Consider the following 57,671-nt stretch of genomic DNA (forward strand, 5'->3'; position numbering starts at 1 on the left):
TTCTTTACGAACAAGACCTTGGTTGAAGCTGTACAATACGCGAAGACCAACGGCAAGAAGCTGCATTTGTACGGCTTGTTGTCCGATGGCGGCGTACATAGCCACATTAACCATATGCTAGCTATGCTTGATCTTGCGAAGAAGGAAGATCTGCATGAAGTGTATATCCATGCGTTCCTGGATGGCCGCGATGTGGCTCCAGACAGCGCCAAAGGATTCCTGCAGCGGTTAATCGCCAAGATTGAAGAAATAGGCATAGGTAAAATCGCAACGGTCCAAGGCCGCTATTATGCGATGGACCGCGATAAGCGCTGGGAACGGGTGGAGAAATCTTACCGTGCTATCGTGTATGGCGATGGCCCTAAGTATACAGACCCGATTCAAGCAGTAACTGAATCCTATGAGAAGTCCGTATTTGACGAGTTTGTTGAGCCTACTGTCATTGTGGATGGAGCTGGTAAGCCTGTTGGGCTGGTTGAATCCGGAGACTCCGTAGTCTTCCTGAACTTCCGTCCTGACCGTGCGATTCAGCTGTCTCAAGTGTTCACGAACCTGGACTTCCAGGGCTTCGACCGTGGACCTAACTTCCCGATCGGCCTGCACTTTGTATGTCTGACCCTATTCAGTGAGACGGTTGGCGGATACGTAGCCTATGAACCGAAGAATCTGGATAACACGTTAGGCGAGGTGCTGGTGCAGCAAGGTAAGACTCAGCTTCGTATTGCCGAGACCGAGAAGTATCCGCACGTAACCTTCTTCTTCAGCGGCGGACGCGATGTTCAGCTTGAGGGCGAGACTCGCGTATTGATCAATTCCCCTAAGGTTGCTACCTATGACCTGAAGCCGGAAATGAGCGCTTATGAAGTGGCGGAAGCTGCCGTGAAGGAGATCGAATCGGATAAGCATGATGCGATTATTTTGAACTTTGCCAACCCGGATATGGTGGGTCACTCGGGTATGCTTGAGCCGACAATCAAAGCGGTTGAAGTTACAGATGAGTGTGTAGGCAAAGTCGTTGACGCTGTACTCGCCAAAGGCGGGGTCACGATTATTATTGCTGACCACGGTAATGCGGATATGGTATATGATGAGAATGGGCGTCCATTCACCGCGCACACAACTAACCCGGTTCCGTTCATCGTAACCTCGGAAGATGTGATTCTGCGTGAAAGCGGCATTCTTGCCGATGTAGCTCCGACAATTCTGGATCTGATGGGACTTCCGCAGCCTGCGGAGATGACCGGACAATCCATGATTGCCAGCCGTAAGAACAAATAATAATTCATAAAACAAAGGAGACTTTAACATGACAATTATTTCTGACGTATATGCACGCGAAGTCCTTGACTCCCGCGGTAACCCGACGGTAGAAGTTGAAGTATATCTTGAATCCGGCGCTATTGGCCGTGCGATCGTACCTTCCGGTGCTTCCACAGGTGCTCACGAAGCTGTAGAGCTTCGCGATGGCGACAAATCCCGTTACCTGGGTAAAGGCGTTCTGAAAGCTGTTGAGAACGTGAACGAGATCATCGCTCCAGAAGTCATCGGTATGGACGCTTTGGACCAACTGGGTATCGACAAATTGATGATCAGCCTTGATGGTACTGAGAACAAAGGCAAGCTCGGTGCGAATGCAATCCTGGCCGTATCCATGGCTGTTGCTCGCGCTGCTGCTGATGCTCTTGATCTGCCGCTGTATGTATACCTTGGCGGATTCAACGCGAAACAGCTTCCAGTTCCTATGATGAACATCGTTAACGGTGGTGCCCATGCGGACAACAACGTTGACGTACAAGAGTTCATGGTTCTTCCAGTAGGCGCGCCTACTTTCAAAGAAGCTCTTCGTACAGGTGCTGAAATCTTCCACAGCCTGAAATCTGTTCTTGGCAGCAAAGGCCTGAGCACAGCTGTAGGCGACGAAGGCGGATTTGCTCCTAACTTCTCTTCTAACGAAGAAGCACTTGCTACAATCATCGAAGCGATCGAAAAAGCGGGTTACAAACCAGGTGTAGACGTATTCCTTGGTATGGACGTAGCTTCCACTGAGTTCTTCAAGAACGGTAAATATGAGCTTGAAGGCGAAGGCAAATCTTACACTTCCGCTGAGTTCGTAGATCTTCTTGCTTCTTGGGTAGATAAATACCCAATCATCACCATCGAAGATGGCTGCTCTGAAGACGACTGGGAAGGTTGGAAGCTTCTTACCCAGAAACTCGGCGACAAAATCCAATTGGTTGGTGACGACTTGTTCGTAACGAACACTGAGCGTCTGGCTAAAGGGATCGAAGAGAACATCGGTAACTCCATCCTGATCAAAGTGAACCAAATCGGTACTTTGACAGAAACTTTCGATGCGATCGAGCTTGCAAAACGTAACGGCTACACAGCTGTAATCTCCCACCGTTCCGGTGAGTCCGAAGACAGCACAATCGCAGATATCGCCGTAGCTACCAATGCCGGCCAAATCAAAACAGGTGCGCCTTCCCGTACTGACCGTATTGCGAAATACAACCAATTGCTTCGCATTGAAGACCAATTGGGCGAACTTGCTCAATACAACGGCTTGAAATCTTTCTACAACTTGAAAAATAAATAAGAAGTAAGATCACCTCTTACTTCCGAACATCAAAAGACCTCAGGGCCGATTCCGGCCGACTGAGGTCTTTTGTCTGTATAACCTTGTATAATTTATGTAATGGAGCATGCTGTTAATTGGTTGAGTATCTTGAATTCCTGAATAAGCTCGCGCTGCGTGCTCTTAGGCAGCAGGTGCGAGCGTACTCCTTGAACTGCCCCCTCAAGAGCATAGAGCGTATGAAGACAAGCTGAGCTGTCCTGCTTGCGGATACGGGCGTAAGCTTCCCGGCTGCCTAGTTCCATAAGCTGAAGAGGGCTCTTGATCCCGCTGGCAATCAGCTTGGCTTCAAGGACATGACCGATATTGGGCAGATCAGATAATTTGGACATGGCTCTAGATTCTGTTAAGGGAATAGCTTTGAAATTACTCATTAAATCACCTCCTGAAATACACTAACAATTTCCATATCATTATAGTGGAATACCAAAGGGCTTGAGGTGACATGATTCACAGCGAACCAGGTCAATTCACGAGAGCAGACACCTATAGAGGAGGAGATCATATGAAGCATACGTTTCAACTGAACGGGATATGGAACGGTGGACGGAATAGTGAGGGAGTTATTGAAGCAGGGAATTTGAAGACGGTGATCTCCATCCCGGAGGGAATGGGTGGACCAGGCGTGGGCACCAACCCGGATGAGATGCTGCTGGGGGCGGCAGCCACCTGTTATCTGATTACACTCGCTGCCATGCTGGAAAGATCAGGAATTGAGACTGAAAGCCTAACTCAGACCTCGGAAGGGATTGTGGATGTCACGAACAATATTTTCACTTATGAGAGTATTGTTCACAGACCCCGGGTAATTCTCAAGGCTGGAAGCGGAGAAAGAGAAGTAGAGAAGGCACGCAGGCTGGCTGAGATGGCTGAAGGCTCCTGTATGATCTCCCGTGCGGTAGCGGGTAATGTGAAGCTATCGACAGTACCGGAAATCCACGTGGCAGCTATATAAGCCGCAGTTAAAATGTTCACATTTGTGTGCACAGTCGTAACTACGGGGAATGCTTGGACTTTCGGCCGCTGTTGTCTCCAGATTTCTTGATTTATACCGCAAGGTGGATGAAATCCGGAGACAAAGGCGATCGCTATCGCTCCTACAGTTCCAAGCTTCCCCTCCGTTACGCCGTAACCTTAAGTTAAATTTTTAACTGCGTCTTGTATAACTAAAGATAAGGTTAGTTATTGATCCGTAGTTGTCTTCCAGATTAAGCTATGGTACACTATAAATGCTGTTTATGTGTACATATTAATCAATTCTCATAGATGGTGATCACGCTTAGGAGGTGGATTGAATGGATATCTTATTGAAAGTGCTGCTCATTATTTTTTCCATCGGTTTGATTACAGTTGTTCTTTTGCAAAAGGGAAAGAGCGCGGGTCTTTCCGGTGCCATCTCCGGGGGCGCTGAGCACCTTTTCGGTAAAGCAAAGGCACGCGGTATGGAACTCGTTCTTGAACGTCTGACTGTGGTTATGGCTGCCGGATTCTTTATTTTATCGGTCGTCGTTGCCGTTATCCTTAAGTAGGATTAGCTTGAATGTATTAGCAATGATAAGGCTCTCGTTTTCTTTAACGGAAACGGGGGCTTTTTTGTGTATATCGGCGGGTTCAGGGTAATCTAAGAGTATATTCGTCCTCTTGACGCGAGGAGGAATGAGCGTTTTTGTGGGAAACGGATGCAGTCGGTTGATTTCGTGTATACTAGGGTATATACAAGAAGGGTAATTTAGGAAGATTACGACAGCTTGTGTACAAGCCATCCCGAGGTGAAACGATGATAACGGAATCAGATTTATTAAATTTTATGCGGGAGACCGCCTATAAACCCATGACCTATCAGGAACTGGAGAAGCATTTCGGCATTGAGAGTGCTGCAGATTTCAAGGAGTTCCTCAAGCTTCTGAATCATTTGGAGGGAGAAGGGAAGATACTCCTGACCGAGACCAACCGCTATGGTGTACCGGAGCGGATGAGTCTGCTGCGCGGCCGACTTCAGGTGCATGCCAAAGGGTTCGCCTTTCTGATTCCCGAGAACCGGGAGCATCCCGATGTATATATACATGCCAACGATCTGAAGAGCGCGATGAATGGAGATATCGTTCTTGGCCGAGTCACCTCCAAGAGCAGCGGAGGCGGCAAGCTCGAGGGTGAGGTTGTCCGCATTGTTCAGCGTGCCGTGACCCAAGTCGTCGGTGTATTTCAGAACAATGAAGTATACGGTTTTGTTATTGCGGATGATAAGCGGATTAATAAAGATATTTTCATTCCTAAAGGTGCGTTCAATGGGGCGGCGGACGGCGAGAAGGTCGTAGTTCGCATCGTTCGTTATCCAGAAGGACGCTCCGCGGCAGAAGGCGAAATTATTGAAATACTGGGTCATAAGGACGACCCTGGTGTGGATATTCTGTCGATTATCCGCAAGCATCAGCTGCCGGAGACTTTCCCTGAGGAAGTGCTGGCAGAGGCGCTGGATGCTCCAGATGTCATCGAAGAGGATGAGATTCGGGGGCAGAACCGGCGTGATCTGCGCGATAAGATTATCGTGACGATTGACGGGGAAGATGCGAAGGATCTGGATGATGCGGTGAACGTGGAGAAGCTCCCTAACGGACATTTTCGTCTGGGGGTTCATATCGCGGATGTAGGCTATTATGTGAGAGAGAACTCCAAGCTGGATCAGGAGGCCTATAATCGGGGCTGCAGCGTCTATTTGGTGGACCGTGTAATTCCGATGCTTCCGCATCGGCTGTCTAACGGAATATGCAGCTTGAACCCGAAGGTGGACCGGTTCACGCTCTCGTGCGAGATGGAATTCAACGAACAGATGAAGGTCGTCAAGCACGATATCTTCACCAGTGTGATTCGTACGAAAGAGCGGATGACCTACACCAATGTACGCAAAATTCTGCAAAATGAAGACCCTGAGGTTACGGAACGATACAGCGATCTGGTGCAGACCTTCAAGGACATGCAGGAGCTGGCGCTGAGACTTCGCGCGAACCGGATCCGGCGCGGAGCTGTGGATTTTGACTTCGAGGAGTCCAAAGTTATCGTGGATGAGAACGGGAAAGCGGTGGACATCGTCAAGCGGGAACGCTCGATTGCGGAGCAGATTATCGAGGAATTCATGCTTGCCGCGAATGAGACGGTGGCTGAGCATTTCCACTGGCTGAAGGTTCCGTTCCTCTACCGGATTCATGAGGACCCGGATCAGGAGAAGCTGCATAACTTCATGGCGTTCATTGCGAATTTCGGATACTCGGTTAAGGGCAAAGGCAACACGGTTCATCCGCGTGCCCTGCAGACCCTGCTGGAGGATATTAAGGGAACGAAGGAACAGACGGTCATCAGTACGATGATGCTCCGTTCCATGAAGCAGGCGAAGTATGACTCGGAGAGCACCGGACACTTTGGGCTCGCTGCCGAGTTCTACTCCCACTTCACCTCACCCATCCGCCGATACCCTGACCTTGTCATTCACCGGATTATTCGGGAAGTGGCTGAGGGCGGCGGAGCCCTTACACCGGCCCGCCAAGAGTATCTGGCCAGCCGGATGCAGGACATTGCCCAGCAGTCCTCCGAGCGTGAGCGGGTCGCGGTTGAGGCCGAGCGGGATACCGAGGCGCTGAAGAAAGCAGAATTTATGCAAGACAAGGTAGGCGAAGAGTTCCCTGGTATTATCAGCAGTGTGACCAGCTTTGGTATGTTCATTGAGCTGGAGAACACGGTAGAAGGTCTGATCCGTCTGAGTGCGATGACGGATGATTATTATAACTTCCACGAGCAGCATATGGCGCTGATCGGGGAGCGCACCTCGAAGATCTACCGCATCGGGGATGAGGTGAAGATCCGCGTGGTGCGGGTCAACATGGACGACCATACCATCGACTTCGAGATGGTCGACATGAAGCCGCGCCGCGAAGGTGGACCGCGCGGCGAGGGCTTTGGCGGCGGCCGCGGTGGCAGGGAAGACCGCGGCGGCGGCTTCGGTGGCCGCGGGGGTAAGGGCCGCGGCAAGGATAAGAGCCGCGGCGGGGATGCGGCTTCCGCGCAAGGCGGGAAGCCGGGCAAGCAGGGCGCGTCCGGCGCACGGACGGACGCGAACGCCGCCCCGGCCCGGAGCTTCAGCTTCGGCTCCGGCAAGGGCGGCTACAGCGGCGGCTCGTCTGCGGGAGCGACGGGCCAAGGCGGCTCGCGGCGGAAGCATACGACCGCGAGCGGGATCTTCACCCCCGGCGGCAGTGAGGCCGGGGGCGAGGGCGGCGCACCTAAGCGCAAGAAGCGCAAAGGTGGCGGCAAGAAGAACGGCAAGAGCAAAGGCGATGCGAACAATGCGACGGCCGCTTTTGTAAGAAAGAAGAAGTAATAAGATTTAGTTAGGTCTTGACCGTCAGGGTTGCTTGTTAAGCTCTGGCGGTTTTGATATTTTATGATAGGCATTTACTTAAGGGTTCTTTTTGTATGATAAGGGCAGCATCAACTCAGTGTGGAGAAGGGAGTGATCAAGCATGAACAATCTAACCAAAATGAAAATAGCCAAGCCTGTCCAGGAGGTATTTGAAGCCTTTGTGGATCCATCAAAGATCGGGCAATTCTGGTTCTCCTCCAGTTCTGAGCGGTGGGAGCAAGGCAGAACAGTCACCTTGAGATATGATGAGTATGATGCTCAAGGGGATATCGTTGTGAAGGAGATTGAGTTGAATAGGAAGATTGTGTTTAATTGGGGCGCTAATGGAGAAGGGCATGTGGTGACGATTACCCTGAGTCCAACTGATCAAGATGAGTGTATTATTGAAATTATTGAAGAAGGTTTTGACGTTAATGATCAGGATGTGATCCCCCAAATTCTAGACAATAAAGAGGGCTGGGTTTATATGCTGACTTGCTTGAAGGGATATTTGGAATACGGTGTTAATTTGAGAGCGGCATTGGTGAAATAAGTAGAGTATGCTGTGGAATACTGCGCTGGCACATGGCGGCTTGATTTTGGCGGGGCAGATTTGATACAATGATTTAACCTGTAAGTATTCTGCAAGAGAGCAGTTATGTGGCTCTGCAGTGCGTTAAGGGATTCTGAGTAACGTTTGAAGGAGTGAGAACATGGGTAAGAAAAGTGACGGGAAAGTTCTGGCCCAGAACAAGAAAGCTTCCCATGACTACTTCATTGAAGACACGTTTGAAGCAGGCATGGTGCTGACGGGAACGGAGATCAAATCCATCCGGAATGCCCGCGTCAACATCGGGGATGCTTTCGCCACCATACGGAACGGTGAAATCCATATCCACAACATGCATATCAGCCCGTTCGAGCAGGGCAACCGCAGCAATCCGTCGGACCCGACGCGGACGCGCAAGCTGCTGATGCACAAAGCCCAAATCCATAAGCTGCTAGGCCTGTCCAAGCAGGAAGGTTATTCGATCGTGCCGCTGAAGATCTATATTCGCAACGGTTACGCGAAGCTGCTGATCGGCCTTGGTAAAGGTAAGAAGCAGTACGACAAGCGCGATACTGCGGCTAAGAAGGATGCTCAGCGCGATATCCAGCGCGCGCTTCGCGAGAGACAGAAAGTGGCTCGCTAAGCCATCTGTAGATCAGATTGGATTATACCAGTTAGGATGCGGTTCGAGTAAACCTAATCTGGCATAATACCTCGTTGAATCGATGGATGAATTACCGGGAATTGACTTGGCTTGGTGAAGCTGCACGCTTTTCCAACAAGTCCATATGCAATTCAGAATGAAGTTATGCTATACTAATTCATGTAACACAGGATTACAGCACTTGTGCTTGCTAATCCGTTAATCCATTTGGATCGAACTAAAGCCGCGTTCTTCTTGCTTTGTTCCTTTCAAGCAAACCCTTTTCTTATTGAGGGGGCGTTTATGGATTCGACGGGGGTAGATCGAGCATGGGTAGCGGGTAGTGGGGACGCGTCCACTTCATCAACGCTAAAGCCAATTAAACGGCAAACAAACAACTAACTACGCTGTAGCAGCTTAATAACCTGCTCACGTGCTCCTCTCCTGCATCGCCCATGTGCCGGATGTAGGGGCTAACTCTTAGTGGGATACGCTGTCACATCTCCGCCTGGGGTGTGCTGAAGAAGACAATCAGGCTGACCCAACGTATAGCCGGTTACGGGGCGATACTCGGGTGACATCAAAACTGTGACTACACCCGTAGAAGCTTATGTGGCGTTGCCTTCGGACAGGGGTTCGACTCCCCTCGCCTCCATACTGAAAACCCGCTCTTGGAGCGGGTTTTCGCCTTTTCTGGGATGAAATTATAGTCAAATGTAGCCCAAACTTTTTTGGTCCCCTCATCTTTGAGATATTTTGTAGTCCACCGGGCTACAAGCAGTTCACTAATTTTGAGGTAAATGTCCGTGAACAGTTTTTGCAGAGGTGCTTCAGCATGAAATTGATGCTGGAGCAGATTTTCAGCTAGGTGTACAAGTTGCCCGGCGACCTTTCGCTTTTGCCTCCTTACGCGGCATTGAAGCCCCTCACGCTGCATAATCCGCTACTCGTTTGTGATTTATGCATTGTTCTTTCCGCAGTAGTACTGTGATTTTTCGATAACCGTACAGTTCACTTGAAGGACACCTTCATTAGAATAACCCTATCTTTTGACTTTCAGGTATTCTAATGAAGGTGTTTTGATCGTTCTGAAAATTACTACATATCAATCAGCTTTAAAACAACACCTAACATTCGCTCATATTTATATTCGTCAACTAGATATATTGAGCTTGATTGTAACAATTGATTATCTTTACCTCGCTTTAAATAGATAAGAGTATTTTTGTTCTTCTCTCTGTTTTGTTCATATGACTTTTGATTAAAGAAAATTTGATCTATCATTTTTGTATTGTTCGCTCTGTCGAAGAAAACATATTTTCCTTTTAAAGCAGCAACCTTTTTAATATCACTTGTATTAATACTAGCAATCATATCATTATCAATGATAATAATATCACTTTGATCAATATTGCTAGTGTCTGTCTGTCGAGTTATCTTAGCACCATGCATCTTTAAATTCTCTAATAGAGCTTGATCTGTCCCGATATAAACGATGGTATATTGGCTTAATTTCGTTTTATCCAGTGATACAGAACCAGAATTAGAATCAGGATTTTGTTTTCCACAAGCCGACAATAAAAACAGCCCTATTAGAAGGATTGCAGGTAGCCATCTAAGGTTTTTCACTTTTAACACCTTCTATTATTATTTATAGAGTTTCAAAACCGTACTATAAGAAGCGCTTTTGGACCCTGTATCCGCTTTCCAAGTTCCATAGAAATAATTTTCAGTTTCACTATCCTAACTTTTACTTTCTACATCACAATATGCTGAAATTACAAATTCCTGTCCATTTCCTGTGCGATCATAGAAAGTAACTTGATCAATATTGTCTAATTTTCCTTGGTAAATCTCTGAAAACCCTATGTTTTCATTATTGTTCATCGAAAACCCACTTCTAATCAGCATAATAATTATAAATGAAAAAATAATTGCTTCATATAAACTCCTTTCCTAAAGTGAAAATGCAATACTATATTGAGATAAGATCGAATCTAATTATAGAATATAAACCATATATTTACATATTAGCAACAACGCTCCGCCATCGCGAAGCGTTCATCATGAATCCCGGTACCAAGGATGACAAGTTAATCGCGGACATTCATTTGACATTAAGGGGCAAAACGTTGCGGTCGAACACGGAGAAGAAGGGTGAGGGTTGGAGAAAAAGGGAATGGAACTAGGAAGCTAACGCTTCATTCGTAATTTTTTCGATATCGATTGGAGATCTGGATCCTTCGCTGACTAAGTCGGGTAAAATATTTCGGAGAAAATACTCCACGCAATGAAGCTTGATTTGTTTTATTTTGATCAGGGCATTTCGGTACATGACGATAAATTCTTTCTCCGTATTCCCGCGCTGGAGCTCTGCGAAGGCTTCGTAGATTTGATCCATTTTATCGGCGACTTCTAATATTTTCCCTTCAACCGAATCATCCTTGCCTTCGCGCAGTTGTCTGCGGAAGATGATCTTGAAGTCCTCAGGAATATGCTCATCGATGAAGTGCTCGACCATACCTTCTTCTACTTTCTGCAGCATGGCTCGGAGTTCTAGCGAATAGTGCTTAACGGGCGTTTTAATATCCCCGATAAAGATTTCGCCGTAATCATGACTGCTTGTAATTTCGTACAGCTTTTTCCAATCCACAGTGACTCCGTTGCTTTCTTCAATATCGGCCAACGTCTTCGCGTATTGGATGACCTTCCAAGAATGAGCCGAAACGCTATGCTCCTGAAATTTGAATTTACCTGGGCAGCGAATGATTCTCTCTAAATCAGTTAAGGATTGAAAATACGTATGGATACCCATGCGGTGGATTCCTTTCTTCGAAAAAGAGATGATTTGTTGTGCTACGTACAGTATAAATTTGATTTGTTAATAGGCGATTAACTCACACAGGGAAGTTGTCCATTGAGTATTAGTTTAATTACAAATTTGATACAAAGCCACTAGTATGTTTACTGGTGGCTTTTGTTCTTATATGATTAGACTGAAATATCCAATTTTGCCCAAACGTTGAACCTCCTAGTCAGTCAAGGCATGTAGAGTTCGATTATTAACTTGGCGGCAGAATGAACTGTTGCTGATTACGTACCACCGAGAGAAATCGCATGAAGTCGCCCCCTGGATTTCATTTAAGGTGAAGTGATCCAAATTCAACAGATTCTCTGGAGGTTGAAAACCATGAAATCAAACCAAAGTCAGCGAATAACTTATGCGATTTTCGAAAATGATATTCAATTGCCGATCCTGGATATTACGCATCCCCTTTTCAACGCAAGTATTGATGAACAGGCGTATCATTTAAACTGCCTCAAGACAGCTCGTAGTATTGAGACCTTAAAGAAGATGCCGGGTTTTATCCGGAACATCTTTGTGAAAATGTCGAATGTGGATGATTCCTATCTTAGCGGCATGCGTACTTTGCTGTACAAACTTGGCCCCGGGTTAAGCAGGGGGATAAAGTCAGGTCTCCGCGACAAATGGGCGGTGAAGCAGACCTCATTCATGGGTCTGCGAATCAGGCTGAGGGATCTTTGCCGAAGCCAGTCGAACATTTTGCTGCCTCAGCTCAAGCAATTCCCCGAACGGTAACCTTTGCTTCTTCAATATCGCCGGGGGAGCCGCTACCGACAGCATCAACACCTTGTTTCTTATTCAGGAATCGGACCCGGAATTACTCAAGGGGCGGAAGATTGAGATCAATATTTTAGATATCGATACCTACGGCCCTCAATTCGCAAAACGGTGTATCGATGTTTTGAGGCAGCCTGGGGAACGTTTCCATGGTCTGGACATTACCCTCAATACGATTCATTATGATTGGAGTCAACCGGAGGCATTACAAAAGATGAGTTTGGAGCGTTCCGGCTGGATTCAGCTCTGTTCATCGGAAGGTGGGCTTTTTGAGTACGGTTCGGATTCAGCTATCACTGAAAATTTGAACCATTTCTTTGCGAACTCTCCGCCGGATGCCCGGGTCACTGGATCATTAATTTTCGACCGGGCGCATGTGAGTCCGGGATACTTGGGATTTACAGAGTTTATTGGCGTGCAAATTCAGTACCTTGGGCTTGAAGGGTTGCGGCGAATTTTATCCCACACCTCTTGGGTTTTGGAAGAGGCCCATGAAATTGAATCGATTTATCTTTTGTTTTCATTGAAGAAAGCGTAACTTAAGTCAAACTATGCTATATGGAAAGACGACCAGAAACCCGCTCCCGAGCGGGTTCTCACCATTTCATAGGCAGCTTTGCAGAGGATTGTGAGGCTTGAGCACGAAATATACCAGGCTCAGGATAGGATATAACTGCTGCTTTTAGTCAAATAAAAAAATGCCACCTTGGAAGTGTGGCATTTGTTACGGGATTATATTTTATCCATCAGATGGGCAATTTTATTTATAAACTCTTTGTAATTCATGGATATGGTTAGTTCCTTTATGTTTTCCCATTCTGAGAGAATGTTAATAAGGCTCTCGAATACATGGCTGAATAACTTTCTTTCTGTTTTGTTAAAGGCAATCATGATGATGATTTGAACCTTCTCTTCTCCCCACCTCACAGGTCTATCATTGATAATGATACAGATCCCGGTTCTATTGGCATCCATCTTCATAGAGTGGGGCACCGCCACATTGTTGTTGAAGGCCGTTGATGACATCTTCTCCCGTTCCAGGACGGAGTCGCAATAATCTTCTTTTACATACTGTTTTTCATAAAGCTTCTGGGACATGAATTTTATATACTCTTCGGCGTTATCCAAATAGATATTTTTCAGGAATAATCCCTCATCAAAAAACATCTCAAGGTAATTCTTCACGTTTAAAATATTTTTTCGTTCGCTTAGCTTAACGATCAGATTCTGAATTTGTTCGTAATCTTCTTTAGTGATGAACGGATGAACAAACAGTGTAGGGATTTGCAGCAGCTTAACGGGAAGCGTTGTAATGATAAAATCAATCTTATTAATATTTTGCAGATTATCAATTTCTGAAGCGACCTGCATAATCTCAATGACATCCTTGAACTTCGCATCGATTTTTTGAACTAGATTCAATTGCATGCCGTAGTAGTTGGGGCAGACTACAGCACATAACAGCTTGTTTTCCAATTCTTTTTGCCGCTCGAAGAATGATCCGATATGAAAAGAAATAAAAGTGATCTCATCCTCGACAATCGAAATATTCTCCAGTTTCTGTAACTCATTAGATATAAACACGGATATTTCATGAATCAACGGGTAGCTATCTTTAAAGTTATAGGTTAAAGGGTTCTTTGACCACTGATGGTTTCTCGCTCTGAAAACCAAATTTCGGATATGCAGTGTGAATTTGACGATGAACTCATCTTCGGAAAGATCGATAAAATAAGATTCATGTACTTTCTTCAGCAGAGTCTGGACAAGATCGATATAGTGTTTATCCAAAAAGTTGGTTAAATTGTCAGGAGTAAGAGCCTGATAATTCAAAAGGGTCGTTTTGCTTGAAAGCAGAATCATTAAGTAATCTCTTTCGGCTTCATTGAAACGAATTCCATACTGGGTCTCAATCAATTTGGCAATATCTATGGCCGCCTTCATTTCCAAATTGCTTTTCAGGCTTTGGGCATGCAGACTGTGCTCAATCAATTTGTTGTTTTTGATTCGATCCATGGTGATAACCAGATGCAACAGGATGCTGTTAATCGTATATTCATTGATTAAAAGGTTATACTTCTCCAAAACACTCAAAACGTATTGCTTTAATTCGGCGATATTGTACCCCTCAAATATCTCCTGTACATTAACCGTACTTAAAAAATGTGGCGAGGCCTCCTGAGTAATGATGTGGCTCATTAGCTTTCGCTTGTCGGATTCCTCTCCTACCAGGATCAGCTTATCTCCCTTATGTTTCACCTTTAAATGAAAGGGCACAATTAAGTTATTGGTGATGATAATATCATTTTCAATGGTGGAAGTGCTTACAAAAATCTTTTCGGACAAATCGTAAATATCCAGCCCTTCGGTGTTCACAATTAACTCTTTCAGAATCATGTTCATCCGTTTGGCCGGAGTATCTTCGGACGGAAGAGAAGCTGCCCCTTTCCGATTTTGCTGTGTCATTAGCTTATATCCGTTTGGATTGGAAGCAATAATTGGAGTTTCGCTGTTGATCGCACTTACATAATTGCGGATCGTTCTTGTTGAGACTTTAAAATAGTTGGCTAAGGCAGCGGCAGTAACCCAGTCATTCTGAGCCTCAAGATAGTTTAGAAAAGTTGTTAATTTGGCTCTTTTCAACGCTGTCCCTCCCTTAATCCGGTTGCATCTATCAAAGTATTAGTATAACCCAGACTCAAGAATTACGAATTTTTATAAATTTCCTACCCATAGGAAATTTATTTGTTTTGTAAATACATTCGTTATAGTAGTAACCCGCATTGGGCGAGATCATTCCAACTTTCCGGGGGGGTAGGAAAGTTAATTATTAGTTTAGCTTCTTGGAACATGACATACTGGGTTTGTAAAACAAAAGGAGGTCAAACATCATGACAAAAAAAGTTTTGTTGGTTTGCGGGGCTGGAGCATCATCCGGTTTTATGGCGGCAGCTGCACGGAAGGCCGTTAAGAAGACTGGTGAAGATATTGAGTTTAAAGCCAAAAGTGAATCGGAACTTATGGAGAACTTGAACAGTATTGATTTGCTGCTGGTTGCACCGCATTTGAAATATATGATTGAAGATGTAAAAGGCGCATGTGAAGAAGCGGGCGTTAAATACGGCCTGATTCCGCAAAAAGTATACGGAGCGCTGGATGGACAAGGCTTGGTTAAGACGGCCAAGGAACTTTTGGAAGGTGGCAATGCATAATGGAAAAAGTAAATCTCGAGGAACTCGCCTTGGTATCCATGAATGTGATCCTGCATGCCGGAAAGGCACGGGATTATGTCTTTCAAGCCGTAGACAAAGCATCCAAAAGGGAGTTTGACGAAGCTGACCAATTAATGAATGAAGCCAATAACGAAATTGTCACGGCCCATAAAGCTCAAACCAAGACCTTACAAAAAGAGGCTGAAGGTGTCGAATTCCCATTCTCGCCGTTATTCGCTCATGCTCAAGATACGATGATGACTGTGAAATCAGAAATGAACATCATGCGAGAAATAATAAAGCTGTATAAGAGACTATAAGGAGGAGCAAAGATGTTCGAGAAGATGATGTCTTGGATGACAGATGTTTTTGCGCCCAAGGTGAATAAGATGGCAAAGAACCCTTGGGTTGCTTCTGTTCAAAGCTCCATATTAACGGCAATGCCGATGATCTTTATCGGCTCGTTCGCAACAATATTGTCTATTGTTAAAGATTATTGGAAGGGCTTTCCTGACCTTTCGCTGCTTAGTACATTCTCATTCGGACTATTCTCATTATTTCTGGCGTATTTGATCCCTGAAGCTGTCATGAACAACAAGGGTCATAAAGGAATATCCAAACAAGCCGGTCTTGCCGGATTAGCATTCTTTCTAATTCTGGTATTTCCTTCGATTACCGCAGAAGGTCGGATCAGCTTTGATCTCAACACATTCGGTACAGCAGGCATGATTGCCGCTTTGATTGCGGGACTGTTCGTGGGCGTGATCATGAATCTGTTCTCGAAATGGAAATTTATCGGTGAGGACTCTCCGATTCCGGATTTTGTTGCTACTTGGTTTAATACACTAATTCCTATTACATTAATTTTGTTGGTTGGCTGGCTGTTCACATTTGAATTAAATATCAATTTATATGATGTGGTCAATTCTCTCTTTGCGCCGCTCATTCATTTGGGACAAGGTTTCTGGGGATTTGTACTCATCAACTTCCTGGGGTTTGCTTTCTTGTATACGTTCGGGATTTCAAGTTGGGTTCTGTACCCAGTCACAAGTGCCATCGCATTACCTGCCATTGCCCAGAATCAGGCCAACTTTGAGGCAGGCAGGGCCGTTACCAGCATTTTCACGAATGAGGCGGGAGCGCTGTTCCTGATCGGCGGTGGCGGTGCGACACTAGCTCTGGTCATCATGCTTTCATTTATGGCTAAATCACAGCGGTTAAAAATGATAGGTAAAGCTTCCCTGATCCCGGCTATCTTCAATATTAATGAACCGGTCGTGTTTGGTGCACCAATTGTCTTTAATCCAATTTTGATGGTCCCTATGTGGATCAATGGTATCGTAGGGCCGGCGTTAACTTGGCTTGTCATGAAAATCGGGTTCGTGCCGATCCCATATAAGCCGTTTCAACTCTGGTACTTGCCTACGGTGATCCAAGGCTGGATTGTAACTGAATCTGTTCGTGGAATATTGTTCGTCGTTATTTTGTTTGTCATCAGTTGGTTGATTTATTATCCATTCTTCAAGATCTATGATAAGCAGGCAGTTAAGCAGGATATGGAATTATTAGAGGAGGAATAGAACTCATGCGCAAAAATAACTATTCGGCTTTTCCAAAAGACTTCTTATGGGGCGGCGCAGTTGCGGCCAGCCAAGCAGATGGTGCATATACGGAAGATGGTAAGCTGCCCAATTCATCTGATGTCCAGCCCTACCTAAAAGGTTTATCAAATATGGAAATTCAGCAGTTAGAGATGCAGGGTATGACGCTGGAACAAGTGCGAAATAACCTGAAGGATACCACACACTACTATCCTAAACGCTTCGGCATTGATTTCTACCACACTTATGAAAGCGATTTAGAGCTGCTGGCCGAAATGGGCTTCAAGACGTTTAGAACCTCAATTGATTGGTCGAGGGTGTTCCCTAAGGGAGACGAAACCGAGCCTAATGAAGCGGCCTTGGCGCATTATGACAAGATGATTAATAAAATGAAGTCACTTGGAATTGAGCCTATCATCAGCATGCTGCATTACGAGACTCCAATTCACATCACCCTACAGTATGGCGGGTGGAAGAATAAAGCCGTTATCGATATGTTTGAACGTTATGGTAATGTGCTTTTGGACCGTTTTGGAGATCGCGTGAAGTATTGGATCGTTGTAAATCAAATAAATATGATACAAATTGAGCCATTCTTGTCTCTGGGGATTTGCAGTGATCAATATGATTCTACTGACGAAGCGTTATATCAAGCTGTTCATAACCAAATGGTAGCCTCGGCTAAAATTCGCCAGTATGCCAAGACGCTGAAGTATGATCTGCAAATTGGGACGATGATTGCTGACGGAACGGTATATCCTTACACATGCAAGCCTGATGATGTGGTGTTGGCGATGCAGCATAACCGGATGCAGTATCTATTTACAGATGTGCAGCTTCGCGGTGAGTATCCGAAATATGCGCTGAATTACTTCGAGGAACACGGATATCAGTTGGAGATTACGGAAGAAGAACGGCAGCTGTTGAAAGCGAATACAATGGATTATCTGGCGATTTCCTACTACTTCTCTCAAATGGTTGATTCCACTAAGAATGTGAACAAGCCCGATTCTACCAGCGTAAATCCTTATCTAGAAGCTAATCCATGGGGTTGGAACGTTGATCCGCAAGGATTGTATAATACACTTTCTCAATATTGGGACCGCTATCAGAAGCCAATCTTAATTGCTGAAAATGGATTTGGGATGTATGACAAGCTTGAAGACGGCACAGTTCATGATGATTATCGGATATCCTATCTGGGAAGTCATATCGAGCAGGTTGGACGTGCAATTCATGATGGCGCCGATGTGATAGCCTTCTGTGCCTGGGGACCGATCGATATTGTTAGCTGTTCTTCACAGCAAATGTCCAAGCGGTACGGATTCATATATGTCGATCTAGATGATGAAGGCAAGGGGACTGGAGAACGCATCAGAAAAGATAGCTTTTACTGGTATAAACAAGTCATTGCAACCAATGGATCTGAAATTTAAAAGTTTTATAAGTTAAACTTAAGAAGAATTACCAATAGGCAAGAGTGTGAAATGATTCTGAAGAAGCGAAGCGCTCGCCTTTGTGACCGGAGGAACATTTCACACGGCTGCCTTACTTGTAAAACCAATAGTTCAACTTATATAGATAGATTCGTCGTAAGGAGTGAAGTTCTATGCAAAAAACTTACAAGATCACGGACAAAGACGGTATTCACGCCCGTCCGGCCACAGCTCTGGTGAGCACGGTAAATAAGTTCAAATCAGAGGTGTTCGCAGAGTCAAATGGACGTAAAGTCACGATGAAATCGATCCTTGGCGTTCTTTCCTTGGGGCTGGAGCCTGGCGACCTTATCACCATCATTGCGGATGGAGAAGATGCATCCGAGGTAGTGGAGACTTTGGACGAAGTTTTCGCCGCGGAAGGGCTTGGAATCGTTCATGGTTAAATTCAAGGGGGCGGGGGGACGCCCCCGTTTTTTTATTTAGGCTATGTTATATCTTAATGTTGATTTTCAGCCAAAAGAAAAACCGCCCTTTAAGGCGGTTTATTCAGCTAAAGTTCCCCGTTAGAGTTCCATAAAATCGGATGAGTGTCGCATGGTGCTTACTGATGGTGAAGCTCAGAGCTTTTCGGCAGATATAATTAAAAACATGGGTCTTCGCAATTCATCCTTCATTTCAGGAATGTTTTGCAGCATTTCCTCGGAAGGAATTGGTTCTTTCACCGCTCTAATACTGAAACCAGCTTTAATTAAGTTATTCATATAAGTTGAAAACGTTCGGTGATATTTTATCACGTTATCAGTTAGAAAAGATGTATCACGAACCCCCTCATTTTGGTAGGTATCGACCGCCCAATGCATACGATTTCTTTGGTCATCATAGTACCAATCTTGTTCGGCTCGGGAAGTAAAAATTGGATGTTCAACGGAAAATATAAATGCACCTTTAGCTTTTAGGCAACTATATACCTTGTTGCAGATAGCTTCAAAAGACTCAATATAGTGAAAGGCTAATGAACTGATAACCACGTCAAATTGTGCTTCTGAAAAATTGATGTCTTCAATCGGCAATTTGATAAACGTAATCAAAGGGTCATTCGTCAGTTCACGGGCTTTTTGAAGCATTTTCTCGGATATGTCTACTCCGACCACTGAACTTGCTTGCTGCTCACGAGCATATCGGCAATGCCACCCAAAACCGCAACCCAAATCCAGGACACTCTTATTTCGCAAATCTGGTAATAAGGCTTGCAATACATGCCATTCCCCTGCGCCTTCTAGACCTTTCACTGAACGCGGCATTTTTTCATACGACGAATAAAAATTCACATCATCATACTTGTTTTGCTTCATCATTCAGACACCCCTTACATGGTTCGTATTCGATGATAATTATGACACACACTAAATGCAGTTACCAGGTGAAACACTTGTATAATCAAATTCAACCAGCAAAATTAATGCACGAACAATTCAACTAACCTTCCCCGATAGTTCAACAGTAAGCCATCTGTCGAAGTCTGGTGTTCGTATCCTTCACAGAAAACAGGCACGAACATACCAACATATTCTTCTTATTCGCGGTTGTGTTTTCATATTCCTTACTGTCGAGATAGCGGAACCACGCCAGGTAATGCTCCAAATATTTAGTGGCAACCCCATTGAAGCGGTCCATCCATTTTTTAGTCGGCTATGGTAACTGTTAACGTTCTGGATATGGTAAACGCCTTTAACTCGCTGTTTTCCATCGGACTTGAAGCGGTAATGTGCTAATCCCTTTTGATTCGCATAGGAACTGAACGCGCGCCAAGAATCCGTGCAAAGCACGTTGGAACTAGACAGGTGAGAGCCGATTAATTCATCAAGTTTCGTTGTACGATGCGTCCACGTCCAAGGACGCCCGAGAAGGTCATCTTCTGACGGTCTCGGGCTACTAGTACGCAAACTTGGTCGTTGCTGATACCACGGTTCTTAGTTTTACCGCCGCGCTTACGCGGCTTGCGTTCGGTAATATTCCGCTTGCCCTTTTCCGAGTATAGGAAGTAGGTCTCGTCCATTTCGACAATACCTTGGAATGCTTCAGTCGGAACCTGTTTCAACGCAGCGAGAATCTTATGTCGCCAGTAAAACAAGGTCACATACGAAACCTCTTCGTACATCAGTTCGGCGCATTTACGAAGCGAAAATCCTTCAATCATGAGTTCGATAAATCGAACCCACAAATGAGGTCGCCGTGTCCGCTGGAGAGGACTATTCGTAAGGTCATTGAACGTTTGGAGGCATGTTTTGCAACGGTAACGCTGGCGTTTGACCGCTCCCGCGCGTGTATTAATAACGTACTTACCGAAGCGCACGATGGCTCTATTATGACAATACGGGCAGACCAATCCCTCTTTATGCTTTTGCTCTTGAATTTCATCAATCACTCGAATAGGTGCCATACTACCCTTGGTTCCTGACTGCAAAAAGATAATAAGCTGTTGCTTATCCTTATTGTCCAAGCCCTTAGAACGAGTGTTCGAAAACTTCAAATATCAACATTAAGATTTAACATAGCCTTTATTTAAAGACGAGCTCAGCTATTCTCCCAATGTCAAAAAAAACATCGTTCAAGAAGGGTTCTTAAACGATGCTTTGTTAAATAGAGTTCGACGATTTAAATTAAATCATTATTGTGCAAAACGTCTAAATAAAATTCATATGAGGGATTTCCTATGTAACCCTTTTCTGGTGGAACTCCCTTTAGTATGACCAATTCATGCAGTACCTTTTCGCTTAAACCTTGTAAAGTAAATGAAGAAATATACTTCCCATCTGCACTCTCCAGTACTATTTGGAGGAGCCCTCCCTCTTGAATGTCTCTCCAGAGCAACTCAGATTCCGTAATTTCAGAATTTGATATTGGCTCTTTAGCATAATATTGCCGACACTCAGCGTGCATACTCCGTTCATCTTCATTAAAGAGAGTGGAAAGAACTTTGCTATCATTTATCCCATAACACCTTACAATGTTATCAAAGTTAACAAGGGGATCTTTCTTCAAATCGTCAATTACTTCATTATCGATCTCGATGACGTTATATTTGTCTCTAAGTATGGTGTCTGCTTCTTCTAATGAATACCTGAACGGCAGTTTAGATTTCTTAAAAAGTTTATCAAGTTCTTTTCTTTGCATAGGACCCCCTAAGTAAAAAAGTGTCCACCCACTCTGTACTATGTATGATGGGACTTGGATTGATTTTACATCAATTATCCAGATCTTCAAATATTGTACCCTGCAGAATCTCCTCCCACTTCTCCTTCAAAGCTTTCAAATCTTCTACGAAGAACTTAAGTAGATTAGGTCTTCTTCTTACGGCAAGTGGGTGATAGGTGAAGCTTATGGGCGTACTCTGATACTCATACCAGCTGCCTCGTAATTTCTTGACACGGGCATTCTCCTTATCCGGGAATATGGCTTCCACTACGACATTACCAAATCCAAATAATACAAGGGGCTGCTTCTGAAGGAGCTGCAGCAGTAGATGAGGGAGACACGCCGCTCTAGCCTCGGGTTTATTGTAGGCACGCATGGGCCTGCATTTTAGCAAATAGGTGACATAAACATCGTTCTCAACAATCCCGGCCTCTCTCATACCGAATTGGAGTGTCTCGCGGGTACCGCATAGAAAGGAGTTTCCTTCTGGGTCCTCACGAGCTCCGGGATTATCCAGAATCATCATTAGCGGGGCTTTCGGATTTCCTTCTCCCCAGATAACACGATTCCGCTGCTTGGATAGTTCGCAAATTTCACAATGCTCAATACCACCAGGCGCTTGTTCTTCAGGCAAGATTACATAGGGATGCCCCATTGTCTTGTTCGTACAGCTCCTTACTTTCACACATAATGAATCTATTATGCTCACCCCGTACAAAAACTTGCCTTTAAACAAAGTATAAGCGATGGTAACAAAGGCCAATATAGAACCATCTGTTATTCAAGGAGTTCGGCATATGACGTATGGGGAAATTTTATTTCGCACGGCAATGTCTTTCATTGCTCTGCTTGTTCTGACGCGTCTACTCGGTAAAAAACAAGTCGGGCATCTAACATTTTTCAACTATGTTACAGGGATCACCTTCGGCTCTACTACTGCCGAGATTATCGTCACCAGAGAAATTACGCTGCTGCAAGGAATATCCAGCTTGGTCCTATGGTCGCTCATGGCGTTCATCATTGCATGGATCGGATTGCGCTCCGTCAAAGCGCGCGAGATTCTCGACGGCCAGCCTACGATTCTCGTCAAACAAGGAATGATTCTGGAAAAGGCTTTGGCTAAGCAGCATCTCAACATCGACGATTTAAGCATGCTGCTTCGGAACAAGGATATCTTCTCACCGGAAGAAGTTGAGTTCGCAATTCTTGAACCTGACGGTAGGCTCAGTGTGTTGAAGAAAGAGGAACTACTTCCTGCCACAAAGAAAGATATAAAAGCAGCCACTATGCCTGTTCACAAAATCCCGACTGAGCTTATCGTTGATGGCACAATCGTGGAGAAAAATCTCGCGAAAATGGATGTTTCCGCTGTCTGGCTGGGCAAACAATTAAAGAAAGAGGGCATTGATTCTGTAGACCAAGTGTTCTACGCAGAGCTCCAATTGGATGGGACGTTGTATATCGACAAGTACCGGGATTCGATCCAATAAAATAGTTCCCAATAGACCCGGTTTCTGTTGAAGAGACCCTTGGAGCTATTGCCAAAGGAGAAGACATGATCCCATTAATCGGGGCCAGTGGCAGGCTCCTATTTGTATTTCACCGCATGACTGTGTTCAGAAAAAATATAAGTATAGGCATTTGGAGCAGTAACAAGAGCGGAGCCCAATTCATATGTTGGCATAAAGTGACATTGGGGGGAAGATGATGAACGATTTCAAAAATGATTTGGCGAAATTGAATGTTTCCAACATTAAGGCGAGTGAGATGACTCCTTGGAACGCTCAAAACGATCAATCTGCCCGGTTATGTATCTTCAGTTGTTTCAGATGCTTTAATTGTTTTAATTGCTTCAACTGCTTCAACTGTTTTAACTGCTCAAATTGTTTCAACTGCTCCAATTGCTCCAATTGCCATAACTGTCACAACTGTCATAACTGTCATCGTGGAGGACGGTAGGCCTACGGACACCGTGGCTGCCTAAGAGGAACGACCATTTTGATTTTCATGAGCACCCCTAAATAGATTAGAAGAGCCTTGGGTAAATCTAATCTAATTTAAGGGTGTTTTGTGTTGGAAACGACATGGCAGAGCTAGACGCTACAGTCATGAGGGACAAATAGCGGTACATAAGATGATTTGTGAAGTATTGGGGCAGATGAAGAGCAGCTTGCTTACGAGGAGGAATAGAATGACCAATTTGAATCCTTCCATGCGTCTAAAGGTGAAGAGAGATACATTTGTTCTCCCTGATCAGGACGGTGTGTATTTTCGAAACAATGTAAGCTCGTTCCACATGGAGGGTGAGGCGATCGATCGGTGGATTGAAATGCTGATACCCATATTCAATGGGGAGCACAGATTGGGGGATTTGACAGACGGATTGCCGGACCAGCACCGGAACCAGGTGTATGAAATTGCGGCAGTGTTGTATCGTAACGGCTTTGCCCGGGATGTGAGCCGCGATGCTCCACATCAATTGCCGGAAGAAGTGCTCACCAAGTATGCTTCTCAAATTGAATTTTTGGATCATTTCGGTGATTCGGGTGCGTATCGGTTTCAGTCCTATCGCCAGACCAAAGTATTGGTGGTCGGTTCGGGTCCATTCTTGATTTCTGCGATTTCTGCACTGCTTGACTCCGGATTGCCCAAGTTTCATGTACTGGTCTCGGGTACAGATGCGACGGATCGTCAGCGGTTGGCGGAACTGGTGGCACATGCGCGTATAGCGGATTCCGAGGTGGCAGTAGAGGAGGTTGCCTTGCAGCAGGAGGGAGAGGGCTGCTGGCAGGAGGCTGTGAGACCATTTGATTCGATTATATTTGTGTCACGGGAGGGTGAGACCAAGGAACTTCGGGTTCTTCATGCGGCTTGCCAGGAGGAGCGGAAATTGTTTCTTTCTGCTATATGCTTGCAACAAGCTGGTCTGGCAGGCCCCCTAGTGTATCCAGATGCTGAAGGGTGCTGGGAGTCAGCATGGCGCCGTATACACCAATCTGAGATTACTAAAGACCCGCAAGTGCACACCTTTTCTTCTACAGCGGGAGCGATGCTCTCCAATGTGATGGTGTTTGAATTATTTAAAAAGATTACGGGAGCGGACGATTCGGAACAGAATCATCGGTTTTTCCTGCTAAATCTGGAGACTTTGGAAGGAGAGTGGCATTCGTTCCTGCCTCATCCGCTTGTGACCGGACTTCGCGCACCTGAATGGATTCATGATTTTGATCCTCAGCTCGAACAGAGACCAAGCATTAGCGAGGACGGGTTAATTCCTTATTTCAGCCGATTGACCTCGGCGGAGTCAGGGATTTTTCATGTTTGGGAGGAGGGCGATTTAACGCAGCTGCCTCTCTCTCAGTGTCGTGTTCAGGCTACTGATCCGCTATCGGAGGGGCCCGCTGGGCTGCTGCCGGATATGATTTGTACCGATCTGACGCATGAGCAGGCGCGGCGGGAAGCAGGGCTGGCCGGGATTGAAGCCTATGTGTCGCGAATGGCCGGTTTGCTTGTGCCGATGCTTCCTCCCCATCCAGGGGAAGAGGCTGGCAGGATAGAACCGGAGGAATTCATCGGGATTGGAGCGGGAGAGACGGCCTCGGAAGGCATTTGCCGAGGGCTGCAAAGGTGTTTGGAGGAAGTATTACTCAAGCAACAGGCGTCTCAGTTGCCGCTCATCTCTCGGGTACAGTTAGGTACGGTAGAAGATGAACACTGCCTTTTTTATACGCAGGCGTTGACGACAATGAAGGGAGAGCCGGTAATCGCCTTGGGAGAGGAAGTATATGGATTTCCGGTGGTGTGGGTCCGAACGAGTGATTGCTGGTATTGCAGTATAGGCTTAAATGAGACTATGGCTTTGCGAAAGGCATTACAACAGGCTCTTCAGGATGCACAAAACCAACCAGTTGGCTTCGTATCGCAACAAGCATGGGCGTTCTCATCCGTGCGTTTGGAGAATCAGGAGCCTTTAATTCTCGAGATCCCAGCATGCGAAGCAGCGTCACAACCAGAGGTTCTACAATCCGCCTTGCAAATTTTGAATCGAAGCCATAAGAGGCTCTTGGTGCTCGATATGGCGGTAGAACCGTTCTTGAAAGAGGAATTGGCAGGGGTATTTGGTGTAGTGCTGCGAGAGGAGGGATCCCGGTGAGCGCTACCGTTGGGATTGTTGGAGAAGGGGTGCTGGCGGACTGTGTGAGTGGAGAACTATCCACCCAATTTGAGGTGGTTCGTCAGAGCGATTTCGAGGCAGGAGTACCGGGAGCGGTGGATTTGGTTCTGTTGTTGGACGATGCGTGGAACCCTTATATTCATCAACAGGCCGAAGAGCTGCTGAGGCCAGTCGGCATCCCCTGGCTGCGTGGCTTCGTCTCATTTGGCGAGGGTGTGATCGGACCTCTGGTTCGTCCGGGCACACAAGGGTGCTCCCAGTGTGCGGACACGCGGCGCCTCATGGCGGGACGTGATCGCAAAGAGATGCGGGAGCTGCAGATGAGACTGGTGACAAGAGGGGGGGTAGAGCGTGATGCATGGGCATCACGTACAGGACTTTTGCAGGTCGCTCATTTGCTGGTAGAAGAGACACGAATAGAGTTGCAAGGCCAGCGGGTTCAATCGGCAGGGAAGATGTTTTTGATTAACTTGAAGACCCTGGAGAGCACACTTCATCTTATTCTTCCTGACCCGCTCTGTCCGGTGTGTAGTCAATTGGTTGACGATTCATCGACAGCAGCCCATATCTCGCTGCAACCAAGTCCGAAGATTAGCGCAGACAGCTACCGCTGCCGCCGGGTCGATGAGCTCAGTGAATTTCTGACCCGAGACTATATGGATTTCCGGACTGGCTTTGTGAATGGAAAGATGGTTAACCTTAAGTCAACATTTGCTGACGTGAGTGTGAATCTGCCGTTGTTCTCAGAGGACGTGGGAACGGCAGGCCGGACTCATTCCTATGCGGTGAGTGAATTGACCGCTATATTGGAAGGGCTGGAGCGGTACTGTGGTTTGGCACCCCGAAGCAGACGGACGGTAGTCCGTGATAGCTTCCGCAACCTGAAAGATCAAGCACTTAACCCAGTTAAAGTAGGAGTGCATACCGAGGAACAATATGCCCAGCCGGGGGCCCCGTTCACAACGTTTGATCCCGATCAATCGATCAATTGGGTATGGGGCTATTCGTTTTTACAAGAGCGTCCGATTCTAGTTCCGGAGCAGCTCGCCTATTACAGCATGGGCTGTGGGCACAACTTTGTGTTTGAGACTTCCAACGGGTGCGCATTGGGCGGAAGTTTGGAGGAAGCTATTTTTTACGGCATATTGGAAGTGGTGGAGCGAGATTCGTTCTTGATGACTTGGTATGCGCAGCTGTCTCTCCCGCGCCTTGACCTCCAATCCGCTAATGACCAGGAATTGCGATTGATGATCGACCGCTTACAAGCAGTGGCGGGGTTTGATGTGCATTTTTTTAACTCGACGATGGAGAATGGGATTCCAAGTGTATGGGGGATCGCGAAGAACAGGAAGCAGACAGGAGTGAATCTCATCTGTACGGCTGGAGCTCATCCAGACCCGGTAAGGGCCGTGAAAAGTGCAGTACACGAGTTAGCCGGCATGGTGCAGTCGCTTGACGATAAATTGGATGCGAACCGGGAGACGTATGTTCGAATGTTCCATGATTCATCCCTGGTGCAGCAGATGGAGGATCATTCACTGCTTTACGGATTGCCGCAAGCAGAGGAGCGCCTGCAATTTCTGCTGGATGACAATCGCCCGCTGCGAACGTTTGAAGAGGAATTCAAGCGGGGGGCGAGGCATGCCGATTTAACGGATGATCTGAGGGACATTCTTAAGGCATTCCAACGACTGAATCTCGATGTGATCGTAGTGGATGTGACAGCGCCGGAAATCATGCGAAATGGACTGCACTGCGTGAAGGTGCTGATCCCCGGGATGCTGCCGATGACATTCGGACATCAATTTACCCGTCTAGCAGGGCTGGAGCGGGTGCTCCGGGTACCTGTGGAACTCGGGTATGCGGAGAAGCCGCTAAGAATGGAGGATCTCAATCCATATCCGCACCCATTTCCATAAGTATGCAAGCGAGGCGTGGTGGACCACTCCCGTTCATATAAGGAGGGCCAAGGATGAGTCTGGAAGCGTTTCTGCATAATCTGCATTTTGACATTGATAAGACCAAACCGCCGGACTTGGTGGTGGATTGGGAGGATGGACCCCTAGCATATAAGCTCTATCGCGGTGTGCCTGTGGTTCCGTTATCCTCGGAAATACCGCTGACGCTTGAAGGTGTTGAAGCTCCAGTGAAGCCTGACCTTCTCCGAGTAGGGCATTTCCTCTGGTACGTATTCGGGCTCACTCAACTGTCCCAGGCCGTTCTTGCCTCGAATTCCATGGTGCCAACCATGGGCCTGCTGCAGCTGTACCGGCGGTTTGCTCCCTCGGGGGGAGCGTTATATCCGAATGAATTATACGTGTATCTGAAAATAGAGGATTTGCCCGCAGGGGTCTATCATTATGATGTGGCACACCACCGTTTAGCGCTGCTGCGTGAAGGCAATTTTGATTCATATTTAGCCAGGGCTCTGGGTAATCGCTGTGACACTTCGGCATGCTTTGGTATTGTTTTTGTATCGACTATGTTCTGGAAGAACTTCTTTAAATACAATAACTTCTCCTATCGCCTGCAAGGGCTGGATGCCGGTGCACTGATTGGGCAGCTCTTGGAAGTGGCGAAGCGGTTTGGCTTTGCATCGGGGGTGTACTTCCAGTTTCTTGATCGGGCCGTGAATGGTCTTCTTGGGATATCCGAACAAGAGGAGAGTGTGTATGCGGTGATTCCGTTGTCGGTGGAGCCAGAGGTCTCTTGGCGTGACTATAGGAATGAGGGAGGCGGGAGTATCTCCGCTGCCGAATTATGCCGGGAGCTGCCGGCGGTTCAGCATAATCATTACGTCCGGTCCCGGAGGGTTAAGGAATTTCCGCTGTTAATCAGAATGAACGAGGTTTCCCTACTCGAAACACTTCCGTCGGCAGCACCAATTAGGAAAGAGAAGATGGTTCATTACGAGGGTCAGGTGGTGGCTCTTCCCTATGTGAAGCATTTATCGTATGATCTTGCGTTCGTAAGCCGAAGACGGTATTCCCCGGACAGTGATTTTAGGATGAGCAAGGTAAGCCAAGAGCAGCTGGCCTTACTACTGTGGGAGACTACGGCTTCCTTCAGGTATTGGAGTGATCTGGATGCAGACCATGAGAACTCTGATTCTCGCGTCTCCCTGTACGTATGTCTGTATAACGTTGAGGGTATTCCAGAAGGTGCTTACTATTATGACAGTGCTGCTCATGCGTTACGATTGATACGTCTCGGGGATCACCGCCTGCAGCTGCAGCAAGGAATGCCTTCCGATAATGTGAACCTGTTCCAAGTACCGCTAATCTTTCATATTACGGGGGACAAGGATCATCTTGTAACAGCGATGGGGTATAGGGGATACCGTATTCAACAAATGGAAGCAGGGATGCTTGTACAGCGTTTGCTGCTAGCTGCATCAGCGATTGGACTTGGGGGGCATCCGCTCCTCGGATTTGATGCGAGGTTATGTGATGAGATCTACAAGATGACTTCGCAAGGATTAACGAGCCTGATCCAAGTCCCGGTAGGGCCCTATCGTCATAGCCCCCGTTTAACGGGGGGATTGCATGGCTAGAAGAGCATGGCTAGATAAGTATCGGTAAAGCTTCTGTGAGCGGGTTTTGCATTGTACGTATGAGATTCGGAGTTCACCTATTCCAGTCTCGAGCACCTGTATTTCACTAATTAAGCAGCCAGTCACCGATTGATTAGCGGCGACTGGCTGCTTAAACGTTCTTATTGAAGAGTTACATTGTGCGTTTCCTATTTAAATGAGTTGTTTTCGAAATGCTATACAGAGTGAGACCACTTGATGCGACACGTCTAATTATCCATTCAGCGAATATCAGATTGGGAATCCAGCATAGCCAAGCAATGGCACGGTAATATACATAGAAATCATCGAATCCAAATAGGAGCATGCATACTGGCAAGTAGATGCGAAGTGTTACGGCTGCAAGCGTTAGGGCATAGTTGCGGAGCATCCAGTTCTTATGGTTATGCAGATCTTGCTCAACGACAATTGCGCGAAGACCCTTGATCACAGTATAGAGCCAGGATAGGGAAAGAAGTAGAAATCCAACGGTAGAGATCCATCCTCCGGTAGCGTTGAACGCAATAAATAGTCCGGCTCCACCAGAAAAAATTACGCAGCCACTATAGATCTTGCCGAGTGTTCGGTGCAGGCTGCTGTATTTCTTTCGGATGGATTCGATAAATTGGATCCAACCGATAGAAATGGCGATGATCCCTGTTGCAATGTGAAGGTAAAGAACGAAGTAATAGAGATCAGATAATTTTAGATGCTGGGTATTGACTTTGTCCTGAATAAGGCCTGATGAGGTTACCCCGAATACAAAGTATTGCACACCTAAATATATGGCTACCCCTAAGGCAAGAAACGCGATAACTCCGCCCCATACCCGTTTTGTGCGCTGCTGGAACATGAATTCCCTCCTAATCATGAGAAAAATGGATACCCTGTTATTCTACATAAATTTGCTAATGAATCAGTTGGGCTGTAGATGGATTTATGGATCGGTCGGAGGGCTGACTAGGGCGTTCTCTAATGGGATCTTGAGTATACAACCTTGCCTGGGTTCTTCCTTTTTTTGAAGCAGCACATGCCTTCCAGCCTTCAACAAATTACAACAAGAGTAGCTTAGATGCGTTAGGATGGTAATCAAACAAACCCAAGGAAGGCGGGCTTCCTTGGGTTTGTTATATATAAGTTATATTTTTGTTATGTCGGTTCCTTTTTGTCAATAGTTCCCTTTTCTTTAAGTGCTTCTGTAATCCATAATTCAAACTCCGTTTGTTCTGAACGGGTTTCGAACTTCTGAAAAAAATATGGAATATCAAGCTCCTCATAATACATAAGCAGCATCCGATAACCCCACTCGCGGGATTCGCCTGAACTCCAATGGACAGCAGCTCTTAAACGATCTAATATGATATCTTCAATGCCGATAACAAATACTTTTCTCTCACCAATAGGAACCTCAGTTACTTTCTCGTAGTCTCCAGCCAAGAAGTTTGATGGGATTTCAATTGAAACCCCTAGAGCCGCATGGACCCAATCCTTGCCTACTTTAGTAAATCCGATCTGATTCAGCAGATCGTTAGCTAATTCATAACCATCCATGACAAGATCAATATCTTGTGTTGTATATCCACTTAAAGTGTAAATTTCCACAGAAAGGCCACCCACGATAATGGGCCTGACGCCGTGGGGTAATAAGAGTTCGGTTAAAATTGCTGCCGTATGGAGCATCCTATCAAACTTATCTTTCTGAAAGAGCTGCTCAAGTGCTTGTTTAGCGTCTTGAATATTGTTCAACAAGCAGCACCCTGCTTTCTTTGTTGTACTGAATGATGCCTGACTTCATAGCACTGCGCAGGGTGGAACGGGCAATATAATTTAGTGCCTTTTGTTCGTCAGCTGATCTGTTCTGAATTCGTGACATCTCCCATCCGGTCTCCCTGGAATGATCACGAAACTTGGCGACGGCAAGATGAATGAATGCTCCGTTCGCTGATACTTTGGATTGAACATCTTGAAGTGTCATTTTTCTCATCGTCTTTGCCCTCCCTTTATGACTATAATATCCATTATATACGGGAGAAACTTATTTAACCATAGACATCGGGGTGTGGAAACACCAGTGAGAGGGCTCCATCTGCAAGACACGTTGATCCTAAAATATGTTTATCATGTTGATCTTTACTACATATTGATATGTGGCATAATGATTGAATTACCAATAGGCAATTTAACTACAGTAAGGATGATTTAAAGATGAGAATTTTGTTAGTTGAAGATGATAGAACAATCGCGTCCGGTTTGGAATATTCACTTCAGCAGGATCATTTCTCTACCGTTCTCTGTTATAATGCTGCTTCTGCCAGTAAAGTGCTGGCTGACGGGATAGATCAATTCGATTTATGTCTATTTGATTTATCGCTTCCGGATGGAAGCGGTTATGATCTGTGCCGAATGGTCAAGGAGCGGAGCGATATTCCAGTCATTTTCTTAACGGCAATCGATGATGAGGTTAACGTGGTGATGGGGCTTGATATGGGAGCTGACGATTATATTACCAAGCCATTCCGGATACGGGAGCTTCTATCGCGGATTAAGTCTGTCTTGCGGAGATACCATAAGCCGTCCCAGACCAAAGCAATCATTGAGATGGACAATGTCCGCATTCATACGCTGGAAGGAAAGGTCTATAAGAACGGCGCTGAAATTGCGTTGACCGCTCTGGAGTACCGCTTATTATTGATCTTTGGCAGTCATATGGGGCAGGTTCTCACGCGAAATCAGCTGTTGGAGCAGATTTGGGATGTGGCAGGCGACTTCGTGAACGACAACACATTAACGGTCTATATCAAGCGGCTTAGGGACAAGCTGGAGGATGATCCGCAGCAGCCCGCAATGATCAAGACGGTACGGGGTTTAGGATATAAGGTGGGTGATTAGATGCTGCGCAATCGGGAGATTCGGATTTTATTGTTCGTTCTAGGCTCGATCAGCTTGGCGGCGGTTGCTGCGGCTTCCTGCATTTCGCTTGCTGCTGCGGGGCTTGTGCTTGTGATGTCTCTTCTGCTTATTGGCAGCTTTCTGATATTCACAGGCTGGAGATACCGCGAGCTGGAGAAGCTGTCCGACTATTTGCGGCAAATTAGCCGCGGCAACTATTCCCTGGACGTTCGTGATAATCAAGAAGGCGAGCTTAGTATCCTGAAGAATGATATTTATAAAATGACGCTCATGCTGTCGGAGCAGCGTTCGCTTCTGCAGCGGGACAAAATTAAACTGACCGATGCCGTCTCGGACATCTCTCATCAACTCAAAACTCCGCTAACCTCGATGACGGTCATGGCGGATTTGCTTAGCAGCCCTGATCTGCCGCCAGTCAAAAGAACGGAGTTCACTCATAATCTGCGTATCCAGCTTGAGCGCATCGACTGGCTGGTCTCCTCCTTGTTAAAGCTCTCCAAAATCGACGCTCAGACCATCCAATTCAAGCGAGATCACATTCCCGTGAAGAGGCTTATCCATAAGGCTTTGGAGCCGGTTCTAATTCCGATGGACATTAAGGAACAGACGGTTTCGGTTACGGGCGATGACTATGCCTCTTTTGTGGGCGACTTCAATTGGACGGCTGAAGCGGTGATCAATATTTTGAAGAATGCTGTGGAGCACACAGATCAAGGCGGGACCATAGCCATTACTTTCTCGGAAAATGCGCTATACACGGAAATTGTGATCGCCGACAACGGAAAAGGCATTCCAAAGGAGGACCTGCCTTATATTTTCAAACGTTTCTACAAGGGCAAGAACGCTGGCGAGGGGAGCATCGGCATTGGTCTTGCGATGGCCCACAGCATTATTGCAGGTCAGAACGGCGTCATCGATGTGACGAGCAGCAGCGAACAGGGGACGGAGTTCCGGATTAAGCTGTATAAACAAGTCATTTAACCAACCGTAAGTGACTAAACTGTCACCTTCAGAGTCACCTGAGAGTCATGTTAGACAGATACAATGATATTCATCAGATGAACGATGGAGGTTTAAGACTATGGAAATTTTAAGAATAGAGCATCTATCTAAAATATACGGAAAAGGCGAATCCGCGGTAAAAGCGCTTGACGATGTTTCCTTTTCCGTGCACAAGGGTGAATTTGTTGCGATTATTGGCCCGTCCGGCTCGGGCAAATCGACACTTCTGCATATGCTGGGAGGTGTGGACCGGCCAACGGGCGGCAAAGTCTTTGTTGAGGATACGGATATGTATGATCTGGACGAAACCCAGCTGGCTATTTTCCGGCGCAGACAAATCGGTCTGGTCTACCAATTCTACAACTTGATTCCGGTCCTGACGGCAGAAGAGAATATTACACTTCCGCTCCTGCTTGATAAGCAAAAGGTGGATAGGCAGCTGCTGGACAACTTGGTGAAGACGTTGAACCTGCAGCATCATATGAATCATCTGCCGAACCAGCTATCCGGCGGGCAGCAGCAGAGGGTCTCGATCGGCCGAGCGGTGATTGCCAATCCAGCAATCATGCTGGCGGACGAGCCGACAGGGAACCTGGACAGCAAGAACAGCAGTGAGATCATTGATCTATTGAAAATGCTGAACAAAACCTTTCAACGTACGCTGATCGTAATTACTCATGACGAACGGATCGCTTTGCAAGCCGACAGAGTCATCTCTATTGAAGATGGAAGGATTGCCAAGGACGAGGTGATTCGTCCATGAATATTGTCAACAAGCTGACGATTCGGCATCTGAAGCAGAATAAGCGACGTACACTTGTAACGATCATCGGGGTCATTATCTCGGTGGCGATGGTGACGGCTGTGGCAACTCTGGGGTTTTCCTTTCAGGATCTGATGAAAAGACAGTCCATTGCAGATAACGGGGAATGGCATGTCCTATATATGGATGTCAACAAGGAACAGCTTGCAGCGATCCAGAATGATGAAGCAACCGGAGAGGTTGCCATCTCAAAGGATCTTGGTTATGCCCCTATTGAGGGGGAACAAAACAGCAGCAGGCCGTATTTGTTCGTTAAGGAGTATAATGACCAAGGCTTCAAGCAATTTGGAGTTGAGCTGAGCAAGGGGCGTCTTCCTAGGACGGACAAGGAAATCCTCCTCTCGGATGCTCTTGCAGAGTATGCCAAGGTGAAGTACGAAATCGGGGATCACCTAACCCTGCCTATCGGCGAGCGAATAGAGGAAGGCGGCAATCATTCTCCAATGGGTCAGACGGAAGCGGTTCGTATGATCGACGGCAAAATGACAGAAACCCTCCAAAATATAAAGATAAGAGAGTACACCGTGGTAGGCTTTATCAAGCGCCCTGAGTGGGAACCGGGGTGGGCTCCGGGATACACCCTGCTTAGTTATGTCAATGAGAATACTATAGGGGCGAACGACCAAGTAAACGCGGCGGTTGCTCTGCGGACAGTAAACCGTTCCTTGTTCACTCACGCGGAGAACCTGGCAGAGCACAATAAGATCAAATCCGTGCAATTTAATAACGATTTACTTCATTATTATGGGGTGTCTAAGAACAAGGCTACGAACAGTATGCTGATCTCCCTAACAGCCATCATTATGGGAGTTATTATTGTGGGCTCGGTTTCATTAATCTATAATGCTTTTGCGATTTCCGTCTCCGAGCGTTCCCGCCATTTAGGGATGCTTGCCAGCGTGGGGGCCACAAGGAGACAGAAGAGAAACTCCGTGTTTTTTGAAGGGTTCGTCATTGGCCTGATCAGCATACCCATTGGAGTAATCTGTGGACTTGCCGGGATTGGAGTTACTTTTATATTCATCAACTCGATCATTCAAGGGGCATTAGGAATGACGCAAAGGCTGACACTGATCGTCACGCCATTATCCCTTCTGATTGCCTGTGCGGTTTCGATGCTGACGATATTTATTTCGACCTATCTCCCGGCTAGGAAAGCATCCAGGATCTCCGCCATGGATGCGATCCGCCAGACAGACGATATCAAGCTTACGGGCAGAGCCGTAAGGACGTCAAAGCTCATTCGCAGACTCTTCGGGATCGAAGGGGAGATGGGGCTGAAGAACCTAAAGCGAAACAAACGCAGATATCATGCTACGGTCTTTTCGCTTGTTATCAGCATCGTTCTGTTTTTGACCATATCGTTCTTCACCAATAGCTTAAAGCAATCGCTGGATATATCACTAGAGGATACTAATTACGATATTCAAGTATGGTACGGCAATGGCGAGAGAATAGACGACCGGTTGGTACAGTCGATTAGATCCTTAAAGGATGTAACGGAGTACAATACGATCCACGAGTTGAATATGGAGGCGTTGATCGAGGAAGCGTCCATTGCGGATGAATTGAAAGAGACGATTAAACAAGATAAGAGTATGCTTAGGAACGGGAAATACCCGTACAATATAAGGATCAGTGCCTTGGATGATTCCAGTCTGCGCGTCTATGCCAAAGCGGTTGGCGCCGATTACGAGCAGCTGACTGACCCGAGCCATCCCACAGCTATCGTGCTGGAAAACGTAAATTACCAAGACTTTAACACAGGAAAATATGTTCAAACGAAGGCCATCCATACGAAAGTCGGCGAAGGCCTCGATTTGGTTCAAACCGATGTGAACACGGGAAAAGAGAGGAAGGCAGGCAAAGTGACCTTTGCTGCTTTGACGGATCAAGCTCCTATGGGGATGAGCCAAGTAGGATTAGGCGGATTAAATCTCGTTGTCTCGGAACGGGTGATGAATCAGTGGGCACAAGATAAGAATCCGGATTCTGTACAGACCACTCTCTATCTGAAGAGTACGGATCCTTTGAAGACGCAGCAGGAAATCGAAGAAATGAGAGAGAACGGACTTCAGGTCTATAACGTATTTCAGTCCAGAGCAAGAAGTGAACAGAGTGTCTTATTAATGTCCGTCTTCTCTTATGGCTTTATCGTGTTAATTTCAGCGATTTCGATTGCGAACATCTTCAATACCATTTCAACGGGCGTCTCCCTCCGCAAGCGGGAGTTCGCGATGCTGAGATCCGTCGGAATGACGCCAAAGGGCTTTACGAAAATGATGAACTACGAAAGTATATTTTATGGGGCCAAGTCCCTGCTGTTCGGGCTTCCTCTCAGCGTCGTAGTCATGTATTTCGTCTATAAGGCACTTGGGAATAGGTTCAGCTACGCATTTACCCTGCCTTGGATGAGCATCATCACTGTCATTGCGGCGGTATTTCTCATTGTTGGCTCCGCTATGTTATATTCCAGCGCCAAGGTCAAGAAGGAGAACATTATCCATGCGCTGAAGCAGGAGAGTATCTAAAGAAGAACCGGCTCTGACTTGATTAAGTCAGGGCCGGTTTTTTGCCTATACGAATCCATCCGTCTGTCCCTAGAGATCAGCAGCCTGGGGCTGGGGATGAACCTCCGCCCGGTAATGCTTGGGGGAGATTCCCTTCAGCTTTTTGAAGACCTTGGAGAAGAGAAGCGGGTCGCTGTAGCCGACTGAACGGGAGATATCGCCGATCGAGAGCTCGGCATTTCTCATCATTTCACATGCTTTATTGATCCTATAGCGCACCAGGTATTCCTGAATGCTTGTGTTCATTCGCTGCTTGAACAAAGAGCCCAAATAGCTTCGATTCAAGCCAATAAAATGGGCAATATCCTCAATCGTAATTTTCTGAGCATAGTTCATCTCAATGAAATCGGTCACTTTCTCGACGTAAACCTCCGCTTGGCTTTCCCTTTCACTGGGAGGAGCTGCCGGCCCGGACTCTTCAATGAGCGATAACATCAAGTACAGCAGTCCGGTCAGCCTGACTTCTTGAGCTTTAGGGTTAGCTTTCGCCTCGGCCATTGATTGCATGTATTGATGGAGTATGTCGTCTCGCTCATAGATGAAGATTGGGGACGCCATCGTCAGACCCGCTTGCTTGAGAAGCCATTCAGCCAAGCTCCCGTGAAAACCGACCCAGCAATATGACCAGGGCTTATCTGTATCGGCTTGATAATATGTGATCACATTGGGGCAGATGAGGAACCCTTGTCCCTTCCCCAGGTGATATCTCTTCCCACCCACCTCGAAGATTCCCTCACCGTCCATAATATAATGCAGCAGAAAATAATCCCTTACAGCCGGCCCGAAGAAATGACCCGGTATGCAATTCTCCACACCAAATTGAGTCAAATATAGCTCCGAGAGATTCTTGCTGCGCGGCAGATACTCAATCACGGCAAATCCCGCCTTTTAATTTATAACTTTGTATTATCTATATAAAATGAACTTATGAAAGTTACCCTATTCGGGCGCTGCGATGCCGAGTGTTCTTACGACCACTGTTGTCTCCGAAATGCTTGAACTAGATATCAGTGGGGCATTTCGGAGACAAAGGCGGACGCTCCGCTTCTTCAGAATCACTCGGCCTCTCCGCTGGGATCGGTTAATTCTAAAGTTCATTTTATCTAGCATTATACCATGTTTAGTAAGCACCATGCCATGTACTACATACTCAAAGTATTATATATTGTAACCGGAGACAAAACCATCATGCTGTAATGAGATAATCAAGCTTTAAACCATGTTTTGCTTAGTGGGAGTTAATTTTGGGAAAGTCATATCCGCCTGGGATATCACTTCTAGAGAGGATGTTAACTAGTGGGCATAATTGTTCAAGAGCACACCGGGCTGTTTCATCTGCAGTCGCCCGGCATGAGTTATATGATTCAGATCGTGGACGGGTATCCTCTGCACGTCTACTGGGGAGGCAAGCTGAGGCACCGGGAATCCATGGATGATCTGCTGATTCATACCCCGGCGAACGCTGGACTCGACCGGCTGCCTCAAGAATATCCGCAGTACGGGAGCGGAGACTTCCGTAATCCGGCGTACCAAGCGGAGCTTGAGGATGGAACCCGTGTTACGGAGCTGAGATATGAGGGATACCGGATCATAAAGGGGAAGCCATCCTTATCCGGGCTTCCGGCTGTATATACTGAGGGTGATGCTGAAGCCGAGACGCTGGAGCTGGATTTGAAGGATGCCTATTCAGGCCTCAAGGTCGTTCTTAGCTATACGATCTTTGCGGATCGAAATGTAATCACTCGTTCAGCCCGTCTGAGTAATGAGGGGGACAAGAGCCTTCGTCTTCGCCGTGCTCTAAGCGCCAGTGTCGATTTCTCGGGCAAGAGCGATCTGGAGATGATGTACTTGTCGGGAGCATGGGCTCGGGAAGCGAACATTGTTCGGAGGCCAATTCAACAGGGTGAAACCCGGATCGATAGCAAAAGAGGCATGAGCAGTCATCAGTTCAATCCTTTTACCGCAGTGGTCACTCCGGAGACAACGGAGAACCATGGTGAGGCATACGGCTTCAGCCTTGTGTACAGCGGCAGCTTTGAGGCCGGGGCAGAAGTGGACTCTTTCGGTTCCACACGAGTAAATATCGGTCTTAACTCCTTCGACTTCGCCTGGCTGCTCAGCCCGGAAGAGAGCTTCCAGACGCCGGAGGCGGTCATGGTCTACTCCGGTCAGGGACTCGGAGATATGTCGCGGACGTATCACCGCTTGTACCGGACCCGGCTGTGCCGTGGGAAATATCGGGACGAAGAGCGACCTATCCTGGTCAACAACTGGGAAGCCACTTATTTCGACTTTAATGCGGATAAGCTGGTATCCATCGCGGAAGAGGGCGCAAGGCTTGGAATCGAGCTGTTTGTCCTGGATGACGGCTGGTTCGGCAAAAGGGATTCCGACAATTCCTCCCTTGGCGATTGGTACGAGGATCGCCGGAAGCTGCCGGGCGGGCTTGCGGATGTCGCGCAGCGCGTCAACGAGCAGGGCCTGAAGTTCGGTCTCTGGTTCGAGCCCGAGATGATCTCGCCGGACAGCGAGCTGTACCGCAAGCATCCGGACTGGTGCCTTCATGTTCCGGGGAGAAGACGCAGTGAAGCCAGATGGCAGCTGGTGCTCGATTACACCCGCAAGGAAGTGCGTGATTACATCTATGACTCGCTGTCTGCTATTTTCACAAGTGTGCCGGTCGCTTACGTGAAATGGGACATGAACCGCGCCCTGACGGAGATCGGTTCCGCCGCTCTGCCGCCGGAGCGCCAAGCAGAGACCGCGCATCGCTATGTGCTTGGATTGTATGAACTGCTGGAGCGCATCACTACTTCATTCCCGAATATTCTGTTCGAGAGCTGTTCAAGTGGCGGCGGACGCTTTGATCCCGGTATGCTGCACTACATGCCGCAGACCTGGACCAGTGATAATACGGATGGGGTGGAGCGTCTGAAGATTCAATACGGCACCAGCCTGGTGTATCCGGTTAGCGCCATCGGGGCGCACGTGTCGGCCGTACCGAACCATCAGGTTGGACGGATGACACCACTGGAATTCCGCGGGGATGTCGCTATGTCCGGGAACTTCGGCTATGAGCTGGATCTGACGAAATTCACCGATGAGGAGAAAGAGATCGTGGGGCGCCAAGTCTCAGCTTACAAGGAGATTCGCGGTTTGGTTCAGAAGGGAGACTTGTACCGGCTTAAGAGTCCGTTTGAGGGGAACGAGTCGGCTTGGATGATTGTGTCGGAGGACCAACAGGAGGCCATCGCCTACTATTTCCAAGTGATGGCCGTGCCGAACCCGTCTAAGCGCAGCCTGCGTCTTGACGGACTCAATCCGGAACTTGAATATGAGGTTCAGTCGGGACATAGTGGAGAGACGTCAATCCATGGAGGAGACAGGCTCATGCAGCTAGGGCTGGCCCTTGCCTACGAGCAGAAGGACTATCAAAGCGGGTGGTTCAGACTCCGGGCCGTAACGCGCTAAAGTGCAAGAAGTCCAGGAACAGGAACAGGAACAGGCGGTTCCTGGACATCCAATTGATTGAGTTAAGTTAAGCTAAGCCCCTTTTTATTCAAAAGGGGCTTTTGCGCGTAGCTGCAGACCGGGGGGAGTCCACCATGTTTTTTATCGACCTTCCGACAGAATACCCCTTCCTCAAGGAATGTGGAGGGCGAAGCCTAATGATTAGGGAGGGGATGAATGTCGTTGGCGATAGCCGAAAATTCCCTCCATATGGTATAATAGGAACATAGGTTCTGGTAATAGTGAGGTGAAAAGTAATGTTAGTCAACAAAGCATACAAATTTCGTATCTATCCAACGAAAGAACAGGAAATCCTGATTGCTAAAACATTTGGGTGTAGTCGTTTTGTATTCAATCGTTTTTTAGCACGATGGACGGATATCTTCAAAGAAACAGGCAAAGGATTAACTTACCATTCATGTTCTGCTGAATTGACACAGTTAAAGAAAGAATTAGTCTGGCTAAAAGAAGTGGATAGCATTGCCCTTCAATCCTCACTGAAAAACCTTGCCGATTCGTATACACGATTCTTTAAAAATCAGAACCATGCACCTCGCTTCAAGTCTAAGAAAAATCCAGTACAGTCGTACACAACAAAGGAAACAAACGGAAATATTGCCGTTGTAGGCAACAAAATCAAATTGCCTAAATTGGGTCTTGTTCGCTTTGCCAAAAGTCGTGAAGTAGACGGGTGTATTCTTAACGCAACCGTTAGGCGTAATCCCAGCGGAAAGTACTTCATTTCTATTCTTGCAGAAACACAAGTGCAATCATTAGAAAAGACAGGTTCTTCTGTTGGCGTTGACGTTGGGCTGAAGGATTTTGCTATTTTGAGTACAGCAGAGGTATTCTCTAACCCGAAATGGTTTCGTACACTCGAAGGGAAACTAGCAAAAGCACAACGTATTCTTTCTAGACGTACGAAGGGGGGTTCAAATTGGAACAAACAGCGGATCAAGGTTGCAAGACTCCACGAATGGATCACCCATACAAGAACAGACTACTTGCAAAAAATCTCTACGGATATCATCAAAAACCACGATGTCATTGGTATTGAGACTTTGCAAGTCACGAACATGTTAAAGAATCATAAATTAGCCAAAGCCATTAGTGAAGTGTCATGGTCACAATTCCACAAGATGTTAGAATACAAGGCAAAATGGTATGGTAAGCAAGTGATTGCTGTATCTAAAACCTTCGCTAGTTCTCAATTGTGTTCGTGCTGCGGCTATAAAAACAAAGACGTTAAACATCGAAACCTTCGTGAATGGGATTGCCCTTCTTGTGGAGCACATCACGACAGGGATATTAACGCAGGACAGAATCTTAAAAATGAAGCTATAAGACTTCTAACCGTAGGGACTACGGGGATAGCCTAATCAAATTAAAAGCCGATAGGCTTTCGTACTTAGGAATCTCCCACTTCAAACGACCCGTAGGGTGTTAAGTGGAGAGTAGTTCAACCGAATGATGAATGACATGAAAATGAAGAAGAAGCTTGTTGAATCGATAACGAAATTAGGCCTTCCGGAGATTGTTCTGGAAGGCCGTCATTTTTGGAGGGCTTGCATATGAGGTGGCGCATATTTTGCAGTACGATTCCCAGCCGCGGCTAATGAATGGTCATTCCAATCCGTTCATCTGCTCGCTCGATGGGGAAGGTGAGGGTGACCGATGTGCCGACGTTGACGGTGCTGGTGACCGAGAAGGTGCCGCCGTGGCTTTCGATAATGCGGCGGCTGACCATAAGCCCGAGTCCGGTGCCTTTTTCCTTCGTGGTATAAAACGGCTCGCCGAGCCTTGCCAGCCGGTCCTTTGAGATCCCGCACCCCGTATCGCGAATCACGATCTCGATTGCCGCAGGGTTTAATCTGCGGACGCTGACTTCAATGACGCCTCCGCTGGCGGTCGCTTCGAGCGCATTTTTAATAAAATTGATGAGCACTTGCTTGATTTGATTCTCGTCACACACGAGCAGCGGCAGTTCGTCGTCAATCGAAACTTTGACCTCAATGCTCTTCAAAATCGCCTGCGTACTGAGTAGAGTGACGGTTTGCTGGATTAATTGCCCGATATCTTTCGGCATGCGCTTCGAAATTTGCGGTTTAGCGAGCACAAGCAGCTCGGATAAAATACCTTCGATTCGGCTCATTTCTTCCGAAATAATTTCGAGATACTCCTGCTTGGTCGGCTGCCCGGACCTCATGAGCTGCAAAAATCCCTTGATCGCGGCGAGCGGATTGCGGATCTCATGTGCGATCCCGGCGGCGAGCTGGCCCGAAACGGACAACTTCTCCGAGTTGATCAGCAGATCCTGCGTCTTTTTCCGCTCCGTTATATCGCGTATGACCGTGTAAACGGCAGCTTCCCCTTTAAAAACGGTCGGCATCGATTTCGATTCGACATGGATGATTGACCCGTCCGCACGAATCAGCTTATGCTCAATCAACTCAACAGTTTGGCCGTCGGCCACCTCAAGCAGCCTCGCTTCGATCAGATCCCGATACTTCGGGGCGATGTATTGGATAAATGGTTTTTGCATGACCTCAGACTTATCGTTGCAGCCGATCAGCGCTGTACCGGCTTCATTAATGAACAGCCATTGCTGCCCGCGGGTTATGATGACCATATCCGGGGAGTCTTCGACAATTCGCCGGTATCCTTCTTCTGCTGCAAGCCGCTCTGTAATATCGCGGGCGATCGCAAGAAATTGGACGATTTCCCCCTGCTCATCGCAGATCGCTCGTATTTTGTTCTCCATATACACGATATGACCGTCTTTGTGCAAGTTCGGGGCGGTTACGAGCACCTCAAGCGAGTCATTGAAAGGTGACGAATTTTCAAATTCCCGTACTTCGTTCTGCTCCCATTGATTGCCGCCATAATGCCCGATCACTTCTTCCGGCTTGTATCCAAGCACTCTTGTAATCGCAGGCGATGTGTATTGGACGATTCCGGACTTATCGGTAATTGTAATAATATCTTGCGAGTTCTCCGAAATCAGATGATACAAATTTTCTGCCCGTTCCAGCTGTTCGCTCTTCAGCTTTTCGTTCGTAATGTCTTTCACGATACAGAACAAGGATTCAATCTTGCCGCCACACATAATCGGAACAGATGTGACATTAACGTACAACGTACGCTCATCTCTGTGAAGATAAGACATTTCGAAGCTGAGCGGTTCCCCTCGTAATGCCCATTCAAACTGCTGTTCAATTGAAGGTAAGTTGTGCATCTGGATCACGTAAGGATTCGAGAGCAGTTCGTCCGCCGTATATCCGGTTAATCTCTCACATGCCGGACTGATATAAACGAGCCCGTCCGATTCAGAGTATAGGAGGACGAGTTCGGGGTGGTTCTCTAAGATCGAATGGAATCGTTCTTCATATTCCCGCAGCTGCTGCTCCAGCCGTTTTTGTTCCGAAATTTCGTGCATCTCAACGAGAAAATGCTGCATAACGCTGTCCGAGATCGTGATATGCAGCTGCATCCATACCACTCGGCCATCTTTGCGGACGAACGCCTGCTCCAGGCGCTGCGGCTGCCGTCTGTCTTGTTTGATCTGCTCAAGCAGCTCGCTGGTTGCGGCCGCTTCGCCGAATCGCATAATCTCATGAAAAGACAGCCGCTGCAGTTCATGCTCCGCATAACCGAGCATCCGGCAAAACGATTCGTTAACCATTAAAAAAGCGCATTCGTTGGTAACGACCGCCAAGCCGGCCCCGGCATGACGGAACCAATGGGCGAATACGACTTCACTCTGTATCTTTTGGTCTAAGGACATGACGTTCGCGACCCCTCTCCACTTAAGTTTCATCTTGAGGCCCATCGGCACTTCGGAACGGCAATCATCGATTCTCTGGCGGCTAAACGATGTGGGATCAAGATGTGCTGCTGCGAGAACGGTTCATTTTTGATCAAGCGGATGAGCGACTGCGATGCAGTGCAGCCCATCTGATTATAAGCCGAGATCGACTGAACACAGAGGAGGAGACGTAAGTTCCGAAGAATGATGTTATTAAAGCCGATTACGGCAAGATCGTCTGGAATACGGCAGCCGAGCTCGGCCATTCGGCTACTTGGGGCAAACAATTGCACGATACTGCCGAACGAATCGAAAAAGGAAGTTGCAAGGACTTTTTTTTTATAGTATCCCATTCCGAAAATATAGGCAATCTTTACAATTTTCGGGAGGGAGACATGTACCCGAATGGACAAGCTTGTTCAATTTAATTGATGATTTATTATCTGAATTTAGAAGCAGGCACTTCTCCTATTCAAGGGAAGTGCCTGTTTATTTGCAGTAATCCAGCTATTTCGCATTCTTATCCGGCTGATGAATACCGAAGGTATTCCCTTCGGGATCTACATAATACCCCTGCCACGCCATACCGGGCAGAGCGTATTTTGGCTGTGCAAGCTTGCCTCCGTGCTCAATGATTTTTGCCTCAGTGGAGTCGTAATCTTCTACTCCCATCGTGCAGGCATAGCCATTCAAAGCCTGCCCAGGCTGTGGAGATGCGCCCCGGCGCTGCATTAGAGCTCCGTTAATTCCGAGCTCGGCGGCCTCGTCGGTCACGGCACCGAAGTAGGGCATTCCGGCATAGTCGCTCCAATCCTCAAAGGTCCACCCAAATACATCTCCGTAAAACTTTTTGGCACGCTCCATGTCATCCACATGAATTTCAAAATGAACTAATCTGCCCATGATTTCCCTCCCTAATTTTTACAATATAGATCTTATATCATTTGTTCTGTTTATAGTTTTGATTCTCCTTCTTCAGTATTGAGAAAAATAGAGAAACTATTCAGCCGGCACTTGTTTGTACAGGCTTATGAACGTCTTGTTCTGATAGATCTGGTATTCCTGAATGACCCACATTAAAAGTTACATAGCTTACCGGATAAGTCCCTGTTAAGAGGTTTTTCTCTTTCATGGAGATCTAGTTATAATGATAAGACTGGAAGTGCTAATCGCAGGAAGGAATGAACTCATCATGAAAGTCATTGTTATTGGTGCCGGAATTGCCGGCGCATCCACGGCATATCATCTGGCTAAGCTGGGAGCGGATGTCCTCATGATCGATCGGCAGGATCAAGGGCAGGCTACGGATGCGGCGGCAGGTATTATCTGCCCATGGCTGTCGCAGAGACGGAATCAGGCTTGGTACAGGCTTGCGAAGGCAGGCGCGCGTTATTACCCGGCTCTGATTGAAGAGCTTGAACGAGAAGGGGAGACCGAGACCGGTTATGCCAGGGTAGGGGCTCTTAACATACATATGGATCCGGAGAAAATCGGCAAAATGGAAGAACGGGCATACCAGCGTCTCGAAGACGCGCCGGAGATCGGTGAGATTACCCGGGTGGATGAGCATGCAACCCGCGAGCGGTTTCCCCTGCTCGTGGAAGGATACGCTTCCCTTCATATTAGCGGGGCCGCCCGGGTCGATGGCCGTGCGCTGCGTGATGCTTTGCTCCGAGCTGCCGTAAGGAATGGGGCTGAGCTAATCCACGAGGACGCTAGGATTGAATATCATGCAGGCCGTGTAACGGGTGTAACATGCGGGGCAGCCAGCTACCCTGCTGACAAGGTTATCGTATGTGCGGGGGCATGGGCGGGACAGGTGCTGAAGCCCTTGAGTGTTGATTTTCAGGTAAGGTATCAGAAAGCGCAGATCATGCATCTACAGCTTCCAGACGAGAAGTTAAGTACAGGCGATTGGCCGGTAGTGATGCCACCTTCAGATCAATATCTGCTTGCCTTTGAGCAGCGGAAGATTGTGGTGGGGGCGACGCATGAGAATGACGTTGAAGGCTATGATACGCGAATCACGCCAGGCGGCATGCACGAAATTATCAGCAAATGCCTAACTTGGGCACCGGGCCTAGCAGACAGTACCTTTCAGGAGGTAAGAGTGGGATTTCGCCCATTTACAGCCGACTTTCTGCCGGTAATTGGAGTGGTTCCGGGCTGGGAGGGACTTCTGGCGGTCAATGGTCTTGGCGCCTCTGGATTGACAATGGGCCCCTTCATCGGAAGCCAAATGGCCAAATTAGCGCTGGACATGCAGCCGGATATCGATCTAACGGATTATGACGTCAGCAAGGCGATTCAGAATAACACAGGGCAGTGAATAATCGGACATTATTCGGACAACTGCCTCTATAGAGAGAACCCGGCCGAGTGAGGCCGGGTTTTATTTTGCTGCAAGAGGAACGTTAAGGCCGCATAGCTAAGGTTAAGCAGTCCCTGCGAAAAGCTAACAAAAACAGCTTGGTGTGCCATTGGCAGGAGGCTCCTGGGATCTTTCCTGACCGCCCGAACGATCCTCGTCAAAGGCAAGCAGGGAATGAGTGGCATGGCTCAGAACCGCCCCGGCCCGGGTGGAGGTCGCTACGAGTACGGCTTCAAACATCTCTTCGCGCGTCCCGCCAAGCGATTTGAATTTTTGGGTGTGAACATCAATGCAATAAGGACAGCCTGTCACGTGAGCAACGGCCAGCGCGATGAGCTCCTTAGTCTTTACAGGAATGCTATGGAGCTCATGATAGACTTCATTCTCGAATGCCAAGAAGGTCTGGGCGGCCTGTGGAGCAAGCCGAATGAGCTCGGGCACCTTCTTGAGGTTAGAGCTGTCGTAATAATTCGTACGTTGATCGCCTGGGTTCTTCATACAAGTTCACCTCTATATTGAATTTGTATTTAGCTTAGCAGCCACCCAGTACATCCAACCGTGACAAAGTCACATTGAACTGTTATGTATGAGCTCAAGCAATAGATTGCGGTCCACAATTTGAATACAGCCTCTGCGGGCCGCAATGATATTTTTAAGGGCAAGCTCCTTCAGGGAACGGCTGATCACCTCTCTGGCTGTCCCCAGTTCAACAGCTAACTGCTCGTGGGTTATTTGTAGAGTCGCATGGTTGTTATTATCCATCTGCTTCAGCAAGAATTCTGCAATGCGGTATGGAATCGATTGGAAAGCAATGTTCTCCACGAGCTGGGTGACAGACGTGATTCTTTCGATAATTTGCTGAAAGACATGCTGTTTGAGCGGCAGATATAAGTCTATCCATGTCCTGAACAAGTGGATTGGAATTAAGAGAACCTCAGTGTCAGCTTCAACAGAAGCCGAGGCTTCATAAGGTGTCTCTCCTAAAATACTGGCCATCATAAGCACACAGCTTTGTCCATTCTGCACACGGTAAAGGGTAATTTCTCTTCCTTGCGGGGTGATTTTATAGATGCGGACAGTTCCTTGCAGAATGAACATGGCATGCTGCAGGATGTGCCCTTCCCGTATGAAATGAGGGGTCGCAGGAGTAACCTTCCTGATCTCGGCCTGAGCCCAATCCTCTTCAGGGATCAGGGATAAGCAGGGGAGCAAAAGGGAGATTCGCCTAATATCAGGCTGGAGCAACTTTACAGCCTCCTTGTTATAGGTTCTAGGATCATTAGCGCCGCAAGTAATAATAGCCACGCCCATTACCTCAATGACCCGCAGGTCGTGAAACGTAGAAGAACAATTTCCATATGAAGAAGCTCCTGAGAGCCTAGATGAAACCTTTTCCAGATTAAGTTGTCTATTGTTATATATATGAAGAAGAGGTGATTAGTAATGAAATCTCTGTCAAAAATCGCGCTATGTACTGCCCTCGGGGCGATGGTTGTTGCAGGTTCCGTGTATGCGGAATCCAAATTGAATTTGTTTATCAATGGTCAGGGTGTTGTGACGAGCCATCTGGACCTTCAAGTTCAGGACGGCAAGGTGCTTGCTCCAATCGATCGTCTTGCTGAGGAATTTAAAGGTAAAGCGGTCTACGATGCCGATAAGAATGAAGTTCAAGTGACACTGCCGGATTCCGCTCAACAAGCGGTTCAGATTAATCGTTTGGAATCAGCGATGGTCCCTTCAACACCTAAAGAAGCCCTGGATACTTGGGTCAAAGGCATTCAGACTCGCAATGGAGCGTTGCAATTCGCTGTCTTCTCACCTGAACTACGTACCAAAACCAAGAAGGAATTCGAAGATAATTACTGGGGCACGGGCGGCTCCAGTCCGCATATGTCTACGATAAGAAAGCTCAAAACCAAGTCGCTGAACAAAACAACGGTTCAGTTCTCTTTCGATTATGACCTTGTCGCTTCCAATTGGAAAGGCAAGGGCTCCGCGGTGGTCACTGTAGGGAAAATGAAGTCTAATGGCTATGAAGGCTGGTTTGTTAAGAATATTAAAATGAAGGACCCAGGCGATACAGGTACCACGATCGGTGTCGAACCGTTAAAAAAATAAGTAATCCCCAAATGGTATGACGAACTAAAACCGCCATTTGGATAGTCTTGAGTGTTGAGAGAAATTTGTGAGCTGCCGAATCCAATTCCGGTCAAGGGACAGCAAGGACTTTAAGAATCCGAACTCGTCCGGATTGACCGGGAAAGGGAGGGCAATCACTCACTCAGTAAATCAGCTTTGGCAGCAGCCCCTTTTGAGGTTAGCCGGTACGTGCCCAAAACAACGGGGGTAGTTTGAACCAGACCTTCAGACAGTAATTCCTTTAGGGGCTGATTTACTTCGGATGGATCTGTCGAAAGCAGGGCGGCAATCTGTATTGGAGTCTGCCAATCAGTGGTTAGTGATAGTAGCACTGAACGTTGAACTGGGGTCAAAGTCATTGGTTCTATTCCTCCTCGTTATCTTGGGCTATCTGTCAAGAAATGATAGATTATTCCTCTCAACATTGTAGCATTCTTGCTCCCAAATATACGAATTTGCTCACTCTATGAGCGACTCCGAGGGTGCTGCAATAATGGCGTTGCTGGACATGGCGAACACATTATCTGAATGAGCAGGAGGGGGGGGGACCATGTTGGATTCCAAAGCCAAGAAAATATTAATGAACACCCATTGGAGCTCCGGCTGGAGAGGGGAATTCTCTTGCTCGGACGAAGATTTCCAATATGCAAAGGGCAAGGGCCTGATGTTCGATCCTGTGACTATATCCCATGACGAGTGCGTTCGAAGATTGAGAGAGCTGCACGAGATGAGCATCACGAAAGAAAAGGTGACCCACCCATTCCTTCATAGTCTCTCTACACGCAAAGTTCATTGGCGGAGCGCCTTGTCCAGCTATGCGCTTACGCATGACTTATCTATACATACTTATGCGTATCGGCAGCCCGCGGGGCCTTCTTACTCTGCTTGTGGTGAGTGCAATGAGAGTAGGCTGATGGCCGATGAACAATACACCCGCGAAGATTGGAACGTCCTTAATTTCGAGCGCGTGAAATGGGGAGGCGTTCGCCTTAACTATTTGATCTATTGCTTAATGGATCTTCAAATTCTCGCCAGAGAAGTAGAGTTCGAGGTTAACCAGGAGGACATCGCCATTCTGCGGCGGATGCTTGAGGCCATTGAGGCCTGTGGCAATCAAGAGGCAGCCCGGCAGCTGGAGAAGCGCTGGAAGGATATTTTGCCGTCCAATCAATATGAGCGGGATACCGTGATGGAGATTTGGGGGTTCGCCGGGCTGCTGCAATCCAAAGATGATGATCGCCCGGAGCGCGGGCGGGGGACGGATTTTGTGTCGATGGCTACCTGGAGGGGAGAGGACGGCTTCTCCGCTGAGAAAGTGCAGTTCTATTTCGGGGAGTACTTATAGCGGAGTAGAGTGAAAGTGCGGAGGAGAGAGCAAATTGGCACTCCATAGACTGCAAGAAATGCGGAGAGAGTATGAATCAGGCTAAATTAGAAAATAACGTACCCGTTCATTTAGATTGCCCGGAGTGTAACCAAGGGCCGTTAGCAATCACCTTCTATATGGATTGGGATTAGGATTAGCATGAGGTCAAGTTAAGTAAGAGGATGATGAAAATATACGGTTTCTGCCTGCCTAGACCAACTGCACATGCAGAAATCATTAAACGGGGGGAACACTTGATGAGCCAATATGTGGAATCATTCTTGAATGAAGTATGGAACGAAGTGATGGCGATTTACGCCAGAGAGAGCCGTAATATGGGGCAGGGCAAGAATCGGAGCAGACTTCAGGCCGGTATGAAGGATTACCTGCGGGTGGCCTGGAGAAAGGGCAAATTTAGTTGGGCTGAGGGGCACATCCACATTGACGTGTATGAACCCTTCTCCTGGAACGACAGCTCCTATCAGATCGAAGCGGGTCCTTATATCACAGAATTGACCGATGAACAGCTCACGAGGGAGTTTTTCCCCGCTTTGTGCGAACGTATGGATCAGCTGTTCCAATCGCAGGAGTTCGGCCCTCAGTTCTTTGATTACCAGTTCAGCGTAGTGTTTGAATTCGAACGGGAAAATTTAAATATTACGCTTCAGCACAGGCTGGTGAATGAGTCCAAGCTGACTGAGCTTCGGAAGTCGCTGGAGCATTTTATTCAGACTAAAATCATGTCCGAATTGCCCGTGCTGCCGGGTGAGCATGATTTGTTCTTCTTCGCCAATCTTTTGGTCAATCCGGACCTGATGAAGCAGGAGGAGCAGGAGATTGACCCGTTGATTCGCCAGCTGTCGGACAAGCTGCGTAAATTCCCTAAACGCAGAGATGAGTGGGTCCGGCACTATACCTCAGCATTTAAGCACTGGGCACAGAAGCAATTTCTCCCGCGGTATTTTGACCCTGTCGGTGATTATGGACAGGAGTGGGTGATGAAAGAGAGAACGGATCTCACCGCTGTAGATTCCGGTGAACTCAATTTCTTTCTGTATGCGGCACTTCAGATCGGCTCCTCCGATCCGAATACCCGGCAGGTATACCTGGAGCTTGCGGTACAATTGGGCTCTGAGCAGGCTCTGGCTTATCTGAACACAGGCAGCGGACAATTCTCCAGCGCTTATCGCGGGGAGAGGATGGAAGGCAAGAACAATGATGTGACGAAGATGATAGAGATACGCATTCTGTCCGAAGAGGAGCAGGCTTACGGTGAGGCGCTGAATTATATCATCGGCTTGCTGCGGCAGGGGTTCCCCAAGAGCTATCGACTGAAGCTGAAGAGCAGCCAAAAGCATTTCTTGCCCGTCAAAAAGCTTGCGAAGTCCAAGCTGCACCAGTTTTTTGCCAATGCGCTCAGCTATCCGTCACTCTATCCAAAGCTTGCGGAATATGCAGACACTGCGATGGAGGAGTTCGCATGGTACGAAGACGTAGAGCCGGGTGAGAAATCAGTCATGCCGGGCACATATGCCGTGATGGGTCTCGGCTTATACAGCGAAGCTTATTTCCCATTGGTCTGCCGCTATATGGAACTAGTCGATACAGAGCATCAGATGGTGCAGGACGGCTATGCGGAGGCTTTTGTTGCGACTCATGGCGTTAAAGTGGAACACATGCCGGTGATCGTGTCGATCTTACTCGGCGGCAATGAGGAAGGACGACCGGTCAAGAACATCACTATCGACCGTCCTGAGCTCGCGGAGGCGCTGATCCAGGCGCTGAAAGGCAGGGAGAATCATGAAGTGGAGCTGGTGCTCTGCCGGATTTTCGGGAGTCCGAAGAAGCTCTCCGGAGCCGTTCGCCAAGCTCAGCCGCCGCTCAGGGATGGACTGGAGCAGTTGCTTACCCTTTGGGGATAAGTTAGAGGAATCCGTATGGGCACTAGAGAAAAGCCCGCCTACCACGCGCGGGCTTTCTCCACATTCAGTCTGCTCCGGCAGAATATGTGGCACAGGACGAAATCAGGCCGTCTCCAGTTGCTGGATCAATTCGGCTGTGGCCTGATCTGTGAAGCGAAGCCGCCCATGGTCCTGCACGATGCGTCCTTCACCTATACGCTGATCCAGCCAGTCAGTAATCCACCCGGGCGCATAACCGCCTTGGCTGAACTCACCGCCGAAGGCAATCATTTTCGGATAGATATCCAGGTACTGCTGGCGTCCGGTATCCGGGTAGGACTTCGTATAGAGCCAGAACTGCACGTCGTACATCAGATAAGACAGCGGATCGGCATGGAAAGAAAAGTGACCTTTCTCTTCGACGATCTGGGTACAGATGTGGCGGATCTTTTGCGGGAGCTGATCCACCTCCGTGACCTGGGCACACAACTCCTTCAGCAAGGGGGAGAACTCCCCGGTGGCCACCCTGTGAAGATCGGCTTCTTTATCTTCTTCGGAGGTATCGAACTCTTCCTCGCTGACCAGGCCTCTGATAAATGTCTCGAAATCATCAGCCAGGAACGTGATTTCATAGTCGCTCTCCTGGTCCACGTGGATCACTTCGGGTTCTCCGTCTGGTCCGCAGGCCCGGTAGTCCAGCATGACCACGTCATGGCCGGCAGATGGACAGTCGCAGATGACGACCCCAATGTCAGGATATCCCCATTCATCGATCATGAACTGGCTGCCGGTGTCTCCGCATAGAGAGTAGCTTTTCTCCCGGCCAATGCCCATGATGCTCGTTATAGCGATATGATCCTCGGCCCAGGAGGTCGCTTCCTCGGTCGGAAAGCAGGTATTCTTCGGAGCCCCGCCGTTCTGCTGCCTCATCAAGGCGATATAGGATGCGGGAAGCTTGTATCCCAGTTCTTCTTCGATCGAGGCGATCAATTCATCAGTGGGTGGATCGTTAACATATTCCTCCCTGGCATAATAGCTGTCTTCCCAGAAATCGCTTAGGGACATGCCTGAGAAGGGAACCTTGTCTTCGTCCGGGCCCTGATTCTTGAGCGCAGCTGCCCGCTTAGCGGCTATTCGCCGCTCGTGCTTCCGCTGCTTCTCCGCTCTCCGTAGGCTGGATTTCAGCAGCCATAAGGTGTCCGAATCGCCGGGCTCCAGCTTATCCGCAACGCCAAAGGCCTTCACCGCCTCTTCATACCTGCCCATATAATACAGGGCGTAGCCCACCCGGTAGTGCCACAGGGGGTCCTGCTGCCCGGGTTCGGCTATGAATGCAAATTGTGCAAGCGCTTCTTCATAGCGCTCCAGGTTGTTATAAGCCCTTGCCAACCGGCTGACCGCATCATAGTTCCGTTCTTCCTCGGGAATGGTCAGTAGAGTATCGACGATTCGCTGATGCTCATCTGCCTCGTGCCATTCGCTTAATTGATCGATTAGTGTCTGGTCCATTGGTTAGCCTCCGAATATAGATTTGCCTGTCATGTTACTTACGGATATCGCTTCTATATGTAGTTCCATGGTGTCCATATGTAAATGCTAGCGGCGCTTGGCCTCGAGCACACGGGCATGATCCAGAAGCACCCACTGATTCAGTTCGTCGTAGTCTTTCACGGTCGCAGCGAGCTTAAATCCGGAATACATCCGTTCCACGGGAGTGGTGTGGTCCAGGGCAGTGGTATCCGCCAATCCTATAGCCTGATCCTGAAGTAGATTTACCAACGTGCCTTGCGGAAAAAAGGCTTCAATTGCCCCTTCCACCTCCATACCGACGGGCAGGGCCAGCTTAACTTGGTTCCATTCCTCCATAGTGGTCTCGAGGGAACGGGTCCAGAGCTCTTCAAAAAGGCTCTTGGGGATGGGTTCATAGTAAGGATCGGTGACATCGATGGGATGCTCGGCCAACATGAAATGAAACTGCTCATGCTTCCGGTTGGAGACGACCAGACTCCCATCCTCTTCAATAACCATTTGTCTAAAGGCGGTTCCGCCTGGGTCAACTTCGAAATAATAGGTTCCCATTCCGGGCTCCAGGCAAGCACTGAAAATGTTCACATTTGTGGGTACAGTCGTAACTACGGGGAATGCTTGGACTTTCGGCCGCTGTTGTCTCCAGATTTCTTGATTTATACCGCAAGGCGGATGAAATCTGGAGACAAAGGCGGGCGCTTTCGCTCCTACAGTTCCAAGCTTCCCCTCCGTTACGCTTACCCTCAAGTCAATTTTTAACTGCGGCTTATTTAGAAGAATATGCTTATTTTATATGCCGCAGCTATACGGATGTCAACCGTATTGGATTTCTTCACAACTATTCTCTTAGAGACGGAGCTTCTTCTTTGGGTATAAGTATAGTAAAACTTATATAAACATATATGGGAAAAGGAGGAATCATAATGAATCCGCATATGCAGGAAGAATTCCGTTTTCAAGTTGATCTCAGCGGAATGATTAATATATTATCCAATCATCTATACAGCAGTCCCAAGGTGTTCTTGCGGGAGCTGCTGCAGAACGCGGTTGACGCCATTACCGCCATGCGGGAGAGGGATGCCTCTTATCCAGGGCAGGTAAGGGCGGAGGTCATCGGAACAGGCAGCAGTGCGACGCTGGCTGTGGAGGATAACGGGATCGGCCTTACTGAGGAGGACATTCACGAGTTTCTAGCGATGATCGGGCAATCCTCCAAGCGAAAAGACGGGAAGCTGGTGGGGGAGACCTCATTTATCGGCAGGTTCGGCATCGGCTTGCTGTCCTGCTTCATGGTTAGTGATGAGATTGTGCTTCTAACTCGGTCGGCCAAGGGAGGACCTTCACTGGAATGGCGGGGGAAGCCGGATGGTACATACAGTATACGTAAATTGGAGAACGAGCTGTCGTTCGGAACGAAGGTCTACCTGAGATGCAAGCCGGGTTGCGAGCTCTACTTCGATCCGGCCAATCTCGAAGAATGGCTTAGTGATTATGGGGCCCTGCTCCCTTACCCCGTTGTGCTCGAGTCGGAGGGAGTCAGCAAAACGATCAATATCCCGCATCCGGACTGGATGAACGACTTGTCTCTTGTCCGGAGAAGACGCGAGGAGGTTCAGAAATTCGGAGAGCAGCTGCTTGGGGAGCCGGTTCATGATTTTATTCCTTTATCCTCATCCTCCGGCCGGACCTCTGGAATTGCCTACATTCTACCTTACTCCGTTAATCTGAGCGCCAAGCGTTCACACCGCGTATACCTGAAGCATATGCTTGTCTCCGAATCGGCGGAGAACATTCTTCCGGACTGGGCCTTTTTTGTCAAATGCGTTATCTGGACGGATGAGCTGCAGCCGACGGCTTCGCGAGAGCATTTCTATGAGAATGAGAAGCTGGAGACGGTCCGTACAGAGCTAGGGGAATCGCTGCGCCGTGAACTGATGAATCTGGCGGATCAGGACCCCGAGAGGCTCAAGGGGATCATCCAGCTGCACGCCTTGTCGATGAAGGCCTTGGCAGTAGAGGATGAGACGTTCTTCCGAATGATCCACCGCTGGCTGCCTTTCGAAAGCAGTTATGGCCGCAGGGATCTTGGGGAGCTGCTGGATGAGAATGATGAGCTGTATTTTACACTTACGCTGGATGAGTACAGGCAGATTATGCATGTCGCCGCCGCACAGTCGCTGCCGGTGATCAACGGGGGATATGTATATGATGCCGGGCTGCTCGAAGGGGTGCAGAGGCTGTACCCGCGGAAAAAGATCGAGCGACTGCTGCCGGAGGATGTCTCCTTCTCCTTTACCGACCTTACGCCGGAGGAGCGGAGGCAGTACTACGAGCTGATCCGGGAGGGCGATATCGCGCTGCAGCCATTCCGCTGCAGGGTTCAGCTTCAGCGGTTCAAGCCGGCCGCGCTTCCTTCTCTGTTCACCCTGTCGAAGGAATCCTCCGATCTGCGGAGCCTGATTGCTGCTGAAGAAGTGAGCACCACGGAGCTGTCGTCGATTTTAAACAGCCTGGGCGCCTCCCATCAGGAGCAGGTGTATTCCACGCTGTATCTGAATTTGGACAATGAGGTCATCGCGCGGGTCTTCGGCTCTAATCATCACGGCATACTTAGGGCGGCGATCGAAATGCTGTACGTGAATGCGCTGATGATGGGGCATTATCCGCTGAACCGCAAAGAAATGCAGGTATTGAATGAGGGCATATTGAGGTTTATTGATCTGGGATTGTCGCAGGCTGACAAGGGAGGAGACAACGAATGAGTATGGAGCTTGAGTTTGAGGATTTGCTGGGTGAAGCCATGGACCTGCCGGATTCCGCGGCCAAGATTGATTTGTTAGAGCAGGCTATCCGGTTAGCCGATTCCGCGGGGGACATTGAACAGGGATATGAAGCGCGCAGCATGCTGGTGAATACGGCTTCTTTTAGCGGCTATCCGATGAAGGCACTGGTTGCCTTCTCTTGGCAGCTGGGGCAATACGATAAACACCCTGAGCTGTTCGAGCATGATCTGCATAGCCTGCTATGGTCATACAAATGGATTCTGGACGATCTTCCTTCGTTCCCGGACATTCAGCTTGGCCAGATTTATAATTTGCTGGAGGATTTCAAACTCCGAATCAAGAAGGCCGGCCATACCGAGAGAACGTATGATTATTATCATTTTCGTGTGGCGCTGTTGACGGGAGAGCTCGAGAAGTCCGGGGAATATATGGACAAGTGGCGAACGGTAGACCGCGATTCCCTGAGCAACTGTCAGGCCTGTGAGCAGGATGTGCTCGTTGAATATTATTTCATGTCGGGTGATGATGAGCGGGCACTGGCTGAGGCGAAGCCAATCATGAACGGCCGAATGTCATGTGCGGAAGTACCCCATGTGACCTACCCTAAGCTGCTGATGCCGCTGTACCGTACCGGGCGGCGGGAAGAGGCGGCCAAGCTGGAACGCGAGAGCTTCCGGCTGATTAAAGGCAACCGCGACTTCATCAAAGCCGCTGGGCAGCAGATCATTTACCTGACCCATGCGGATCCCTTCCGGGGGCTCGAGGTCTATGAAGCGTTCGCACCGCTGACCCATAATCATGAGAGCCCGATGTTCCGCATGGCCTTTGATATTGCGGCGGCTGTCCTGTTCAAGCGCCTTGCCCGGGAACAGGTGAAGTTCAACGTCCGCCTGCCCGCGTATATTACGGAGGCCGGGGCGGCAAGCGATGTGTCGTGCCTGTCGGAAATCTACGCCGATCTGGCCTTTGATGCCGCTGGGAAATTCGATAAGCGCAACGGCAACCGCTTCTACACCGATGAGGTGGAGCGCTTGTTGGCCCAAAACTAGGGTGTGAAGGTGGAGGTCGATGAAGAATGAGCTGCTCCATATTGGTCCATTGACCATTTATGGCTATGGCTTGATGATTGGGATCGGTATTATAGCGGGCTATCAGGTTCTGGTCAGACCGGCAGAGAGAAGGCTGGTTGAACAGCGCCATATTTTCTCGATCTACACGGCTGTAGTGAAGGTCGTTCGCGGTTTGTACCAGTCCCGCAGCAGCTGGACAGTGAGCGCATTCAAGCATTCTAAATTTGTAACGATTAGATAGGCAGAACCACAACTTTAATGGTTGTGGTTTTTTGTTTTTGAGGAAGGTTCGAAGAGCTTGGTGGTTATTGCTGTATGCAACAAACTTGCGGAATTATGCAAGAAAACAAATATAAGTGGTAGTGGCACTATTTTGCCTATAGTATGGGTGGTGAGAGGAGGGAGCAGTGCTTGAAGATTATTTTTGAAGCGGACTCAACAATCAATAGGAACATTGCAAAAGTCACTACCCACCCCGAGGAAAAGGGAACTTGGAGCAGCATGAAAGAAGCTCTCCGTGGCTGTGACAAGCAGATCATTGTCATTAACGCTAAAAATGACCGGAATGTTCAAATTCCGTTAAACTCCATTGCGGCAATTCAATCCGAGGATCGGATGTGCTGTGTACATCTACATAACGGAGAAAAGTATCTGCTAAGCAAGAGGTTAAAGGTCGTAGAAGAAGAGCTGGGCGCATCTGACTTCTTAAAGATAAACAACCAGACCATCATTAACACGAAGTATATCAAGGAATTCTTCTCAACAGAGCATGCCAGGATAAAAGCCGTATTAACCGACAATACCAGCTATTTGGTAAGCCGTCATTACATCAAACAATTCA

54 protein-coding genes, 1 other RNA gene and 1 pseudogene (2 of these 56 running past the window's edge) are annotated in these 57,671 nt (G+C 47.8%); 34 read left to right on the forward strand and 22 right to left on the reverse strand.

Translation table 11 applies throughout. The features are described from left to right. Together gpmI and eno are read left to right on the forward strand one after the other, a co-directional pair. Positions 1–1,278, forward strand: the 3' portion of a protein-coding gene (gene gpmI / locus ACRRNK_RS01235) for a 2,3-bisphosphoglycerate-independent phosphoglycerate mutase (RefSeq protein WP_433945025.1). It extends 273 nt beyond the left edge of the window; only the last 1,278 of its 1,551 coding nucleotides appear in the window; the start codon falls outside the window, past its left edge; it ends in the stop codon at positions 1,276–1,278. Positions 1,279–1,306: 28 nt separating this feature from the next. Beyond that, a complete protein-coding gene (gene eno / locus ACRRNK_RS01240) occupies positions 1,307–2,596 on the forward strand; it encodes a phosphopyruvate hydratase (protein ID WP_433945026.1) in 1,290 nt (429 codons plus the stop codon). 92 nt (positions 2,597–2,688) lie between these two features. Here the strand turns inward: eno and ACRRNK_RS01245 are convergent, their stop codons facing one another. Continuing rightward, positions 2,689–2,967 (reverse strand): TfoX/Sxy family protein, encoded by a 279-nt coding sequence (locus tag ACRRNK_RS01245; RefSeq protein ID WP_433946760.1) that lies wholly within the window; start codon positions 2,965–2,967, stop codon positions 2,689–2,691. Positions 2,968–3,140: 173 nt separating this feature from the next. On the opposite strand from ACRRNK_RS01245, the gene ACRRNK_RS01250 reads away from it, so the two are divergent. From ACRRNK_RS01250 to ssrA, 6 genes are all read left to right on the forward strand, one after another. After that, positions 3,141–3,590, forward strand: a complete 450-nt coding sequence (locus tag ACRRNK_RS01250) for an OsmC family protein (protein ID WP_433945027.1) — start codon at positions 3,141–3,143, stop codon at positions 3,588–3,590. A 340-nt stretch (positions 3,591–3,930) separates the two neighbouring features. Then, on the forward strand, positions 3,931–4,164 hold the full coding sequence (secG, locus tag ACRRNK_RS01255; protein ID WP_433945028.1) for a preprotein translocase subunit SecG: 234 nt from the start codon (positions 3,931–3,933) through the stop codon (positions 4,162–4,164). Positions 4,165–4,412: 248 nt separating this feature from the next. Beyond that, the gene (gene rnr / locus ACRRNK_RS01260) at positions 4,413–7,004 is read left to right on the forward strand and encodes a ribonuclease R (protein WP_433945029.1); all 2,592 of its coding nucleotides are present in this window, start codon (positions 4,413–4,415) and stop codon (positions 7,002–7,004) included. Between the two features lie 142 nt (positions 7,005–7,146). Further along, complete coding sequence (locus ACRRNK_RS01265; RefSeq protein WP_433945030.1) at positions 7,147–7,578, forward strand: SRPBCC family protein; 432 nt, start codon at positions 7,147–7,149, stop codon at positions 7,576–7,578. 160 nt (positions 7,579–7,738) lie between these two features. Then, positions 7,739–8,218, forward strand: coding sequence for an SsrA-binding protein SmpB (gene smpB, locus ACRRNK_RS01270; protein ID WP_251377089.1), 480 nt, complete (start codon positions 7,739–7,741; stop codon positions 8,216–8,218). A gap of 293 nt (positions 8,219–8,511) precedes the next feature. Continuing rightward, positions 8,512–8,876, forward strand: a transfer-messenger RNA (tmRNA) gene (ssrA, locus tag ACRRNK_RS01275). A 268-nt stretch (positions 8,877–9,144) separates the two neighbouring features. Here the strand turns inward: ssrA and ACRRNK_RS01280 are convergent. From ACRRNK_RS01280 to ACRRNK_RS01295, 4 genes are all read right to left on the reverse strand, one after another. Next, complete coding sequence (locus ACRRNK_RS01280; protein WP_433946761.1) at positions 9,145–9,228, reverse strand: IS3 family transposase; 84 nt, start codon at positions 9,226–9,228, stop codon at positions 9,145–9,147. A gap of 88 nt (positions 9,229–9,316) precedes the next feature. Further along, positions 9,317–9,847 (reverse strand): hypothetical protein, encoded by a 531-nt coding sequence (locus tag ACRRNK_RS01285; protein ID WP_433945031.1) that lies wholly within the window; start codon positions 9,845–9,847, stop codon positions 9,317–9,319. Between the two features lie 114 nt (positions 9,848–9,961). After that, on the reverse strand, positions 9,962–10,105 hold the full coding sequence (locus ACRRNK_RS01290; RefSeq protein ID WP_433945032.1) for a hypothetical protein: 144 nt from the start codon (positions 10,103–10,105) through the stop codon (positions 9,962–9,964). A 298-nt stretch (positions 10,106–10,403) separates the two neighbouring features. After that, positions 10,404–11,033 carry a YfbR-like 5'-deoxynucleotidase gene (locus tag ACRRNK_RS01295; RefSeq protein WP_433945033.1) on the reverse strand — a complete coding sequence of 210 codons (630 nt, stop codon included), beginning with the start codon at positions 11,031–11,033 and terminating at the stop codon, positions 10,404–10,406. A gap of 375 nt (positions 11,034–11,408) precedes the next feature. Between ACRRNK_RS01295 and ACRRNK_RS01300 the strand changes: the two genes are divergently transcribed. Then, positions 11,409–11,819, forward strand: coding sequence for a hypothetical protein (locus ACRRNK_RS01300; protein ID WP_433945034.1), 411 nt, complete (start codon positions 11,409–11,411; stop codon positions 11,817–11,819). Between the two features lie 52 nt (positions 11,820–11,871). After that, on the forward strand, positions 11,872–12,399 hold the full coding sequence (locus tag ACRRNK_RS01305) for a hypothetical protein (RefSeq protein WP_433945035.1): 528 nt from the start codon (positions 11,872–11,874) through the stop codon (positions 12,397–12,399). A gap of 194 nt (positions 12,400–12,593) precedes the next feature. Here ACRRNK_RS01305 and ACRRNK_RS01310 read toward each other — a convergent pair whose 3' ends face one another. Further along, complete coding sequence (locus ACRRNK_RS01310) at positions 12,594–14,504, reverse strand: BglG family transcription antiterminator (RefSeq protein ID WP_433945036.1); 1,911 nt, start codon at positions 14,502–14,504, stop codon at positions 12,594–12,596. Between the two features lie 248 nt (positions 14,505–14,752). Between ACRRNK_RS01310 and ACRRNK_RS01315 the strand changes: the two genes are divergently transcribed. From ACRRNK_RS01315 to ACRRNK_RS01335, 5 genes are all read left to right on the forward strand, one after another. Beyond that, on the forward strand, positions 14,753–15,073 hold the full coding sequence (locus ACRRNK_RS01315; protein ID WP_433945037.1) for a PTS sugar transporter subunit IIB: 321 nt from the start codon (positions 14,753–14,755) through the stop codon (positions 15,071–15,073). Continuing rightward, the gene (locus tag ACRRNK_RS01320; RefSeq protein WP_433945038.1) at positions 15,073–15,393 is read left to right on the forward strand and encodes a PTS lactose/cellobiose transporter subunit IIA; all 321 of its coding nucleotides are present in this window, start codon (positions 15,073–15,075) and stop codon (positions 15,391–15,393) included. The genes ACRRNK_RS01315 and ACRRNK_RS01320 overlap by 1 nt, the downstream gene beginning before the upstream one ends. 12 nt (positions 15,394–15,405) lie before the next feature. Then, a complete protein-coding gene (locus ACRRNK_RS01325) occupies positions 15,406–16,653 on the forward strand; it encodes a PTS sugar transporter subunit IIC (RefSeq protein WP_433945039.1) in 1,248 nt (415 codons plus the stop codon). Between the two features lie 5 nt (positions 16,654–16,658). After that, a complete protein-coding gene (locus ACRRNK_RS01330) occupies positions 16,659–18,110 on the forward strand; it encodes a glycoside hydrolase family 1 protein (RefSeq protein ID WP_433945040.1) in 1,452 nt (483 codons plus the stop codon). Between the two features lie 173 nt (positions 18,111–18,283). Further along, positions 18,284–18,556 (forward strand): HPr family phosphocarrier protein, encoded by a 273-nt coding sequence (locus tag ACRRNK_RS01335; protein ID WP_433945041.1) that lies wholly within the window; start codon positions 18,284–18,286, stop codon positions 18,554–18,556. A gap of 174 nt (positions 18,557–18,730) precedes the next feature. On the opposite strand, the gene ACRRNK_RS01340 is transcribed toward ACRRNK_RS01335, so the two are convergent. From ACRRNK_RS01340 to ACRRNK_RS01355, 4 genes and pseudogenes are all read right to left on the reverse strand, one after another. Further along, entirely contained in the window at positions 18,731–19,465 is a 735-nt protein-coding gene (locus tag ACRRNK_RS01340) for a class I SAM-dependent methyltransferase (protein WP_433946762.1), read from the reverse strand. Between the two features lie 142 nt (positions 19,466–19,607). Beyond that, positions 19,608–20,643 (reverse strand): annotated as a pseudogene (locus tag ACRRNK_RS01345) (IS1595 family transposase). A 125-nt stretch (positions 20,644–20,768) separates the two neighbouring features. Beyond that, complete coding sequence (locus ACRRNK_RS01350; RefSeq protein WP_433945042.1) at positions 20,769–21,287, reverse strand: hypothetical protein; 519 nt, start codon at positions 21,285–21,287, stop codon at positions 20,769–20,771. A gap of 70 nt (positions 21,288–21,357) precedes the next feature. Next, positions 21,358–21,963, reverse strand: coding sequence for a uracil-DNA glycosylase (locus tag ACRRNK_RS01355; RefSeq protein ID WP_433946763.1), 606 nt, complete (start codon positions 21,961–21,963; stop codon positions 21,358–21,360). A 142-nt stretch (positions 21,964–22,105) separates the two neighbouring features. Here ACRRNK_RS01355 and ACRRNK_RS01360 point away from each other — a divergent pair, with 142 nt between their 5' ends. From ACRRNK_RS01360 to ACRRNK_RS01380, 5 genes are all read left to right on the forward strand, one after another. After that, on the forward strand, positions 22,106–22,798 hold the full coding sequence (locus ACRRNK_RS01360) for a YetF domain-containing protein (protein WP_433945043.1): 693 nt from the start codon (positions 22,106–22,108) through the stop codon (positions 22,796–22,798). 217 nt (positions 22,799–23,015) lie between these two features. Then, the gene (locus ACRRNK_RS01365; RefSeq protein ID WP_433946764.1) at positions 23,016–23,267 is read left to right on the forward strand and encodes a heterocycloanthracin/sonorensin family bacteriocin; all 252 of its coding nucleotides are present in this window, start codon (positions 23,016–23,018) and stop codon (positions 23,265–23,267) included. A gap of 232 nt (positions 23,268–23,499) precedes the next feature. After that, positions 23,500–25,461 carry a putative thiazole-containing bacteriocin maturation protein gene (locus ACRRNK_RS01370; RefSeq protein WP_433945044.1) on the forward strand — a complete coding sequence of 654 codons (1,962 nt, stop codon included), beginning with the start codon at positions 23,500–23,502 and terminating at the stop codon, positions 25,459–25,461. Next, on the forward strand, positions 25,458–27,401 hold the full coding sequence (locus ACRRNK_RS01375; protein ID WP_433945045.1) for a TOMM precursor leader peptide-binding protein: 1,944 nt from the start codon (positions 25,458–25,460) through the stop codon (positions 27,399–27,401). The genes ACRRNK_RS01370 and ACRRNK_RS01375 overlap by 4 nt, the downstream gene beginning before the upstream one ends. A gap of 53 nt (positions 27,402–27,454) precedes the next feature. Continuing rightward, positions 27,455–29,035 carry a SagB family peptide dehydrogenase gene (locus ACRRNK_RS01380; protein ID WP_433945046.1) on the forward strand — a complete coding sequence of 527 codons (1,581 nt, stop codon included), beginning with the start codon at positions 27,455–27,457 and terminating at the stop codon, positions 29,033–29,035. Between the two features lie 172 nt (positions 29,036–29,207). Here ACRRNK_RS01380 and ACRRNK_RS01385 read toward each other — a convergent pair whose 3' ends face one another. The 3 genes from ACRRNK_RS01385 to ACRRNK_RS01395 form a co-directional block, all read right to left on the reverse strand. Continuing rightward, positions 29,208–29,906: a DUF2306 domain-containing protein gene (locus ACRRNK_RS01385; RefSeq protein ID WP_433945047.1), complete on the reverse strand. Its 699-nt coding sequence runs from the start codon at positions 29,904–29,906 to the stop codon at positions 29,208–29,210. Positions 29,907–30,202: 296 nt separating this feature from the next. Continuing rightward, positions 30,203–30,799: a DUF6036 family nucleotidyltransferase gene (locus ACRRNK_RS01390; RefSeq protein ID WP_433945048.1), complete on the reverse strand. Its 597-nt coding sequence runs from the start codon at positions 30,797–30,799 to the stop codon at positions 30,203–30,205. Then, entirely contained in the window at positions 30,777–31,037 is a 261-nt protein-coding gene (locus tag ACRRNK_RS01395) for a hypothetical protein (protein WP_433945049.1), read from the reverse strand. Before ACRRNK_RS01395 ends, ACRRNK_RS01390 begins: the two co-directional genes overlap by 23 nt. 221 nt (positions 31,038–31,258) lie before the next feature. Between ACRRNK_RS01395 and ACRRNK_RS01400 the strand changes: the two genes are divergently transcribed. The 4 genes from ACRRNK_RS01400 (at position 31,259) to ACRRNK_RS01415 (ending at position 36,319) form a co-directional block, all read left to right on the forward strand. After that, complete coding sequence (locus tag ACRRNK_RS01400; protein ID WP_433945050.1) at positions 31,259–31,942, forward strand: response regulator transcription factor; 684 nt, start codon at positions 31,259–31,261, stop codon at positions 31,940–31,942. Further along, positions 31,943–32,944, forward strand: a complete 1,002-nt coding sequence (locus ACRRNK_RS01405; protein WP_433945051.1) for a sensor histidine kinase — start codon at positions 31,943–31,945, stop codon at positions 32,942–32,944. Positions 32,945–33,044: 100 nt separating this feature from the next. Beyond that, on the forward strand, positions 33,045–33,728 hold the full coding sequence (locus tag ACRRNK_RS01410; RefSeq protein ID WP_433945052.1) for an ABC transporter ATP-binding protein: 684 nt from the start codon (positions 33,045–33,047) through the stop codon (positions 33,726–33,728). After that, complete coding sequence (locus ACRRNK_RS01415; RefSeq protein WP_433945053.1) at positions 33,725–36,319, forward strand: FtsX-like permease family protein; 2,595 nt, start codon at positions 33,725–33,727, stop codon at positions 36,317–36,319. Before ACRRNK_RS01410 ends, ACRRNK_RS01415 begins: the two co-directional genes overlap by 4 nt. Before the next feature lie 69 nt (positions 36,320–36,388). Here ACRRNK_RS01415 and ACRRNK_RS01420 read toward each other — a convergent pair whose 3' ends face one another. Further along, positions 36,389–37,231 carry an AraC family transcriptional regulator gene (locus ACRRNK_RS01420; protein WP_433945054.1) on the reverse strand — a complete coding sequence of 281 codons (843 nt, stop codon included), beginning with the start codon at positions 37,229–37,231 and terminating at the stop codon, positions 36,389–36,391. 423 nt (positions 37,232–37,654) lie between these two features. On the opposite strand from ACRRNK_RS01420, the gene ACRRNK_RS01425 reads away from it, so the two are divergent. Together ACRRNK_RS01425 and tnpB are read left to right on the forward strand one after the other, a co-directional pair. Beyond that, positions 37,655–39,829: an alpha-galactosidase gene (locus ACRRNK_RS01425; RefSeq protein ID WP_433945055.1), complete on the forward strand. Its 2,175-nt coding sequence runs from the start codon at positions 37,655–37,657 to the stop codon at positions 39,827–39,829. Between the two features lie 296 nt (positions 39,830–40,125). Then, a complete protein-coding gene (tnpB, locus tag ACRRNK_RS01430; RefSeq protein ID WP_433945056.1) occupies positions 40,126–41,247 on the forward strand; it encodes an IS200/IS605 family element RNA-guided endonuclease TnpB in 1,122 nt (373 codons plus the stop codon). 233 nt (positions 41,248–41,480) lie between these two features. On the opposite strand, the gene ACRRNK_RS01435 is transcribed toward tnpB, so the two are convergent. From ACRRNK_RS01435 to ACRRNK_RS01445, 3 genes are all read right to left on the reverse strand, one after another. Then, positions 41,481–43,652 (reverse strand): PAS domain S-box protein, encoded by a 2,172-nt coding sequence (locus tag ACRRNK_RS01435; RefSeq protein WP_433945057.1) that lies wholly within the window; start codon positions 43,650–43,652, stop codon positions 41,481–41,483. Between the two features lie 29 nt (positions 43,653–43,681). Beyond that, a complete protein-coding gene (locus ACRRNK_RS01440; RefSeq protein WP_433946765.1) occupies positions 43,682–44,026 on the reverse strand; it encodes a substrate-binding domain-containing protein in 345 nt (114 codons plus the stop codon). A 154-nt stretch (positions 44,027–44,180) separates the two neighbouring features. Then, positions 44,181–44,576: a VOC family protein gene (locus ACRRNK_RS01445; protein ID WP_433945058.1), complete on the reverse strand. Its 396-nt coding sequence runs from the start codon at positions 44,574–44,576 to the stop codon at positions 44,181–44,183. A 286-nt stretch (positions 44,577–44,862) separates the two neighbouring features. Between ACRRNK_RS01445 and ACRRNK_RS01450 the strand changes: the two genes are divergently transcribed. Further along, positions 44,863–46,002: an NAD(P)/FAD-dependent oxidoreductase gene (locus ACRRNK_RS01450; protein WP_433946766.1), complete on the forward strand. Its 1,140-nt coding sequence runs from the start codon at positions 44,863–44,865 to the stop codon at positions 46,000–46,002. Positions 46,003–46,128: 126 nt separating this feature from the next. Here ACRRNK_RS01450 and ACRRNK_RS01455 read toward each other — a convergent pair whose 3' ends face one another. Both ACRRNK_RS01455 and ACRRNK_RS01460 read right to left on the reverse strand, forming a co-directional pair. After that, complete coding sequence (locus tag ACRRNK_RS01455; protein ID WP_433945059.1) at positions 46,129–46,542, reverse strand: carboxymuconolactone decarboxylase family protein; 414 nt, start codon at positions 46,540–46,542, stop codon at positions 46,129–46,131. Positions 46,543–46,611: 69 nt separating this feature from the next. Further along, entirely contained in the window at positions 46,612–47,349 is a 738-nt protein-coding gene (locus tag ACRRNK_RS01460; RefSeq protein ID WP_433945060.1) for a Crp/Fnr family transcriptional regulator, read from the reverse strand. Positions 47,350–47,487: 138 nt separating this feature from the next. Between ACRRNK_RS01460 and ACRRNK_RS01465 the strand changes: the two genes are divergently transcribed. Continuing rightward, the gene (locus ACRRNK_RS01465; RefSeq protein ID WP_433945061.1) at positions 47,488–48,162 is read left to right on the forward strand and encodes a hypothetical protein; all 675 of its coding nucleotides are present in this window, start codon (positions 47,488–47,490) and stop codon (positions 48,160–48,162) included. A 155-nt stretch (positions 48,163–48,317) separates the two neighbouring features. Here ACRRNK_RS01465 and ACRRNK_RS01470 read toward each other — a convergent pair whose 3' ends face one another. After that, complete coding sequence (locus tag ACRRNK_RS01470) at positions 48,318–48,542, reverse strand: hypothetical protein (protein ID WP_433945062.1); 225 nt, start codon at positions 48,540–48,542, stop codon at positions 48,318–48,320. A 194-nt stretch (positions 48,543–48,736) separates the two neighbouring features. On the opposite strand from ACRRNK_RS01470, the gene ACRRNK_RS01475 reads away from it, so the two are divergent. Together ACRRNK_RS01475 and ACRRNK_RS01480 are read left to right on the forward strand one after the other, a co-directional pair. After that, a complete protein-coding gene (locus ACRRNK_RS01475) occupies positions 48,737–49,528 on the forward strand; it encodes a hypothetical protein (RefSeq protein ID WP_433946767.1) in 792 nt (263 codons plus the stop codon). A gap of 278 nt (positions 49,529–49,806) precedes the next feature. After that, positions 49,807–51,471, forward strand: a complete 1,665-nt coding sequence (locus ACRRNK_RS01480; RefSeq protein ID WP_433945063.1) for a DUF6138 family protein — start codon at positions 49,807–49,809, stop codon at positions 51,469–51,471. A 102-nt stretch (positions 51,472–51,573) separates the two neighbouring features. On the opposite strand, the gene ACRRNK_RS01485 is transcribed toward ACRRNK_RS01480, so the two are convergent. Together ACRRNK_RS01485 and ACRRNK_RS01490 are read right to left on the reverse strand one after the other, a co-directional pair. Then, positions 51,574–52,959 carry an SMI1/KNR4 family protein gene (locus tag ACRRNK_RS01485; RefSeq protein WP_433945064.1) on the reverse strand — a complete coding sequence of 462 codons (1,386 nt, stop codon included), beginning with the start codon at positions 52,957–52,959 and terminating at the stop codon, positions 51,574–51,576. 87 nt (positions 52,960–53,046) lie between these two features. Further along, on the reverse strand, positions 53,047–53,724 hold the full coding sequence (locus ACRRNK_RS01490) for a hypothetical protein (protein ID WP_433945065.1): 678 nt from the start codon (positions 53,722–53,724) through the stop codon (positions 53,047–53,049). 176 nt (positions 53,725–53,900) lie between these two features. Here ACRRNK_RS01490 and ACRRNK_RS01495 point away from each other — a divergent pair, with 176 nt between their 5' ends. The 4 genes from ACRRNK_RS01495 to ACRRNK_RS01510 all read left to right on the forward strand — a co-directional run. Continuing rightward, positions 53,901–55,739 carry an HSP90 family protein gene (locus tag ACRRNK_RS01495; protein WP_433945066.1) on the forward strand — a complete coding sequence of 613 codons (1,839 nt, stop codon included), beginning with the start codon at positions 53,901–53,903 and terminating at the stop codon, positions 55,737–55,739. Next, positions 55,736–56,809, forward strand: coding sequence for a hypothetical protein (locus ACRRNK_RS01500; protein ID WP_433945067.1), 1,074 nt, complete (start codon positions 55,736–55,738; stop codon positions 56,807–56,809). The genes ACRRNK_RS01495 and ACRRNK_RS01500 overlap by 4 nt, the downstream gene beginning before the upstream one ends. Before the next feature lie 19 nt (positions 56,810–56,828). Beyond that, positions 56,829–57,071, forward strand: coding sequence for a prolipoprotein diacylglyceryl transferase family protein (locus ACRRNK_RS01505; RefSeq protein WP_433945068.1), 243 nt, complete (start codon positions 56,829–56,831; stop codon positions 57,069–57,071). 170 nt (positions 57,072–57,241) lie between these two features. After that, on the forward strand, positions 57,242–57,671 hold the 5' portion of the coding sequence (locus tag ACRRNK_RS01510; RefSeq protein WP_433945069.1) for a LytTR family DNA-binding domain-containing protein. It continues 17 nt past the right edge of the window; only the first 430 of its 447 coding nucleotides appear in the window; it begins with the start codon at positions 57,242–57,244; its stop codon lies beyond the right edge, outside the window.

Origin of the sequence: Paenibacillus sp. SN-8-1, from assembly GCF_050995535.1 — a bacterium.
In the GTDB taxonomy this organism is placed as follows: Bacteria; Bacillota; Bacilli; order Paenibacillales; family Paenibacillaceae; genus Fontibacillus.

Excerpts from the sequence above, each read along its gene's own strand:
- ACRRNK_RS01480 (WP_433945063.1), top strand. The coding sequence starts at position 49,807 with ATGAGCCAATATGTGGAATCATTCTTGAATGAAGTATGGAACGAAGTG.
- ACRRNK_RS01385 (WP_433945047.1), bottom strand. The coding sequence starts at position 29,906 with ATGTTCCAGCAGCGCACAAAACGGGTATGGGGCGGAGTTATCGCGTTT.
- eno (WP_433945026.1), top strand. The coding sequence starts at position 1,307 with ATGACAATTATTTCTGACGTATATGCACGCGAAGTCCTTGACTCCCGC.
- ACRRNK_RS01455 (WP_433945059.1), bottom strand. The coding sequence starts at position 46,542 with ATGAAGAACCCAGGCGATCAACGTACGAATTATTACGACAGCTCTAAC.
- ACRRNK_RS01380 (WP_433945046.1), top strand. The coding sequence starts at position 27,455 with ATGAGTCTGGAAGCGTTTCTGCATAATCTGCATTTTGACATTGATAAG.
- ACRRNK_RS01410 (WP_433945052.1), top strand. The coding sequence starts at position 33,045 with ATGGAAATTTTAAGAATAGAGCATCTATCTAAAATATACGGAAAAGGC.
- ACRRNK_RS01300 (WP_433945034.1), top strand. The coding sequence starts at position 11,409 with ATGAAATCAAACCAAAGTCAGCGAATAACTTATGCGATTTTCGAAAAT.
- ACRRNK_RS01465 (WP_433945061.1), top strand. The coding sequence starts at position 47,488 with ATGAAATCTCTGTCAAAAATCGCGCTATGTACTGCCCTCGGGGCGATG.
- ACRRNK_RS01315 (WP_433945037.1), top strand. The coding sequence starts at position 14,753 with ATGACAAAAAAAGTTTTGTTGGTTTGCGGGGCTGGAGCATCATCCGGT.
- ACRRNK_RS01495 (WP_433945066.1), top strand. The coding sequence starts at position 53,901 with ATGAATCCGCATATGCAGGAAGAATTCCGTTTTCAAGTTGATCTCAGC.
- ACRRNK_RS01295 (WP_433945033.1), bottom strand. The coding sequence starts at position 11,033 with ATGGGTATCCATACGTATTTTCAATCCTTAACTGATTTAGAGAGAATC.
- ACRRNK_RS01335 (WP_433945041.1), top strand. The coding sequence starts at position 18,284 with ATGCAAAAAACTTACAAGATCACGGACAAAGACGGTATTCACGCCCGT.
- ACRRNK_RS01470 (WP_433945062.1), bottom strand. The coding sequence starts at position 48,542 with ATGACTTTGACCCCAGTTCAACGTTCAGTGCTACTATCACTAACCACT.
- rnr (WP_433945029.1), top strand. The coding sequence starts at position 4,413 with ATGATAACGGAATCAGATTTATTAAATTTTATGCGGGAGACCGCCTAT.
- ACRRNK_RS01435 (WP_433945057.1), bottom strand. The coding sequence starts at position 43,652 with ATGTCCTTAGACCAAAAGATACAGAGTGAAGTCGTATTCGCCCATTGG.
- ACRRNK_RS01360 (WP_433945043.1), top strand. The coding sequence starts at position 22,106 with ATGACGTATGGGGAAATTTTATTTCGCACGGCAATGTCTTTCATTGCT.
- smpB (WP_251377089.1), top strand. The coding sequence starts at position 7,739 with ATGGGTAAGAAAAGTGACGGGAAAGTTCTGGCCCAGAACAAGAAAGCT.
- tnpB (WP_433945056.1), top strand. The coding sequence starts at position 40,126 with ATGTTAGTCAACAAAGCATACAAATTTCGTATCTATCCAACGAAAGAA.
- ACRRNK_RS01505 (WP_433945068.1), top strand. The coding sequence starts at position 56,829 with ATGAAGAATGAGCTGCTCCATATTGGTCCATTGACCATTTATGGCTAT.
- ACRRNK_RS01265 (WP_433945030.1), top strand. The coding sequence starts at position 7,147 with ATGAACAATCTAACCAAAATGAAAATAGCCAAGCCTGTCCAGGAGGTA.
- ACRRNK_RS01485 (WP_433945064.1), bottom strand. The coding sequence starts at position 52,959 with ATGGACCAGACACTAATCGATCAATTAAGCGAATGGCACGAGGCAGAT.
- ACRRNK_RS01245 (WP_433946760.1), bottom strand. The coding sequence starts at position 2,967 with ATGTCCAAATTATCTGATCTGCCCAATATCGGTCATGTCCTTGAAGCC.
- ACRRNK_RS01400 (WP_433945050.1), top strand. The coding sequence starts at position 31,259 with ATGAGAATTTTGTTAGTTGAAGATGATAGAACAATCGCGTCCGGTTTG.
- ACRRNK_RS01395 (WP_433945049.1), bottom strand. The coding sequence starts at position 31,037 with ATGAGAAAAATGACACTTCAAGATGTTCAATCCAAAGTATCAGCGAAC.
- ACRRNK_RS01350 (WP_433945042.1), bottom strand. The coding sequence starts at position 21,287 with ATGCAAAGAAAAGAACTTGATAAACTTTTTAAGAAATCTAAACTGCCG.
- ACRRNK_RS01405 (WP_433945051.1), top strand. The coding sequence starts at position 31,943 with ATGCTGCGCAATCGGGAGATTCGGATTTTATTGTTCGTTCTAGGCTCG.
- ACRRNK_RS01355 (WP_433946763.1), bottom strand. The coding sequence starts at position 21,963 with ATGGGGCATCCCTATGTAATCTTGCCTGAAGAACAAGCGCCTGGTGGT.
- ACRRNK_RS01415 (WP_433945053.1), top strand. The coding sequence starts at position 33,725 with ATGAATATTGTCAACAAGCTGACGATTCGGCATCTGAAGCAGAATAAG.
- ACRRNK_RS01250 (WP_433945027.1), top strand. The coding sequence starts at position 3,141 with ATGAAGCATACGTTTCAACTGAACGGGATATGGAACGGTGGACGGAAT.
- ACRRNK_RS01320 (WP_433945038.1), top strand. The coding sequence starts at position 15,073 with ATGGAAAAAGTAAATCTCGAGGAACTCGCCTTGGTATCCATGAATGTG.
- ACRRNK_RS01440 (WP_433946765.1), bottom strand. The coding sequence starts at position 44,026 with ATGGGATACTATAAAAAAAAAGTCCTTGCAACTTCCTTTTTCGATTCG.
- ACRRNK_RS01500 (WP_433945067.1), top strand. The coding sequence starts at position 55,736 with ATGAGTATGGAGCTTGAGTTTGAGGATTTGCTGGGTGAAGCCATGGAC.
- ACRRNK_RS01445 (WP_433945058.1), bottom strand. The coding sequence starts at position 44,576 with ATGGGCAGATTAGTTCATTTTGAAATTCATGTGGATGACATGGAGCGT.
- ACRRNK_RS01340 (WP_433946762.1), bottom strand. The coding sequence starts at position 19,465 with ATGAAGCAAAACAAGTATGATGATGTGAATTTTTATTCGTCGTATGAA.
- ACRRNK_RS01330 (WP_433945040.1), top strand. The coding sequence starts at position 16,659 with ATGCGCAAAAATAACTATTCGGCTTTTCCAAAAGACTTCTTATGGGGC.
- ACRRNK_RS01290 (WP_433945032.1), bottom strand. The coding sequence starts at position 10,105 with ATGAACAATAATGAAAACATAGGGTTTTCAGAGATTTACCAAGGAAAA.
- ACRRNK_RS01365 (WP_433946764.1), top strand. The coding sequence starts at position 23,016 with ATGAACGATTTCAAAAATGATTTGGCGAAATTGAATGTTTCCAACATT.
- ACRRNK_RS01325 (WP_433945039.1), top strand. The coding sequence starts at position 15,406 with ATGTTCGAGAAGATGATGTCTTGGATGACAGATGTTTTTGCGCCCAAG.
- secG (WP_433945028.1), top strand. The coding sequence starts at position 3,931 with ATGGATATCTTATTGAAAGTGCTGCTCATTATTTTTTCCATCGGTTTG.
- ACRRNK_RS01370 (WP_433945044.1), top strand. The coding sequence starts at position 23,500 with ATGACCAATTTGAATCCTTCCATGCGTCTAAAGGTGAAGAGAGATACA.